This is a genomic window from Nostoc sp. DSM 114159, from assembly GCF_053470285.1.
In genome coordinates this window covers 117844-175514 of the sequence record NZ_JBPFEH010000001.1, presented here as the reverse complement: position 1 = coordinate 175514, position 57671 = coordinate 117844, and the positions used below count along the sequence as shown (strand labels likewise).

55 protein-coding genes, 2 tRNA genes and 1 pseudogene (2 of these 58 only partly in view) are annotated in these 57671 nt (G+C 42.1%); 18 read left to right on the top strand and 40 right to left on the bottom strand.

The genetic code is table 11. From position 1 onward, the window contains the following. Both ACR5KR_RS00715 and ACR5KR_RS00710 read left to right on the top strand, forming a co-directional pair. Positions 1-130, top strand: the 3' end of a protein-coding gene (locus ACR5KR_RS00715; RefSeq protein WP_448265081.1) for a PAS domain S-box protein. 2198 nt of this gene lie to the left of the window's left edge; only the last 130 of its 2328 coding nucleotides appear in the window; its start codon lies beyond the left edge, outside the window; its stop codon occupies positions 128-130. A gap of 7 nt (positions 131-137) precedes the next feature. Beyond that, positions 138-1637 (top strand): ATP-binding protein, encoded by a 1500-nt coding sequence (locus ACR5KR_RS00710; protein ID WP_445628204.1) that lies wholly within the window; start codon positions 138-140, stop codon positions 1635-1637. 15 nt (positions 1638-1652) lie between these two features. Here ACR5KR_RS00710 and trhO read toward each other — a convergent pair whose 3' ends face one another. Further along, positions 1653-2567, bottom strand: coding sequence for an oxygen-dependent tRNA uridine(34) hydroxylase TrhO (trhO, locus tag ACR5KR_RS00705; RefSeq protein ID WP_448265080.1), 915 nt, complete (start codon positions 2565-2567; stop codon positions 1653-1655). 68 nt (positions 2568-2635) lie between these two features. On the opposite strand from trhO, the gene ACR5KR_RS00700 reads away from it, so the two are divergent. The 3 genes from ACR5KR_RS00700 to ACR5KR_RS00690 all read left to right on the top strand — a co-directional run bounded on the left by ACR5KR_RS00700 (position 2636) and on the right by ACR5KR_RS00690 (position 4999). Then, positions 2636-2708: transfer RNA gene (locus ACR5KR_RS00700), tRNA-Ala, on the top strand. 270 nt (positions 2709-2978) lie between these two features. Beyond that, a complete protein-coding gene (locus ACR5KR_RS00695; protein WP_448265078.1) occupies positions 2979-3425 on the top strand; it encodes a DUF2127 domain-containing protein in 447 nt (148 codons plus the stop codon). A gap of 167 nt (positions 3426-3592) precedes the next feature. Beyond that, complete coding sequence (locus ACR5KR_RS00690) at positions 3593-4999, top strand: lysophospholipid acyltransferase family protein (RefSeq protein ID WP_445628207.1); 1407 nt, start codon at positions 3593-3595, stop codon at positions 4997-4999. 389 nt (positions 5000-5388) lie between these two features. Here ACR5KR_RS00690 and ACR5KR_RS00685 read toward each other — a convergent pair. The 3 genes from ACR5KR_RS00685 to ACR5KR_RS00675 form a co-directional block, all read right to left on the bottom strand. Further along, positions 5389-5460: transfer RNA gene (locus ACR5KR_RS00685), tRNA-Val, on the bottom strand. Between the two features lie 78 nt (positions 5461-5538). Next, the gene (locus ACR5KR_RS00680; RefSeq protein WP_448265077.1) at positions 5539-5721 is read right to left on the bottom strand and encodes a hypothetical protein; all 183 of its coding nucleotides are present in this window, start codon (positions 5719-5721) and stop codon (positions 5539-5541) included. 70 nt (positions 5722-5791) lie between these two features. Continuing rightward, positions 5792-6280 (bottom strand): DUF1499 domain-containing protein, encoded by a 489-nt coding sequence (locus ACR5KR_RS00675; RefSeq protein WP_448265076.1) that lies wholly within the window; start codon positions 6278-6280, stop codon positions 5792-5794. 289 nt (positions 6281-6569) lie between these two features. Here ACR5KR_RS00675 and ACR5KR_RS00670 point away from each other — a divergent pair, with 289 nt between their 5' ends. The 5 genes from ACR5KR_RS00670 to opcA all read left to right on the top strand — a co-directional run bounded on the left by ACR5KR_RS00670 (position 6570) and on the right by opcA (position 13654). Then, positions 6570-6833, top strand: coding sequence for a hypothetical protein (locus ACR5KR_RS00670; RefSeq protein ID WP_322674816.1), 264 nt, complete (start codon positions 6570-6572; stop codon positions 6831-6833). 1067 nt (positions 6834-7900) lie between these two features. Beyond that, complete coding sequence (gene fbp / locus ACR5KR_RS00665; protein ID WP_194043026.1) at positions 7901-8950, top strand: class 1 fructose-bisphosphatase; 1050 nt, start codon at positions 7901-7903, stop codon at positions 8948-8950. 321 nt (positions 8951-9271) lie between these two features. Continuing rightward, positions 9272-10417, top strand: coding sequence for a transaldolase (gene tal / locus ACR5KR_RS00660; protein ID WP_448265075.1), 1146 nt, complete (start codon positions 9272-9274; stop codon positions 10415-10417). Positions 10418-10571: 154 nt separating this feature from the next. Then, positions 10572-12101, top strand: coding sequence for a glucose-6-phosphate dehydrogenase (gene zwf / locus ACR5KR_RS00655; protein ID WP_445628210.1), 1530 nt, complete (start codon positions 10572-10574; stop codon positions 12099-12101). Between the two features lie 170 nt (positions 12102-12271). Further along, the gene (gene opcA / locus ACR5KR_RS00650; RefSeq protein ID WP_445628211.1) at positions 12272-13654 is read left to right on the top strand and encodes a glucose-6-phosphate dehydrogenase assembly protein OpcA; all 1383 of its coding nucleotides are present in this window, start codon (positions 12272-12274) and stop codon (positions 13652-13654) included. A 757-nt stretch (positions 13655-14411) separates the two neighbouring features. Here the strand turns inward: opcA and ACR5KR_RS00645 are convergent. Further along, the gene (locus ACR5KR_RS00645) at positions 14412-15047 is read right to left on the bottom strand and encodes a glutathione S-transferase family protein (RefSeq protein WP_448265074.1); all 636 of its coding nucleotides are present in this window, start codon (positions 15045-15047) and stop codon (positions 14412-14414) included. A gap of 238 nt (positions 15048-15285) precedes the next feature. Here ACR5KR_RS00645 and ACR5KR_RS00640 point away from each other — a divergent pair, with 238 nt between their 5' ends. Continuing rightward, complete coding sequence (locus ACR5KR_RS00640; protein ID WP_448265073.1) at positions 15286-16821, top strand: cobyrinate a,c-diamide synthase; 1536 nt, start codon at positions 15286-15288, stop codon at positions 16819-16821. Between the two features lie 118 nt (positions 16822-16939). Here ACR5KR_RS00640 and ACR5KR_RS00635 read toward each other — a convergent pair whose 3' ends face one another. The 8 genes and pseudogenes from ACR5KR_RS00635 to ACR5KR_RS00600 form a co-directional block, all read right to left on the bottom strand. After that, a complete protein-coding gene (locus ACR5KR_RS00635; RefSeq protein WP_289797368.1) occupies positions 16940-17362 on the bottom strand; it encodes a tellurite resistance TerB family protein in 423 nt (140 codons plus the stop codon). 57 nt (positions 17363-17419) lie between these two features. After that, positions 17420-18967 (bottom strand): 16S rRNA (cytosine(967)-C(5))-methyltransferase RsmB, encoded by a 1548-nt coding sequence (gene rsmB, locus ACR5KR_RS00630; protein ID WP_448265072.1) that lies wholly within the window; start codon positions 18965-18967, stop codon positions 17420-17422. A 103-nt stretch (positions 18968-19070) separates the two neighbouring features. Beyond that, entirely contained in the window at positions 19071-20522 is a 1452-nt protein-coding gene (locus tag ACR5KR_RS00625; protein ID WP_448270036.1) for a glycoside hydrolase 100 family protein, read from the bottom strand. Positions 20523-21185: 663 nt separating this feature from the next. Next, positions 21186-21869 (bottom strand): annotated as a pseudogene (locus ACR5KR_RS00620) (Uma2 family endonuclease). A 57-nt stretch (positions 21870-21926) separates the two neighbouring features. Next, the gene (locus ACR5KR_RS00615) at positions 21927-23666 is read right to left on the bottom strand and encodes a DnaJ domain-containing protein (protein WP_448265071.1); all 1740 of its coding nucleotides are present in this window, start codon (positions 23664-23666) and stop codon (positions 21927-21929) included. Then, positions 23650-24504 (bottom strand): PspA/IM30 family protein, encoded by an 855-nt coding sequence (locus tag ACR5KR_RS00610; RefSeq protein WP_448265070.1) that lies wholly within the window; start codon positions 24502-24504, stop codon positions 23650-23652. The genes ACR5KR_RS00615 and ACR5KR_RS00610 overlap by 17 nt, the downstream gene beginning before the upstream one ends. A 251-nt stretch (positions 24505-24755) precedes the next feature. Further along, complete coding sequence (locus tag ACR5KR_RS00605; protein ID WP_448265069.1) at positions 24756-25010, bottom strand: ParE family toxin-like protein; 255 nt, start codon at positions 25008-25010, stop codon at positions 24756-24758. Further along, positions 25010-25210 carry a hypothetical protein gene (locus ACR5KR_RS00600; RefSeq protein ID WP_448265068.1) on the bottom strand — a complete coding sequence of 67 codons (201 nt, stop codon included), beginning with the start codon at positions 25208-25210 and terminating at the stop codon, positions 25010-25012. The genes ACR5KR_RS00605 and ACR5KR_RS00600 overlap by 1 nt, the downstream gene beginning before the upstream one ends. A gap of 340 nt (positions 25211-25550) precedes the next feature. Between ACR5KR_RS00600 and ACR5KR_RS00595 the strand changes: the two genes are divergently transcribed. Further along, the gene (locus ACR5KR_RS00595; RefSeq protein WP_448265067.1) at positions 25551-27236 is read left to right on the top strand and encodes a SulP family inorganic anion transporter; all 1686 of its coding nucleotides are present in this window, start codon (positions 25551-25553) and stop codon (positions 27234-27236) included. Between the two features lie 511 nt (positions 27237-27747). On the opposite strand, the gene ACR5KR_RS00590 is transcribed toward ACR5KR_RS00595, so the two are convergent. Both ACR5KR_RS00590 and ACR5KR_RS00585 read right to left on the bottom strand, forming a co-directional pair. Further along, positions 27748-28407 (bottom strand): pentapeptide repeat-containing protein, encoded by a 660-nt coding sequence (locus ACR5KR_RS00590; protein ID WP_448270034.1) that lies wholly within the window; start codon positions 28405-28407, stop codon positions 27748-27750. A gap of 244 nt (positions 28408-28651) precedes the next feature. Continuing rightward, complete coding sequence (locus ACR5KR_RS00585; protein WP_448265065.1) at positions 28652-29326, bottom strand: cadmium resistance transporter; 675 nt, start codon at positions 29324-29326, stop codon at positions 28652-28654. Positions 29327-30009: 683 nt separating this feature from the next. On the opposite strand from ACR5KR_RS00585, the gene ACR5KR_RS00580 reads away from it, so the two are divergent. Beyond that, complete coding sequence (locus ACR5KR_RS00580; RefSeq protein ID WP_322696418.1) at positions 30010-30450, top strand: Crp/Fnr family transcriptional regulator; 441 nt, start codon at positions 30010-30012, stop codon at positions 30448-30450. Positions 30451-30577: 127 nt separating this feature from the next. Here ACR5KR_RS00580 and psb35 read toward each other — a convergent pair whose 3' ends face one another. From psb35 to ACR5KR_RS00500, 16 genes are all read right to left on the bottom strand, one after another. Further along, on the bottom strand, positions 30578-30805 hold the full coding sequence (gene psb35, locus ACR5KR_RS00575) for a photosystem II assembly protein Psb35 (RefSeq protein WP_322674798.1): 228 nt from the start codon (positions 30803-30805) through the stop codon (positions 30578-30580). Between the two features lie 475 nt (positions 30806-31280). Beyond that, positions 31281-32270 carry a D-alanine--D-alanine ligase family protein gene (locus ACR5KR_RS00570; protein WP_448265064.1) on the bottom strand — a complete coding sequence of 330 codons (990 nt, stop codon included), beginning with the start codon at positions 32268-32270 and terminating at the stop codon, positions 31281-31283. Positions 32271-32360: 90 nt separating this feature from the next. After that, a complete protein-coding gene (locus tag ACR5KR_RS00565) occupies positions 32361-32747 on the bottom strand; it encodes an SET domain-containing protein (protein ID WP_445628224.1) in 387 nt (128 codons plus the stop codon). A 112-nt stretch (positions 32748-32859) separates the two neighbouring features. Next, on the bottom strand, positions 32860-34014 hold the full coding sequence (locus ACR5KR_RS00560) for a KamA family radical SAM protein (protein ID WP_448265063.1): 1155 nt from the start codon (positions 34012-34014) through the stop codon (positions 32860-32862). Between the two features lie 496 nt (positions 34015-34510). Then, the gene (locus ACR5KR_RS00555) at positions 34511-35134 is read right to left on the bottom strand and encodes a Uma2 family endonuclease (protein ID WP_448265062.1); all 624 of its coding nucleotides are present in this window, start codon (positions 35132-35134) and stop codon (positions 34511-34513) included. A 417-nt stretch (positions 35135-35551) separates the two neighbouring features. Beyond that, positions 35552-35785, bottom strand: a complete 234-nt coding sequence (locus ACR5KR_RS00550) for a hypothetical protein (RefSeq protein ID WP_448265061.1) — start codon at positions 35783-35785, stop codon at positions 35552-35554. Positions 35786-36051: 266 nt separating this feature from the next. Continuing rightward, positions 36052-36405: a DUF5615 family PIN-like protein gene (locus tag ACR5KR_RS00545; RefSeq protein WP_448265060.1), complete on the bottom strand. Its 354-nt coding sequence runs from the start codon at positions 36403-36405 to the stop codon at positions 36052-36054. Beyond that, a complete protein-coding gene (locus tag ACR5KR_RS00540) occupies positions 36402-36632 on the bottom strand; it encodes a DUF433 domain-containing protein (protein WP_448265059.1) in 231 nt (76 codons plus the stop codon). Before ACR5KR_RS00540 ends, ACR5KR_RS00545 begins: the two co-directional genes overlap by 4 nt. 159 nt (positions 36633-36791) lie before the next feature. Further along, complete coding sequence (locus ACR5KR_RS00535) at positions 36792-37580, bottom strand: Uma2 family endonuclease (protein ID WP_448265058.1); 789 nt, start codon at positions 37578-37580, stop codon at positions 36792-36794. 455 nt (positions 37581-38035) lie between these two features. Beyond that, on the bottom strand, positions 38036-38341 hold the full coding sequence (locus ACR5KR_RS00530) for a hypothetical protein (RefSeq protein WP_448265057.1): 306 nt from the start codon (positions 38339-38341) through the stop codon (positions 38036-38038). A 368-nt stretch (positions 38342-38709) separates the two neighbouring features. Then, positions 38710-39306: a dephospho-CoA kinase gene (gene coaE / locus ACR5KR_RS00525; protein ID WP_448265056.1), complete on the bottom strand. Its 597-nt coding sequence runs from the start codon at positions 39304-39306 to the stop codon at positions 38710-38712. An 83-nt stretch (positions 39307-39389) separates the two neighbouring features. Next, positions 39390-40979, bottom strand: a complete 1590-nt coding sequence (gene cobA / locus ACR5KR_RS00520; RefSeq protein ID WP_448265055.1) for a uroporphyrinogen-III C-methyltransferase — start codon at positions 40977-40979, stop codon at positions 39390-39392. Between the two features lie 81 nt (positions 40980-41060). Further along, complete coding sequence (locus ACR5KR_RS00515; RefSeq protein WP_448265054.1) at positions 41061-42290, bottom strand: tetratricopeptide repeat protein; 1230 nt, start codon at positions 42288-42290, stop codon at positions 41061-41063. A gap of 313 nt (positions 42291-42603) precedes the next feature. Further along, positions 42604-44757, bottom strand: coding sequence for an ATP-binding protein (locus ACR5KR_RS00510; protein WP_448265053.1), 2154 nt, complete (start codon positions 44755-44757; stop codon positions 42604-42606). A 554-nt stretch (positions 44758-45311) separates the two neighbouring features. Next, the gene (locus ACR5KR_RS00505; protein ID WP_335059250.1) at positions 45312-45785 is read right to left on the bottom strand and encodes a tetratricopeptide repeat protein; all 474 of its coding nucleotides are present in this window, start codon (positions 45783-45785) and stop codon (positions 45312-45314) included. 3 nt (positions 45786-45788) lie between these two features. Then, positions 45789-46826: a homogentisate phytyltransferase gene (locus tag ACR5KR_RS00500; RefSeq protein ID WP_448265051.1), complete on the bottom strand. Its 1038-nt coding sequence runs from the start codon at positions 46824-46826 to the stop codon at positions 45789-45791. 208 nt (positions 46827-47034) lie between these two features. Between ACR5KR_RS00500 and ACR5KR_RS00495 the strand changes: the two genes are divergently transcribed. The 3 genes from ACR5KR_RS00495 (at position 47035) to ACR5KR_RS00485 (ending at position 50597) form a co-directional block, all read left to right on the top strand. Continuing rightward, positions 47035-47307: a glutaredoxin family protein gene (locus ACR5KR_RS00495; protein ID WP_445628232.1), complete on the top strand. Its 273-nt coding sequence runs from the start codon at positions 47035-47037 to the stop codon at positions 47305-47307. Positions 47308-47360: 53 nt separating this feature from the next. After that, entirely contained in the window at positions 47361-48863 is a 1503-nt protein-coding gene (locus ACR5KR_RS00490; RefSeq protein ID WP_448265049.1) for a UDP-N-acetylmuramoyl-L-alanyl-D-glutamate--2,6-diaminopimelate ligase, read from the top strand. Between the two features lie 231 nt (positions 48864-49094). Continuing rightward, positions 49095-50597 (top strand): DICT sensory domain-containing protein, encoded by a 1503-nt coding sequence (locus tag ACR5KR_RS00485; protein ID WP_448265048.1) that lies wholly within the window; start codon positions 49095-49097, stop codon positions 50595-50597. 75 nt (positions 50598-50672) lie between these two features. On the opposite strand, the gene ACR5KR_RS00480 is transcribed toward ACR5KR_RS00485, so the two are convergent. The 5 genes from ACR5KR_RS00480 to mnmE all read right to left on the bottom strand — a co-directional run bounded on the left by ACR5KR_RS00480 (position 50673) and on the right by mnmE (position 53941). After that, positions 50673-51002 carry a XisI protein gene (locus ACR5KR_RS00480; protein WP_445628235.1) on the bottom strand — a complete coding sequence of 110 codons (330 nt, stop codon included), beginning with the start codon at positions 51000-51002 and terminating at the stop codon, positions 50673-50675. Further along, positions 50990-51406, bottom strand: coding sequence for a XisH family protein (locus ACR5KR_RS00475; RefSeq protein ID WP_448265047.1), 417 nt, complete (start codon positions 51404-51406; stop codon positions 50990-50992). Before ACR5KR_RS00475 ends, ACR5KR_RS00480 begins: the two co-directional genes overlap by 13 nt. A gap of 148 nt (positions 51407-51554) precedes the next feature. Continuing rightward, positions 51555-51779, bottom strand: coding sequence for a hypothetical protein (locus ACR5KR_RS00470; protein WP_448265046.1), 225 nt, complete (start codon positions 51777-51779; stop codon positions 51555-51557). 155 nt (positions 51780-51934) lie between these two features. Then, positions 51935-52441 (bottom strand): GNAT family N-acetyltransferase, encoded by a 507-nt coding sequence (locus ACR5KR_RS00465; RefSeq protein ID WP_445628237.1) that lies wholly within the window; start codon positions 52439-52441, stop codon positions 51935-51937. 57 nt (positions 52442-52498) lie between these two features. Then, a complete protein-coding gene (gene mnmE / locus ACR5KR_RS00460) occupies positions 52499-53941 on the bottom strand; it encodes a tRNA uridine-5-carboxymethylaminomethyl(34) synthesis GTPase MnmE (RefSeq protein WP_448265045.1) in 1443 nt (480 codons plus the stop codon). A gap of 268 nt (positions 53942-54209) precedes the next feature. Between mnmE and ACR5KR_RS00455 the strand changes: the two genes are divergently transcribed. After that, positions 54210-54410, top strand: a complete 201-nt coding sequence (locus ACR5KR_RS00455) for a hypothetical protein (protein WP_445628239.1) — start codon at positions 54210-54212, stop codon at positions 54408-54410. 38 nt (positions 54411-54448) lie between these two features. On the opposite strand, the gene ACR5KR_RS00450 is transcribed toward ACR5KR_RS00455, so the two are convergent. From ACR5KR_RS00450 to ACR5KR_RS00435, 4 genes are all read right to left on the bottom strand, one after another. Continuing rightward, the gene (locus ACR5KR_RS00450) at positions 54449-54574 is read right to left on the bottom strand and encodes a hypothetical protein (RefSeq protein WP_334837916.1); all 126 of its coding nucleotides are present in this window, start codon (positions 54572-54574) and stop codon (positions 54449-54451) included. Positions 54575-54622: 48 nt separating this feature from the next. After that, on the bottom strand, positions 54623-54886 hold the full coding sequence (locus ACR5KR_RS00445; protein ID WP_335152757.1) for a hypothetical protein: 264 nt from the start codon (positions 54884-54886) through the stop codon (positions 54623-54625). A 90-nt stretch (positions 54887-54976) separates the two neighbouring features. Then, positions 54977-56023, bottom strand: coding sequence for a DUF1611 domain-containing protein (locus tag ACR5KR_RS00440; RefSeq protein ID WP_445628241.1), 1047 nt, complete (start codon positions 56021-56023; stop codon positions 54977-54979). Continuing rightward, the gene (locus ACR5KR_RS00435) at positions 56007-57059 is read right to left on the bottom strand and encodes a dipeptide epimerase (RefSeq protein ID WP_448265044.1); all 1053 of its coding nucleotides are present in this window, start codon (positions 57057-57059) and stop codon (positions 56007-56009) included. The genes ACR5KR_RS00440 and ACR5KR_RS00435 overlap by 17 nt, the downstream gene beginning before the upstream one ends. Positions 57060-57190: 131 nt before the next feature. On the opposite strand from ACR5KR_RS00435, the gene ACR5KR_RS00430 reads away from it, so the two are divergent. Continuing rightward, positions 57191-57671 carry the 5' portion of an NUDIX hydrolase gene (locus ACR5KR_RS00430; protein ID WP_445628243.1) on the top strand. Its footprint extends 71 nt past the window's final position, so the window shows 481 of its 552 coding nt (coding positions 1-481); its start codon is at positions 57191-57193; its stop codon lies beyond the right edge, outside the window.

The following is a 57671-nucleotide window of genomic DNA, read 5'->3' as shown; positions in this document are numbered from 1 at the left end:
TACTGATTCTTTGGGTCTGTCGTTAGTACATGACTTGGTTACAGAACAACTAGAAGGCGATATTACTCTAGAGAGCGATCGTGGAACAGTATTCAAAATAAAATTTACGCAGTTAACTTTGCATCAGTAAATATCAAATGGGTCAAGCTAAGATTTTAGTCGTTGAAGATGAAGTGATTGTGGCTAGAACTATTGCTAGTCAACTCAGTCAACTAGGATACATTGTTACGGGTACAGCTTCATCTGGAAAAGTTGCCATTGCCAAGGCATCGGAAACTCAACCAGAACTAGTATTAATGGATATTATTCTTAAAGGTGAGATGGACGGTATTGCTACCGCTATTCAGATTCGCGAACAGTTAGATGTACCTGTAATTTATTTAACCGCTTATGGGGACGATCATACTTTAGAAAGAGCCAAAATTACCCAACCTTTCGGATACATCGTTAAACCATTTACTACAAAAGATTTAAAAATCGCGATCGAGATTGGTTTGTTAAAACATCGGTTAGAACGCGAACTGCGGGAGAATCGAGATCAGTTAGCAACCCTTTTAAACTCAATGAGTGATGCTGTAATCGCTACTAATGAACAGGGAAAGATGACATTCATGAATCCCGCAGCTGAAGCACTGACCGGGTGGCAACAAAAAGATGCTTTAGGAAATGAAGCAGCAAAAATTTTTCATATTGTCGATGAAGTGACAGAAACAACATTAGAAAACCCTGTGACAAAAGTGCTGCGCGAGCAACAGGCTGTTTATTTAGGGGAATTCACATCTCTGATTACAAAAAATGGCAAAAGAGTTCCCATTGGCGATAGTGCTTCTCCACTGAAGCGAGGAACTGGCCAGATAAATGGTGTAGTAGTTGTTTTTTGGGATCTTAGCGAACGACATCAAACAAAATTGCTAGAGCAAGCATTAGAGAAGGAGCAAGAACTTAACCGTCTCAAATCCCTATTTATCTCTACTGTATCTCATGAGTTCCGTAATCCCCTAACTGTTGTTCAAACCGCAGTAGAACTCATGGAAATGCAAGGAGCAAATTTGACAGATACAAAAAGAGGCATCTATTTAAAGCGAATTCAAGGTGCTGTCCAATCTATGGAAAAACTCATGGAAGAAGTGTTGTTTATGGGTCGAGCAGAAGCAGAAAAACTCATATTCAACCCTGCTCCCCTTAACCTAGAGCAATTTTGTCAAGAGTTAATCGAAGATTTTTTGATTGTTAAAAGCAGCGCTTGTGAAATTGTTTTTACGTGTCATAGTGAGAATACGTCCGCTGTCATGGATGAAGGACTCTTACATTACCTATTTGCAAATCTTCTCTCAAATGCGGTTAAATATTCTCCCCAAGGTGGCAAGATTAAGTTTGATTTAATATGCGACCCAGTTGAGAAAGTAGCAACTTTTTACATTCAAGATCGAGGTATGGGTATTCCCGAACCAGACCAGGCTCGACTGTTTGAATCATTCTACCGAGCCTCAAATGTTAAATCAATTCAGGGTACTGGATTGGGGTTAGTAATTGTTAAAAGATGCGTTGATGCTCATCAGGGTCAAATCAGTGTCACAAGTGAAGTTGGAATTGGTACTAAATTTACAGTAATTTTGCCATTAAATTCTGAATCATGAGTTATAAATTATTCTTCAACTCACATCCTGATTTTTGTTGCCAACTTGGGTTTGGTAATGGCGCCATTTTTCTTGCTGACGCGCTCTTTTCTGCTCGGTGAGGCTATCAAAACAATAGGGACAAGAGATACCTTGCTCATATTTGGGAGACAGTTTATCTTCTTCTGAAATCGGGCGCCCACAACAGAGGCACAACTCATAACTTCCTTTCTCCAATTTATGACTAACGGCTACCCGCTCATCAAACACAAAACATTCTCCTTCCCATAAACTTTCTTGTGCTGGAACTTCTTGCAAATACCTAAGAATGCCGCCCTTGAGATGATAGACTTCTGCAAAGCCTTGTGCAAGCATGAAGGATGAAGCTTTTTCACAGCGAATGCCGCCTGTACAAAAAAGAGCAACCTTTTTGTGTTTAATTGGGTCAAGATGGTGGCGCACATAATCAGGAAATTCGCGGAATGATTCAGTTTGGGGATTTTCTGCCCCTTGGAAAGTACCGATATTCACCTCATAATCATTGCGGGTGTCAATCACAGTTACTTCTGGATTGGAAATTAAATCATTCCATTCTTCAGGGTTGACATAGATACCAACTTGTTCATTTGGGTCAATTTCTGGCAACCCCAAAGTGACAATTTCTTGCTTTAACCGCACCTTCATCCGCTCAAAAGGTGGGGTTTCGGTATAGGACTCTTTGGATTCTAAGTCTGCTAAACGAGGATCGGAACGCAGAAACCAGAGAACTGAGTCAATCGCCTGACGCGAACCAGCAATTGTACCGTTAATCCCTTCAAGTGCCAGCAAAATAGTCCCCTTGACACCTTGCGTTTGGCAGTAAGACAGCAGAGTATCTCGTTTCTCGGCAAAATCTGGCAGCTTAACAAATTTATACAATGTTGCGATAACTTGGATATTTTCTGGCTTCATCCCTTTGGTAATAGAACGATATAAGTTACAATAACAACGGTAATCAAAGTTATCTACTATTTTAGTATGGGGGTTTAGCTCAGTTGGTAGAGCGCCTGCTTTGCAAGCAGGATGTCAGCGGTTCGAGTCCGCTAACCTCCATTGAAAATTTTTGATTGAAATGCGTGATGCCTGCTGTTTTTGCTAGTCTACGCACATTCAAATCAATTAAAACCCCATTCATTTTCAAAAAATGGGATTATTTTTCCTTGTTAGGCAGGGGGTACGGGGAGTATAGTATTGCTTTCATTGCACCGATTCAAAGCCGGACTTAGTTAGAAGAATCTCTGGATCGGGGGGTGAACTCTGACTTGACAGCACTCAGGTAATTTTGACGTTCAAAAGTTGACTTATCTATACTTAGGGGGTTCTTTGAAAAAGCGTCCATTGGGGTTAGTGGCAATTGTTCTCTACAAAACATTTACCGCCTTGCTGCTTATGGTTACTTCGATCGCTTTATTATTGACATTAAAAAATTATCAAACTCTAGAGGCGCTTTCAGAAAATTATGTTTTAGAAGGTAAATCGCTCGTGATTGATTGGCTTTTAAAGAAAGTTATTAACTTAAATCCTAGAACTCTAGCATTTAGCGGCATCGGAACCGGAATATATGCTATTGTTACCACTATTGAAGCCGTTGGTTTATGGTACGAAAAGCGTTGGGCACATGTCTTAGTATTGGGACTTGTCGGTATCAGTATTCCACCAGAGATTTATGAATTGATTCGAGGAATATCTCCGATTAAAACATTAGTTTTTGTGTTAAATTTAGCTGTGTTTGGCTATTTACTCCGAAACTTTCCTAAACATCCAAACTAATTTTTGATTCGATACTTAGGGTCTATGGTTGAAAAGTTTAGGAGTGCTGAGTAACCAAAAGAGCCAAAGGTAGCGATTAAAAAGCTTGACCGTCAAAAGCTCAAGGTTTACGCAAAACCAAGACCCCCACGTTGTACAATCGCTAGAAATATAATCTGGAGAGCGACTTGCCTAGATCGATTCAGTCTACTCAACCACCACTGAAATTTATTCCCCAACGGCTGAATCCGCTGGTACTTCATATTTTTCGGTGGTTACTGCCGATCGCACTACGATTTCGCACTCGTCCTTGGCTACCAGCTGGGATTGTCAAAATTGAAGCCACAAATGTTGAAGTATTAGCTGAACTCTATCAACAATTTCAGGCTGGAAAAATTCGCTTTTTGTTGGCATTTCGCCATCCAGAGGTGGAAGATCCGCTCTGTATGCTGTATTTGCTTTCTCGGATTGTGCCACAAGTTGCTCGTCAAAAAGGTATTACATTAAAATCCCTGGTTCACAGCTATTTTCTTTATGATCGAGGTATGACAGTTTGGGCTGGAAAGTGGCTAGGTTGGCTGTTCTCTCTGCTGGGGGGTGTACCGGTTCGGCGTGGTAGGCGACTAGATCGGCAAGCTATCCAAAATGCACGGGAGTTGTTTGCTAATGGCGCGCTACCGATCGCAGTGGCACCGGAAGGCGGTACTAATGGTCATAGTGGCATTGTTAGCCCCTTAGAACCTGGTGTTGCTCAAATGGCGTTCTGGTGTGTAGAAGACTTAGAAAAAGCTAACCGTTCTGAGACTGCGATCGTTGTACCGATCGCCATCCAGTATAGTTACGTTGAGCCACCTTGGTCTAAACTCGATTGGTTGTTGAGTAAGTTGGAAGCTGATAGTGGCTTGAAAGTTTTGGAAATTGATTCGGGTAATAGCGAAGAGATTTATTATCAACGCCTCTGTCGGTTGGCTGAATATCTGATTACCGAGATGGAAGAGTTTTATCGTCGCTTCTATCATCAAGATATCCCCAAAACCATTTCAACTGATGAATTGAAGAGTGTTAATCAGGTATTAATTGCCCGACTCCATCGCCTACTAGATAAGGCATTACAAGTTGCCGAGCAATATTTTGGAGTTCAAGCGCAGGGTAATTTTATTGACCGTTGTCGCCGCTTGGAAGAAGCTGGCTGGAGTTACATTTACCGAGACGATTTGCCAGATATTAATGCTTTAGCACCTTTCAAACGCGGTTTGGCAGACTGGATTGCAGAAGAAGCCGACTTGCGAATGCGACACATGCGGATAGTGGAAAGTTTTGTTGCAGTCACAGCTACTTATATTCAGGAACAACCTACAGCGGATCGGTTTGCAGAAACAGCTTTGCTTGTATTCGATATGCTTTCTCGAATTCAGGATACAACACTTCCGGGGCGACCTCGGTTAGGTTTGCGACAGACACAAATCACTGTGGGGGAGCCAATTTCAGTTACAGAACGCTTCAAAAATTGTCAAGGCGATCGCCAAGCGTCTAAACAAGCTGTGAGCGATTTGACAAAAGATTTGCAAATCGCTTTAGAAAAGATGATTAAATAATCGAAATTCTCAGATTTTTTCGCTCGAATTTTGTCAAAGATTGCACCTTCATCAAAGAATTTTTTTTGAATTCCGTCTCATCTTCCTAAATTTTGAGCTTTGAAGTTCCTTTTATAGCAACAGCCAAAAAGGTTAGGACATTAACAGATGATAAAATTTAGACACAAAAAGGCTTTTCACCCAGTCCCCAGTCCCTAGTCCCCAGTCCCTTGCTATAATATTAGGAAATTTGCCTTCCATTTCTTTTGTAACAGTCAAGTCAAGAAGACAAAATCCTAATTTGGTAAACTCTCGTTGCAACTTTGGGGTGTAAAGATAATTCTGCTTTCGGGTGACACTAATTTGCGAATGTACATTTGACAAATAATTTGTCGTTCTACAGTATTAAGTGGGCGATACTGGATTTGAACCAGTGACCCCATCCGTGTGAAGGATGTGCGCTACCACTGTGCTAATCGCCCAAGACCTTTTATATTACCATAACTTATTAAATAGCGAATAGCGACGTAAGTTGAAATGCTGCGCCTTTGCAATTGACGTTATTCTTCATCGTTGCCGTATGTCACGCAAGGACTGTCAACGATCAGTGATGGCTCAAATGAATTGCAGAAAATGACGGTAGAACAATTAACCCCAAATTCGTCAGGATGAATGCACGCGATCGCTTCTTCCACTAAGGTATGGAAAGCACAATCATTGCAGATAGTCTGACATTTTTCCACTAAGTATAAATTTTGTAATGGTATTGCGATCGCACTTCTATCAGTTAAATGAGAACAAATAGAGACAAAATCAAATGTTTAAATCGCGTAGAGCCAGACGAATTTGCTCGGCTCGTCTGCGGTTGACACCGAGATCGGACTCTCCCACGCGAGAAGCCGATCGCAGATGAATTACTGACTCATTAGGAGGTAAATAAAACTCTACATCATCAACAAATTGGAAGATACGGCTTTTAGAAAGAGCGTGGATGTAATTATCTGTTTGTTCTACAATTTCTGTACGCGGAACAACACTGATAACTTTTAGTAAGATTTCTCTAGCTGCATTACGGTCTACATGGTAAGGAATCGGGTCGATGGCGTGTTTTTCATCTGGGTTTTGACTAACAACACAATTGTTTGAAGCCGGACAAGAACTAAGATGACCATTATCAACTCCCAAGCTAGAAGCAGCCCAAGTAGCCCCAGGAAGTATTAAACTACTAATCAAAGTTAAAAGTATTGCAAAAGCGACATTCCGTAAGAATCGCTGCCGGAATGCTGTTAGCAGACGGGACATGAGAAATTTACTCCTTTTGTGCGGTTATTTTGAGTGACTACTGCGAATTGCTGGTTCGCTCTACAGATTATCATCTATCCAGCGGCAATCTGAGTTTAGGCGATCGCAATTGCCAATAAGGGAATCAAGCCAAAAAAGTAACCAATAATTCAGATTTCCATTGACTACGAACCCAAAATCATTAGCAGGGGTTGCGATCGCATTCCCTGGTGATTCCAGCTTTGACTCGCTTGAATATGGCTGGTATCGGCTTTGTTGTGGCCAATATTAGAAAGTTTGATGGTTGTAGATGAACATAGGAATAATCCAGCCTTACAGTAACGGGTTTTTAGAAGTTGTACCAGAGAGCGATTATTGGCAGATTGCAGCTATACACATCAATGGCCAAGCCTACTGTCCTACTCCTCAGCTTTATCGTTCAGAAAAAGTGGCATTAGCAAAAGCAACACAAATTTATGATTGGATAGCTGACCACGAACACCAAATCAGTGATGAGGCTTACTACTGCTCTGAACTGAAACTCATCCTATGGCAGCAACCAAAAGTATCTTAGTACAGCATTTCATTAATTCGTACCAAATTAAATTGGCAATACACGACAATGTGAATGCATCGGCTTGCATTGTGAATGCATCGACTTGCATTGTGAATGCATCGACTTGCATTGTGAATGCATCGGCTTGCATTGTGAATGCATCGGCTTGCATTGTGAATGCATTGGCTTGCATTGTGAATGCATTGGCTTGCATTAAAAACGCTACGCTTTTACGCAAAGTTGTACTTAGTTAACCAGGCAGATTGCTTGCCTTGGGCATTAGAGATTACCAAGAAATAAATTATCCAATCTTGTGGGGTGGGCGACACGAGCGCCCTTGGTTATGGGCGGACAAGATGTCCACCCCACAAGAAAAATTGTATGTTTTTTTATTTGGAAGTCCCTTAATATTTCAGAGTCAGCCTATAGTCCCTGCCGCAAATGTGGGGATTTTACAAAGAAAGCAGAAGGCAAAAGGAAAAAAGTACTAACAAAAACTTTAGTTATGGGTTATTGCCCACTAGTATAAAAAAAATTGTGTCTCCTGCTACGCATCTCGACACAAGGCCTCCTTACTTCAATTCCACGTTTTTACCCGGATTTCTCACCACACCTCTTAAAGCCTGTGCAAGTGCCGGGGAGAAGTAACTCGTCAAAAAGAGGAAAAGGGGCAGGGGGCAGGGGGCAAGGGGGAAGAACGGGACAGAGCTTGGACTCCGCCCCGCATAAGCGTCCTTTATGACGGGGCTTGTACCCGTGTTCCGCTCCGCACTCGCGTTTGGGGAAAGGGCTTGCTCCCCCTGCTCCCTGCTCCCTTCCCCCCTGCCTCTTCCGGTCAAGAAGTAAGAAGTTTTTACTCATTACTCATTACTCATTACTCATTACTTCTTTTCTCCTCCATCAAACGCCTTGAGCTTGTGAGAAATGCGGGCTAAGTGCAGGGGTCAGTGAAGATTCATTTCTTTAGTTTATCTAAAGTCGCATCTAAGTTATCAAATTACCTTTCTAAGATAGAAGCAGCAACTATAAGTTGCTACAGATGACTAAAACCCAATTAACAGGTAGTTGCTGCGGAGAACACAAAAATGACTAAAGCGCCGGAATCTTTAGACTTATCTGCCTACGATGCTACAGACAGAGCTTTAGATCGTGACTGTACAACTTTATCGCGTCACGTCCTCCAACAACTTCAGAGTTTTTCGCCAGATGCACAAGATTTAAGTGCGCTGATGAATCGCATCGCCCTGGCCGGAAAACTGGTAGCTCGTCGCATGAGTCGCGCTGGTTTAATGGAAGGCGTTCTGGGATTTACTGGAGAAGTTAATGTCCAAGGCGAATCCGTCAAAAAGATGGATGTTTATGCCAATGATGTATTTATCTCAGTGTTTAAGCAAAGCGGCTTAGTTTGTCGCCTCGCTTCTGAGGAAATGGAAAATCCTTACTACATCCCAGAAAATTGTCCCATTGGCCGCTATACCCTGCTGTATGACCCAATTGATGGCTCATCCAACACTGATAATAATCTCAGCTTAGGTTCCATTTTCGCCATTCGCCAACAAGAAGGAACTGACAGCGATGGTAAAGCAACTGACCTACTCGCCAACGGACGCAAGCAACTCGCTGCCGGATACATCCTATATGGACCCTGCACGATGCTGGTTTATACTATAGGTAAGGGGGTTCATTCCTTTGTTCTCGATCCCAGTTTAGGAGAGTTTATTCTCACAGAAGAAAATATTCGCATTCCTAACCACGGGTCTGTTTACAGCGTCAACGAAGGTAACTTCTGGCAGTGGGAAGAATCAATTCGAGAATACATTCGCTACGTTCATCGCACAGAAGGCTACAGCGCTCGTTATAGCGGCGCAATGGTGAGCGACATCCATAGAATTTTGGTTCAAGGCGGCGTGTTTCTCTACCCAGGCACAATTCAAAATCCTGAAGGAAAATTACGCTTGCTTTATGAAACGGCTCCTCTCGCCTTTTTGATTGAGCAAGCAGGCGGCCGTGCTACTACAGGATTGGTAAATATCTTGGATGTGGTGCCAAAAAAACTGCATCAGCGCACGCCTTTAATTATTGGTAGCAAAGAGGATGTAGCTAAGGTGGAGTCTTTTATTCAAAACGGACACTAGAAGATAATTCGTAATACTTCGGCTACGCTCAGTACAAGTTCGTAATTCGTAATTCGTAATTACTGTTACGTAAGGGTTTTAGAGGTTTTATCAGGGGTTCATTTAGGCTGTGCTGTACTCTCATCTGGCATTAATTAAAAGTTAATCATGGTGATTTAGGATTAGGGATGCAATGTAGCGCTTTTTGAAGATCAATTAAAGATTATCTCAGCTGGCCGATGCAATAAGTGATTGGCAACGCCACAATTCAAAAGTAAGTATCAATGCGTTTTGCCAACTTCACTTAGAAACATCACTATACAGGAGTGAAATAAACTAGCTATGACTACCAATCATCTACTAGAAATTAACCAATACGGTCAAAGTATCTGGATGGATAATTTGACCCGTGACATTATTCAATCAGGTGAACTCAAAGACATGGTTGAAAATCAAGGAATCTCTGGGATTACTTCTAACCCAGCGATCTTTGAAAAAGCGATCGCTGGTAACGTTATTTATGATGCCGATATCGAAGCCGGAGTTCGAGCTAACTTACCCATAGACAAAATTTACGAATCCCTGGTTTTTGCAGATATCCGTAATGCCTGTGATATTTTACGCCCTGTTTATGAAGCCTCGAATAGATTAGATGGTTATGTGAGTATTGAAGTACCGCCAACCATTGCCCATGATACTGAAGCAACCATAACCGAAGCCCGGCGCTATTTTCAAGAAATCGGTCGGGAAAATCTGATGATTAAAATTCCTGGTACAGAACATGGTTTGCCAGCAGTAGAACAGGTAATATCCGAAGGGATGAATGTTAATATTACGCTGCTGTTTTCTGTAGAAAGCTATGTAAACACAGCAATGGCTTATATTCGGGGCTTAGAGAAACGAGTGGCTGAAGGTAAAGACATCAGTAAAATTGCTTCAGTCGCTAGCTTCTTCCTCAGCCGGATCGATAGCAACATTGACGGCAAAATTGATGCTAAGTTGAAAAAAGGCGTTGATGATATTTCCGTGGAAGCAAAGCTAAAAGCTGTTAAAGGAAAAGTAGCGATCGCTAACGCTAAGATTGCGTATCAAGAATACAAGAAAATCATTAGAAGCGAGCGTTGGCAAGAGTTGGCAGCAAAAGGAGCTACACAACAACGGCTACTTTGGGCTAGCACCAGCACCAAAGACCCCAACTACAGAGACGTGATGTATATCGAAGAGTTGATTGGCCATGATACCGTCAACACCGTACCACCAGCGACCATTAAAGCTTGTGCCGATCATTGTAACGTAGGCGATCGCTTAGAAACAGATTTAGATAATGCTTACACGCTGATCGAAAACCTCAAAGATCCCGACATCAACATCGATCTCGATAACGTCATGGATGAACTGTTAGTCGATGGTATTGACAAGTTTATCAAGCCCTTCCAGTCCTTGATGAACTCTTTAGAAGACAAGATCAAGGTATTGTCACCAGTGTAGGGAACAGAAGAGGGGAAAAGGTTAAAGGGTAAAGGGTAAAGGTATAGTTCTTCCCCTTTCCCCCTGCCCCTTATCCTCAGAGGGGGCCCCACCTTCCCCTTTCCCCCTTTCCCTTTCGCCAATCCTAGTACCCAATCTAAAATCCAAAACTTCTATGGTTAGTCTGCTAGAAAATCCCTTGCGCGTTGGTCTGCAACAACAAGGGATGCCCGAACCCCAAATTATAGTTATCTTTGGCGCTTCCGGTGACCTCACTTGGCGCAAACTAGTACCAGCACTTTTCAAATTGCGGCGAGAACGGCGTATTCCCCCAGAAACGACCATTGTTGGTGTGGCACGTCGAGAATGGAGCCATGAGTACTTCCGCGAACAAATGCAAAAGGGGATGGAAGAAGCACATCCTGATGTTGATTTAGGGGAACTCTGGCAAGATTTCTCTCAAGGTCTGTTCTATAGCCCTGGGGATATAGACAACCCCGAAGGCTACCAGAAACTGAAAAACTTATTGACTGAATTAGACGAAAAACGGGGCACGCGAGGTAATCGCATGTTCTACCTCTCGGTTGCCCCTTCATTCTTCCCTGAAGCGATTAAGCAGCTAGGAAGCGCCGGGATGCTAGAAGATGCCTACAAACATCGTCTAGTAATTGAAAAACCCTTTGGTCGAGACTTGGCTTCTGCCCAGAGTCTTAACCAAGTGGTACAGAAATTTTGTAAAGAAAACCAAGTATACCGCATTGACCATTACTTGGGTAAAGAAACAGTCCAGAATTTGCTGGTGTTTCGCTTTGCCAATGCGATTTTTGAGCCGTTGTGGAATCGTCAATTTGTTGACCACGTGCAAATTACCGTGGCAGAAACCGTGGGAGTGGAAGACCGGGCTGGTTACTATGAAAGCGCCGGCGCACTACGGGATATGTTGCAAAACCATTTAATGCAACTTTACTGTCTAACGGCGATGGAAGCACCCAATGCAATGGATGCTGACAGCATTCGCACAGAAAAAGTGAAGGTACTTCAAGCTACTCGTTTAGCTGATGTTCACAATCTGTCGCGGTCAGCAGTACGCGGTCAGTATAGTGCTGGCTGGATGAAGGGCCAAGAAGTGCCAGGGTATCGGACAGAACCAGGCGTTAATCCCAACTCCACCACACCGACTTATGTCGCTATGAAGTTTTTGGTAGATAACTGGCGCTGGAAAGGTGTTCCTTTCTACTTGCGTACCGGAAAGCGGATGCCGAAAAAAGTCAGTGAGATTTCGATTCACTTCCGCGAAGTTCCGTCTCGGATGTTCCAATCTGCTGCCCAACAGACAAACGCCAATATTTTGACGATGCGGATTCAGCCGAATGAAGGTATTTCCCTGCGTTTTGATGTGAAAATGCCAGGGGCAGAATTCCGTACCCGTTCCGTTGACATGGACTTTAGTTATGGTTCCTTTGGCATCCAAGCCACATCTGATGCCTACGATCGCTTATTCCTTGATTGTATGATGGGCGATCAAACATTGTTCACCCGCGCGGATGAAGTAGAAGCCGCTTGGCAGGTCGTAACGCCAGCCCTTTCCGTTTGGGATGCACCCGCCGACGCCAATACTATTCCCCAGTATGAAGCTGGAACCTGGGAACCAACAGAAGCAGAATTCTTAATTAACCAGGATGGCCGCCGCTGGCGCAGACTCTAACAATTTTAGATTTTAGATTTTAGATTTTAGATTGGGGACGGCAAAATCGGAAATAGATAATAGGGAATATGAAAAACTATTACTAATTACCAAATTACTAGTTCTTAATCCAAAATCCAAAATCTCAAATCTTAAATCCAAAATCCAAAATCCAAAATCTACAATTTCCTATGGCTCCCCAAGCTTCTACAATTTATTCACTTCAGGCGCCAAAAGATATTTCGCTTAACGAAATAGAAGCGGAACTTCATCAAATTTGGCAAAGTTACGGTATTACTGGCGAGGACGGTGGGCTTCCTGCTGCCACCCGCGCCACAACATTTACTTTAGTGGTTTACGAACCCGAAGAAACCCAATATCTTTTGGCTACTTTGGGATTTTACAACGGCCCGCTTGACGGGATTTTAGGGCCTCAGATGGTAGCTGCCTTACGGCAAGTGCAGACAAAATATGCCTTGCCCGATACGGGAACAGCAACACCTGAAACTCTGGCTATCTTGAGAGAAGAATTCATCAAACGTCAAGGAAACGGTGCTACGGGAGACAATGGTTCTATTGAACTTCCCAGCTTAAGTTTAAATGCCCCAAGCCCCAGAATTGCTGATGAAATCGCCCTCCGCAACCCCTGCCGCATCATCGCGCTATTTCCCATTACTGGCGAAGATGAAGGGGTTAAGGCTCAGGTTTCTGCCTATTGCCCAATCCAAAAGCAATCGTCAAGCACACTAATTTGCTGCGAATACATCACTCTCAGTGGAACTGCTGCTGCCTTAGAACGCATCGGTGGTATGCTTCCAGCATTGTTGATTGGCGGCTTACCAAAGTTTCTCTGGTGGAAAGCAACACCAGACCCCAATAACGCTCTATTCAAGCGGTTGGCAGCCGTTTGCAATAATGTGATTGTGGATTCTTGCCGCTTTAACGAGCCAGAAAGTGACTTACTCCGCCTCCAAGAATTGGTGGAAAGTGGGGTTCCTTTGGCTGACCTCAACTGGCGTCGCCTATCAGCATGGCAGGAATTGACAGCTGAAGCTTACGACTCACCTCATCGTCGGGCCGCCCTTGGGGAAGTTGACCGAGTAACTATTGATTACGAAAAAGGCAACCCCGCACAAGCACTGCTGTTTTTGGGTTGGTTGGCAAGTCGTCTAGGATGGCAGCCAGTTTCCTATAAAAAGGAAACCGGAGATTATGACATCACTCGCATTAACTTTATTGCCCAAGACCAACGCCAAGTAGAAACTGAATTAGCGGGTGTTCCCCTTGCTGATGTGGGTGAAATTGCTGGCGACTTGATTGCTTTGCGCCTCAGTTCGACCAATCCAAAGGCAGACTGTGGTACTGTAATTTGCTCGGAAACTGGTGGTTGTATGCGGATGGAAACCCACGGCGGCGCTCAATCTGCTGGTCTGTTTCAACAGGTGACTTCACTTTCTGAACAAAAGGCGGAAGCATTGCTGAGTCAGCAGGTACAACGCTGGGGTCGCGAGTCACTTTTTGAAGAAAGTCTGGGAGTGAGTGCGAATATTTTCAAATTGGAAACAAATAGTTAGTTGCGCCTGGAAACAATAAAAGTTACCAAAATTGCGAAAATCAAACACAAACTCTTCAGATTTTTGGATATTTCAATAATCTGGAGGGTTTTTCTATTTTCCTTGGTGTTAAATCAATACTGTTCGGTTACGGCAAGAGACGCGATGAATCGCCGTCTCTACAATAATTAATCTTTTGTCTTGACGGCGTATCGCGTCTTTGGCGAGCCATAATTTTTATCACAAAATCTTAACCGAACCGTATTGTTCCAACTTTCTCCCAAGCTTGGGCTACGCTGTACACATAAGTCTTTTAGAGTTGCTGTGTAACTTCTGACTTTTCACGGTATCTGGAAAACCTCTCTTCTATTTCTCTCTTCCTTTTAGGAGAGACACTTTGAATTTTCCCCCTTCCCTCGCAGGGAAGGGGGTTAGGGGGTTAGGTCAATCGTTAGCTTTTCCACATAATGTGAAAAGTCAGGTGTAACTTAGGGTGGGCTAATGCTTTGCAAGTCGATGCATTGGCATAGCAAGTCGATGCATTGGCATAGCAGGTCGATGCATTAACATAACAAGTCGATGTATTAACATAACAGGTCAATGCATTGGCATAACAGGTCAATGCATTGGCATAACAGGTCAATGCATTGGCATAACAGGTCAATGCATTGGCATAGCAGGTCGATGCATTAACATTACAGCTCAAGACGTGGGAAAGCTTTAGAAGACTTTTGTGTACACCGTAGCCTTGCTTGGGAGAGGGATTTATGCAAGAAGTCTATTGAAAGGATAACTCGTATTTACCTCCACGCTCCAAGGCGCGTTTGTAAGCAGGTCGTTCATGAATGCGCTCGACAAATTCTTTCAGCTTTGGCCGGTTCTCGACCTCTTCGGGGAGTGCAGCGATTACTTCTAGGGGAAAGCTCATTTGGATATCGGCGGCGGTAAATTCATTGCCTACAAACCACGTATTTTTACGGAGTTCGTCTTCTATGTAGTCAAAGTGAAGTTTGATCTGGGGCGCGACGAATCCGCTAACCGCGCTGCTGTCGCCTGCCCCGAAATTGTTCAATATCAGCCGCATCACCAACAGTGGCATTGCAGAACCTTCGGCGTAATGCAGCCAATACTTGTAGCGCAGATACTCTGGCGTACCGGATGCTGGCACTAACCGATTATTACCGTAGCGATCGACTAGGTATTCGATAATTGCACCCGATTCAGCAAGCGTCAAGTCTGCATCTGTGATTACTGGTGATTTGCCGAGGGGATGGACTTGGCGTAGCGACTCCGGTGCCATCATCGTTTTGGCATCGCGTTCATAGAATTTGATGTCGTATTCGATACCTAATTCTTCAAGCAGCCACAGCACCCGCTGCGATCGCGAGTTGTTAAGATGATGCACAATTATCATAAAACTTTCCTCTTTTGCTAGCTGATTATTATCCGATCTCGGCTAATCTCCAACTGTATTATTAAACAGACGTTTTCAACCTAACTCCCCTAATTGGGTAGTTTTCTAGTTTCTAATTGGTATAAGTTTGAGTTAGCTGGTTGGAGAAACTGGTGCATCTGCTTTTGCATAAAGCGACGATAGATGCACAGCCAATAGTCAAAATAGTTGCTGTATAAAAACCTAATTTGTTTCATTTATGGCTTTAGTCATTGCTGGGGAACGTAGTGGGGTGGGTAAGACAACAGTCACGCTCACCCTTTTAGCATCTTTACGCCGTCGCGATCGCTCGGTACAATCTTTTAAGGTGGGGCCAGACTACATCGATCCGATGTTTCATCAACACGTAACTGGTCGTGCTTGTCGCAATTTAGACCCAGTATTGACTTCTGAAGCCTACGTTCAGCAATGTTTTGCTCGTCATAGCCAACTGAGTGAATATGCCCTCGTGGAAGGGGTAATGGGGTTGTTTGATGGAATTGGGCATCGGGACAAGGGAAACAAGGGAAACAAGGGGACAAGGGGACAAGGGGACAAGGGGACAAGGGGACAAGGGGACAAGGGGACAAGGGGACAAGGGGACAAGGGGACAAGGGGACAAGGGGACAAGGAGAATAATCATGCCCAATGCTCAATGCCCCATGCCCAATCCCCCACTGATTTTGCGAGTACCGCACACATCGCACGGCTGTTAGATTTACCTGTGGTGTTGGTCATTGATTGCAGTCGTTTATCTGGTTCTGTAGCTGCGATCGCGCACGGCTATCGATCTTTTGATTCCCGAATTAAAATAGCTGGGGTGGTATTAAATCGCGTTGGGAGCGATCGCCATCTCTGTTTGCTCAAAGATTCCCTAGAACCCTTACAATTACCCATTCTCGGCGTAATGCGCCGTCAAGATAATATCACAATTCCCGATCGCCATTTGGGTTTAGTACCCACAGCCGAACTTCCCGAACTCAATGCTTTAATCGCTCGCCTCGCCGATTTAGGAGATACTTGCTTTGACTGGCAACGCTTATTACCTTTGTTAAAATCAGAACCCCTTTCTGGTTTTGCTTCATCTTGCTTATCTGCCTCATTCCCAGTTAGGATTGCAGTAGCCCGCGATCGCGCTTTTAATTTTTACTACCAAGACAATCTCGATTTGCTGCAACAACTTGGTGCAGAATTGGTTTTCTGGAGTCCTTTAGAAGATGCTGGTATACCAAAAGATATCCAGGGAATGTATTTTGGCGGTGGTTTCCCGGAAGTTTTTGCCCAGCAATTAGCAGAAAATTCTGGCGTTCGTGATGCAGTGAAAACGGCAATACTCAAAGGAATACCTACAATCGCCGAATGCGGAGGATTAATGTATTTGTGCGAGCAAATTATCGATTTTGAAGGTAAATCTTGGTCAATGGCGGGAGTGCTACCAACATCTGCTGTGATGGGTGGACGTTTAACTTTGGGTTATCGTCGTGCTGTCGCTTTGCAAGATAATTTGTTAGTTAAGGCAAATACAATTGTTTACGGACATGAGTTTCATCGTTCCCATTTAACCTTAACTCCCACTCAACCCCTATTTGAAACTTCCCGCTACGATTGTGACGAAAATATGGGATGCGAAGGATGGGGTTTACCTGCAAATATTCATGCTTCTTATGTTCATCAGCATTGGGGAGAAAGTAGAGAAATTCCCCAGCAGTTTCTTAAAGAATGTCTAAAAGTAGCATCTTCAACAACGTGGATTTAAGCCAACACAGTTCAGATAACCCCAAAACCCTCATGTAGAGACGCGATTTATCGCGTCTTACACAAAAAGGCAGTGAGATAATTCACCGCCTCCTCTTGGATTAACTTATAACTCGATGTTAGTTTTGGACTTCAACCCAACGGCGGTAAAGCTTTTGAATTTGTTTGAGAAGCGCAGTCGGAGCTGGTTGATTTGACTCATTCGGCTTCGCTATATCCTGCAATTGCGTCAGGAGTCTGGCTTCTTCGACGGCAACTTCACCATCGCTATAAATTAAGCCACTGATGGCTTCAATCAGATTTTCGCAATCTTCAAGACTGGGGCGATCGCCTAGATACTCCCGCACCCAGTCATAGCATTCTTTTGGCTGCACAGGAACTAATTCGTACAGCCAAGGCTTAATTTCTGGGTCGTTAGCTAAACCTTTGGCTTGAGCTATTTCGCGGAGATATTGCCGTTCTTCTGGCTGGATTCTGCCATCGATCCAGGCAGCTCCAATCAGGATTTTAACTAAGTTTTTCACATTGGAAGGGGAAACCATTGCTGCCTCCTCTGGTAGATTCAGGCCTCCACCAAATCGTACAATCCTAAACAGTATTCACTCGGAATTATTGGTTTTTCTTAAGCGCACCATAAAAAAACCATCTATGTCCTGTCGATGGGGCCAAAGTTTAAACCAACCTTGAGGCGTAATATCGGTAGAATCAGGTAACTCAACGCCAATAGGAGACTCAATTTGCCAATCAGGTGAATCAGCTAAAAATGCCGAAATCACTTGTTCATTTTCTGCCGGATGCAATGTACAGGTGGCATAAACTAATACACCATCAGGTTTGACAAAAGTTGATGTATGTGTCAACAATTCTCGTTGCAGCAGCGAAAGTTCTCGGACTGATTCTGGTGTCTGTCGCCAACGCGCATCAGCATGACGGTGCATAGTTCCCAAACCAGAACATGGAGCATCAAGTAATACGCGGTCTGCGGTGTTTTGAAATTGCTTGAAGTGGCGGCTGTCGCCAGTGTAAATTTGAATAGATTGTAAATTTAGCCGTTGAGAATTTTCTTGGAGTTTGCGAAGACGAGAAGCAGTGCGATCGCAAGCCCAAATTTTACCTTTATCTGCCATTAATTCAGCAATGTGGGTTGTTTTCCCCCCTGGTGCAGCACAAGCATCAATTACTACCTCACCTGGTTGGGGGTCGAGCAAATGACTTACCAATTGAGCGCTAGCATCTTGTACAGTCCACCAACCTTCTTTAAAACCCGGTAGTTTTTGAATTGACCCGGTATTACCAATAAATCGTAAAGCTTGGGGTAAATGAGGAATCCGTCTCACCAAAACACCAGCAGATTGCAAAGCCGCCTCAACTTCTTCGATGGAAGTGCGAAGTGGGTTGATGCGTAAGTCAATTGTTGGTGATTGGTTCATCCATTCACACAGTTGTTCTGTCTCAGTTAAACCCAGTTGTTCTAACCAAACTTGAACAATCCAGTCAGGAAAACTGTGTAAAATACCCAAGCGTTCCACCTGACTTTTCACATTCTTTGGAATTAACGCGAAACCTAACCCCCCAGCCCCCTTCCCTAGTAGGGAAGGGGGAGAATTCAAAGCCTCTCCCTTCTCTACTAGGGAAGGGGGAGAATTCAAAGCCTCTCCCCTTGTAGGGGAGAGGTTTGGAGAGAGGTTTTGCAGATCCGGTGAAAAGTCAGAGAATTCTACTGGATTTTCTGGAAGCTGTAACGGATCGCCCTTTATCTTCTCTGCAAGGCGGATGTATTGTCGTAATAAACCGTTAACAAAACCCGCCAGTCCAGAAAAACCGTTTTCTTTCGCGAGTTGGACTGTGGTATTAACAGCAGCTGAAGCAGGAATACGCTCTTGATAACGCAGTTGATAAAAGCCCAGATGTAAGATGGTGCGGAGGTCTGGTGGTTGTTGATGAGATTTCTTTTTAGCGAGTCGATCGATGAGAGTATCGAGGGTGCGCTGCCTTCTGACGCTCCCATAAACCAATTCTGTCACCAAGCGGCGATCGCAATCAGGCAAATTAACTTTTTGCAGCACTCTATCTAGGGCAACATCAGCATAAGCCCCCTTATGAACATCTCGTAGGGCGATAAAAGCTAATTGACGGGGGTTTGTCATGAAAACACGATTCAGGAGTCAGGAGGCTTTTGTATTCTAACTCCCAACTCCTAACTCCCAACTCCTAACTCCTAACTCCCAACTCGTAACTTTTAACTTCCCGTCAAGACATATACGGATCTACACTGGCAATTTCAAACTCACACGCTCTAGAAACCTGTTCTGCTGGCAATTTTCCAAAGCTGATTAATGGTAAAGAAGTGGGGTCTGCTATCAGTTCTTTTGCTAATAAGAACCCAGTGATTGTCCAAGTTTGATATTTCCTAGCTTGTTTTCCAATCAGTCGCCCTTTTTTGCCATCGTAATACTCTGGCCATTCATCTGTACTGAGGCGTCCTTGGGCAGTTTCAATCGCCTTTTGTGCGAGATTTGTTCTATTAGTTTTTACAGCCGCCGCTGCCAACATCCACATTAAAACTGGCCAACTACCAGCATTATGATAAGACCAGGGGATATTTTTGGGGTCACATCCAGTTACAATTCTGTATTCTTCATGTTCCAAAGCTGGGAAACAAATTTTCATTGGCATATCTCCCACCAAATCATCCCAGCGTTCCTCAATCAGAGTCATAATTGCTTGTGACTGTTCTTCGGTGGCTAAGTCTGAAATGATTGCCATTAAATTTCCCAGTGAAAAGAAGCGAGTATCTAGCTGCGACGGGCCAACATTACCTGCTAGATAACCACCTTTTCTTGGTAGCCACTTGTCCAATTCATAATAAGGAACAGAATCTACATATATGTTGAATAGATTAACAGCAGCTTTGCCATATTCTTCACTTTTGAAGCGATAAATTGCGTTCAGACGATTAATATCTATCCAATAATGCTGGCGAATATGAGCGCATAAAAGAGGCAAACGGTTATCAATGGCTTCAACAATATCAGAATTACCTTGACAAATTAGTAGTTCGCGAGATGCACGCAATGCCGTGTAAAAGAGGACTTGTAATTCTAAAGGATGCCCATAAATGCCCATACGACGGTCAATCATACAAGCGCCATCTGGAACCAATAGCGTTGGGTACATATCAAAACGATTCGCCAAACAGATTTCCATGATTAACCTGATACCATTTTGGAATTCAGGTTGATAGGCGAGAGAAAAATCATTTGTGGAGACTATATAAGCGCGCAATAAAATAATCCACCATAGGCAAGAATCTACAGGTGTAACTCTAGCGATCGCATGTTCGCCAAAGTCGGCTTCTAAATATTCTTGCCCATTTTCTGATACCACTTTAAAGCTAGCCGGGATTAATCCTCTTCCTGGCTTATAAGCATCTAATGCCCTTTCTTTAGGCTGTAACTTTAAAGTTTCTTCTAAGAAATTACGAACAATATCTGTTCTACCTTTAATCAGAAAAATTAGAGCTGAAGAGACAAAATCTCGAATAAAGCACTGATCGTAATTGAGTGCCTCTACAGAAACATCATAAGCGGCTACTGTCCCAACAGGGCGACCTTGATAATAGAGAATTGATTTTTCTAGTGCTAGCCATGCTTCTTCCACTTCTTTTAAATTTTCAGTAGTTTCCAATTCGTTTAAGTGCATTGCCAAAATAACTCCATAAGTATTGTGAATTTGTGGTAGATGGTCTTCATTTATTATTTTTGCTCTTCTCAGCATAACAAAAAATATTCTTTGAATAGCAAAAATAATTGAGCAAAAAATAATCAACTAACAAGGAATAAAATTACTGACCTTTTTGCAACTTTATTGTTAGTTAATTGCTTGTAATCTATTACTGTTTTGGTGAATTATAGCTGTTGTTTTCCACCGCAAATAGTAAGATAATTCCTAAAAACAGTCACATAAGATATACTTTTAGATTATTTATTGTTCTGTTGTCTGTTCAGAATCTTTGCTTTACCAAACAAAAACATATCTTTAGTGCTGTTTATGAGTTGTGTGAAGTTAAAACTGGTTGCAGTATATTTACTTGAGCAAGATTAGTTTTTGACATTAAGAAGTCGATTATTCCCCTATTATCTAATAATTTATAACGTTTTTTCTGAATATGCAAGATGAAGGCTAGAAAATTTTAATATGTCAATACTTCTCAAGGGTTAAATATCTTACCCTACTGACAGATGAAACTGGGAGTTTATGGAAGTATGGCTAAAAACAATGAAGAGTACTGAGTCGAAAGACCACTCACAATAGATGGGTATGTAGCAAGTATATAAGTACGGAGTATTAGCAAAGTGATGTTCTTTACTGTTCTCCCGAAGCAGCCTTAAACACTTGTTCGGCAGTTAGATTTAGCTCAGTTAAAGTTGGTGATTGAATGCGATCGTTACCACAAAACTGAGTTACTTGGTACTCGCCTTCCACTAATGTATAAACTGATATTGTCGGTTGCTTGGGATTGCCGATAAACCGTTTTCCACCAAGAGCAGCATAGTCAACAATCCAATATTCTGAAATCCCAATTTCTTCTCTTCTCTACGAGAGGCTGCGCCCTAGCGTAGCTATGCCGCAGGCTTTACGAGACGCTACGCGAACATATTCAGCGAATTTGAGAAAGTAATCATCTCGCCAATTTGTACTCACAACTTCTACTACCAATGGAATTGATGCGGCTTGAGTAACTGTTGATGATTTTTTCCAAAGTGGTTCATTAATTAAGTTAGGGATATTCAATACCAGCACATCTGGAATATAACCAAATTTTTGATCGACAGATTTGATTAATGCTTGAGCAGGAATCGAATAAGCTAGATTAAATCCCCGAATTTCAAAATTGAGTTCTCTAATTAGAAATGCTCTGACTAACTCATGTTCCCCTGTCGGCTGCATTTAAACTATTATTCTTTTATGTAATTCATATCTGCCATTCTCCGGTTTCCATTCGACAAATTCTTCAAAATTTATGGCTTCGACTAAATTTTGAACCATAAGACTATTTCCTCAGATATTATTCATATTTTGATTAGCATCGATAAACTACTAACTTTATGTTACCTGCTGCTGAAATTCTTTATAAGCTCGATTAATTGCTTGCATTGAGGCTTTGGCAATTGTAGAACTATTAACATCAGGATGATACAATCTTGCTAATCGACGGTAGGCAAGTTTAACAACATTGGGGCGATCGCTCTGATTTACGCCCAAGACTTCCCACCATTCCCCAGATAATTCAGAGTCGAGAGTAAATTGACTCCAAATCTTGATGCTTCCGCCATTACCGCCACTTACCAGCGTTTTAGCATCAGGGCTGAAAGCAACGGGATTACACCCAAAAAGATTTTGTAGTAGTTCCCTAGTGGGGAGCTTCCAAAGTTTGATTGTACCGTCTCTGCTGGCACTGGCGAGGGTTTTTCCATCGGGGCTGATGGCAACAGACAAAACCGCCGTTGAGTGTCCAGTCAAAGTAGAAATTAATTCTCCAGTTTGGAGATTCCACAGCTTAATTGTAGTGTCTGTGCTACCACTAATAAGAGTTTGACTATTAGGACTGATAGCAACTGTATTCACCGCTCCCAAATGTTCAGTGAGAATATAGCGTTGTTCCCAAGTTTTGACATCCCAAAGCCTAATAGTTTTATCGGCGCTACCACTTGCAAGGATTTTACCATCGGGACTCATGGTGACAGACAAAACTGCGTCTGAGTGTCCATTCAAAGTGCGTTTTACTGTTCCCGTGTAGCGTCCCCAAATTCTAATCGTCTTATCGGCAGCACCACTAGCAAGAATTGCCCCATCCGGACTGTAGGCAATCGAGTTAACAAAACCATTATGACTATAAGCAGAGTTTAAATAAAAGAATGTCTGGAGAAATTTTTTTGTGTCTATCTGCCAACTGCTGATTTTGCGATCGACACTACCACTTGCAATCTGCTGTCCATCAGGACTGATCGCAACAGATAAAACTGCCTCTGCTTGTCCAGAGAATGTGTACAGCCATTTTCCGGTTTTCAAGTTCCACAAATTAACTTGTCTGTCATCACTGCCACTAATTAAGGTAGTACCATCAGGACTGATTGCGATCGCATTAACTGCCGCTAAGTGTCCTTTGAGTGTGCGTAAACATTTCCAAGTTTCAGGTAGCTGGGTTGTCGGAGATATTTTTTCTGCTTCAATATTGGGAGTAGAAGCTTTAGGCGTAGCAAATTCTGATTTTTTCTTTAATTCAGTCTTAAGTGCTTGTAACTCATCTTCAATTTCCAAAACAGCAAATTTTTGGTTGAGATCGTCACCCGATAAAAATGCTTCTAATTCCATCACTGCTTCGGAATAGTAGCCCATCTGTAAAACTTTCTCTTCCATCCGCGCAAAAAGCTGTGCTGGAGTTTCGCTAATTTCCGATTCATCTAAAAGTTTGGCAATACCATAGGCGGCGAGTCCGACTACTGCACCAATTCCTGCCATCGGTGCTGCACCAATCCCAAATGCTAGCCCTACTTTCGGTGCAACTAAACCCATACCACCGACGACGCTATAAACACCAGCACTGCCGACTGCGCCAATTCCCATTGTAGCGAAGGCAGCTGCATCTCCCTGTGCTATGGCTTTAAAAGCGCCATAAGCAGCTGCACCAGCCACAGCGCCAGCACCGACTACAGGAGTTGCACCAATTCCAACAGCGCCAAATCCGCCTGCTAGTCCCATCCCGCCTACAGTTGCGGAAACACCAACACCTGTTATAGTTCCGCCTGCAATAAATGCTGCGCCTGTTTTAGAGTTTTGTGTCATTGCCTAATGTTTTCTTGAAATTTTCTAGGGCAATCAGGTTTTTTCCAAGTAGAATTACTGTTGCTTCGTGCTGCTGAAGCTGAGTTTGAAGAGTAAGCACAATTTTACTGTGAACTATTTTACTGAGTATGGCTTCAAGGGCTAGATTATCATCATGATTTTTAAGAGCTATATAAGCTTTATCCTTCCAATATTTAGCTTCTTCTTGAGCTTTTTCATAAATTTCTTGAATGCATTCTTGATTCAAGATAGCACTTTGTATCGCTTCTTTTGTTTCACCAATAGCTTCTAATAAAATTACTTTACTGTCTTTTTTATCTATAGCAATATTTTGAGGTTTACGTGGCAGCAACATTTGTTTCTTAAGTTGCTGTAATTCTTCATCAACATCTTCAGAATTGATGAATACGTGTGAAACCTCTTGTGCATAAGGTTGTATCTCTAAAAATTTATTTTTTATAGACTCAAAATCGCTAATACTACCATTTATTTGAGGCTTGCTGCATAATACTTCTTTCTCTGCTTCTGAAACCTTTTGATCCCAAGATGCCAAACTACTTTGAATTGCATCTACTTGTATTTGTTGCTCCTTTACCAAGGTTTTTAGCCTACCAGCAATTGCTTGATATCGTTCCTTTTGAAATTTTGCTTGACTAATTAAATCCTGATTACTTCCTTGCACAGCAAGCTGATATTCTTGTTCCCATTTATCAGCTTCGGCTTGAGCTTTTGCATAGTCTTGTTGAGCAATTTCTTGGGCTACTCTGGAGTGGCTTGCTCCTTCGCGTAATTTTCGTAGCGCATCCTGTGATAATTGATTTTGGTCGTAAAGTCCCATAAATTTATCTGAGTAGGCTTATGACTCAGAGCGTAGACTGATTAATACTGTTGCGTCCTCGTAAAAATTACTTAAGCCTTGACTTTTGCTTTTAATGCTACTTCAGGAAAGTCTCAGTACAATATTTAATTAATTCTTAGCGAAATAAATTAGGCAAAACTCTGCGTTACTTTGCGTTTACTTGAAGTCCCTCTGTGTTTAAAAATATGATTATTTTACGCATTCATTACCAAATAAGCGGATCGCTGTAACTACATATCAATAAGCTTGTTGTACTCTGCGTGAGTCCCGATCCAAAACCACAAAATACCATCCTTAACTTCTACACCCAATGCCCTATAGTTTCGCCCTGCGCGGACTGACCAGTATTTACCAACCTTCTTAAAATGCAATGATGGATGGGAGGGATCAGACTTGAGTAGTTCGTAACACAGATCGGCTATTTGCTGAACCTCTTCAGGCAGAACATTGTAACGTTCCCAAAATCGACGAGTTGTGTAATGCATCAAATTGTTCGATAGTTCCCTGCCTCGAACTCAGCAATCGCTTCTTGTGCAAAAGCTTCCAGTTTGCCATCAGCAATGTCTTTCTCCAATTGTTCATCCCACCGTTGATTGTCTAAATCAGCAAACCATTGAATGAGCTTTTCATACTCGTTGGGTGGCAGTTGAAGAATCGCAGACTCAATTTGCTCAAGCGTCAGCATAAGGATACATCACCTTTACTCCAAGCAAATTATAGCTTTCTCGACTAATGATCTCGACCGTGCTTGTATGCTTTGCATCCCGATCTTAAATTCGCCTGTGTTTCGATTAAGGTATCTCTGTAACTGAGACTTTAGGTAGCGATCGCACACCATGCATTACACACTATACCCAATATGTCAAGCAAACCTGCGCTTTTATTAATCAGCAAATAGGCGAACTTGAACCAAAACCCATACACAATTGCGGGATTTTCGACAACCCTGATGAAATCTACCGAAAAGATGGAATAACATTTGTGTGTGCTTCAACAAATTGTGTATAAGAATTGAAAATGACGATATGGCAACATCTAATATCTTCAAAGAACCACAGCTTTTACGTCTGAATCGCTTGTTTGGTGGACTGCGTGGCGACTTTACGGGAGGACTAACAGCAGCAGTGGTAGCATTGCCTTTAGCTTTAGCCTTTGCGGTAGCCAGTGGTGTGGAACCAAAGGCGGGACTTTACACCGCGATTGTGGCGGGAATTGTCGCCGCAATTTTTGGTGGTTCGTCAGTACAGATTACAGGCCCAACAGGTGCAATGGCTGTAGTTTTGGTGGGAATTGTCGCCAAGTACGGGCTAGAGAAAGTTTGGATTGCTGGGGTGATGGCTGGAATTATCCAAATTGCCTTGGGGGTTGCCAAACTTGGACAGTTAGTAAAGTTTATTCCTTATCCGGTAACGGCAGGTTTTACTAATGGTATTGCCGTGATTATTTTTTGTGGTCAGTTAAATAATTTCTTTGGTTTAAAATTACCGCGTAGCGAACATTTTTTACCGGGACTTTGGCAAAGTCTAACTCATGTAGAAGCTTTAAATTGGGCAGCAGTTGCCTTGGCAGTTGTAGTGATTGCCACCAATCTTTTGTGGCCGAGGATTAATACAACAATACCAGGTTCTTTAGTAGGACTGGTGTTAGCAACAGCGATCGCTTCTGCTTTCCATCTGAATGTACCAACAATAGGCACGATTCCTCAATCTTTACCGATGCCTCAAGGTATTCCCCACTGGAATGATTTTAGCCTGATTCGGGAACTAATTAATCCGGCTTTGGCTTTAGCTGCACTGGGAAGTATTGAATCTTTACTATCGGCGGTGGTGGCTGATGGGATGACAGTCAGCGAGAAACATAATAGCGATCGCGAATTAATTGGTCAAGGTTTGGCTAATATGATTGTGCCATTTTTTGGTGGTATTCCTGCCACAGGTGCGATCGCTCGAACTGCTGTGAATGTCCGTTCTGGCGGCAAAACCCGACTCTCTGGGGTAATTCACGGTGTTGCCTTAGCCATCATCGTTTTAACTTTAGCACCCCTAGCAGCACAGATACCTTTAGCAGCACTGGCTGGGATTCTGATGGTAGTTAGCCTGCGGATGGTTGAGTGGGAAGCCATTGGTTTATTAATGCGTGCTACCTACTCAGATTTTGCTGTAATGATTCTCACCTGGCTAGTGACAATATTGTTTGACTTAGTTCTCGCTGTCGAAGTGGGATTGATTGCAGCCGGAGCCTTGTTCATCAAACGGATGAGCGAATTGAGCCTAGCCAAAATACCTGAAACCGAAGTATTTCCCCCCGGTACTCCTTTGGAATTAGGTAAAGAAATTGCCGTTTATCGGGTAGATGGCCCTGTATTTTTTGGTGCTGCTGAACGGTTTGCTACTTTCCTCCGCGATGAACCAGAAGTGAAATATTTAATTCTGCGGTTGCGATTTGTACCAAATATGGACACAACTGGATTAGTAGCCTTAGAAGATATTTATCATGACTTGGAACGGCACAATTGCCGCTTAATTCTCACAGGTTTACAACCTGAAGTCCAACAACTACTAGAACGTACAGGATTGTTAAATACAATTGGGTTGTCAAATTGTTTTGAAACAACCACAGAGGCAATTTGCTCTATTTCTCCTCAGATTGCATGTTCTCAACCTGTAGCAGCCGATTTGAAAACAAAAGAATTACTGGAATTAATTGACTGAAAATATTTTGCCATTCAGAGAATGTTTGAAAAGTCACAAAATATCCTAGAAAGCCCTCTCGAAACCTCTTTCCTTCTGAGAAAAGGGTTTGATGTTACCAAAAAAACTTTTTAAACATCCTCTCTATTTCTCCTCTCTCTGCGTTCTCTGCGTCTCTGTACTAACCAACGGCAAGCCCCTTTGCATCTACATTAGACCTCTTGCAAAAGTAACTTTTGCAAGAGGCGGGAAAAGGGGAAAGGTTAAAGGGGAAAGGTTTTTTATCGTAAGTTCAAGGGTTTAAATCCCCGTCTGAAATGTCTTTAATTTTGAATTTTGAATACTTCGACAAGCTCAGTACAAGTTTTAAATTTTGAATTGTTAATCCTTTTCCCTTTCCCCCAAACCCAATTCCCTACAAATGCCAAGAAGTCTATTTATTACGAATTACGAATTAATTAAAGCCTGTATTCATTGCTGAATCAGGCTTTTGATATTTTTTATTCAACTCGCACGGAGAACTTCAGTTTAATTACCGAATCGCAAATCCTTCCGGTCTGATTGCATCTTCCAAATCAACGCCCATCAGGTTAGCTCCCTGGATGTTTGCATTTGTCAGATTTGTCTTCTCAAAGTCTGCGTTTTGTAGGTTAGCGGTTTGCAGGTTTGCTCCCAGTAGGTTGGCTTTCTCTAAGTCTGCATCAAATAGGTTTGCTCCCGCCAGGTTTGCTCCCCAAAGGTTTACCTTGCCTAAATCTGCTCCTTGAAAGTTAGCCCCTTGTAAGTTTGTTTGCTGCAAGTTAGCTCTTTCTAAGTCTGCATTTTGTAAGTTAGCACCTTCCAAGTTTGCTGCTTGCAGGTTTACATCCTTTAAGATTGCTCCAGCAAGGTTACAACCGACACATTCATTGGTTTGTAATAAATGTCTAACGTTATCTGCTACAGACACTATTGGCGGTACAATCGGAGATATTACTGGTGGTGTTACAGGCTCCATTGGTGATACAGCTGGTGCTGTTACAGGCTCCATTGGTGATTCAACTGGAGCTAGTTCAGATTCCGTAGGTATGGATGGAGCTAGTGTTTGTGCTCTAGCGCTGGGCTGGATAAGTAAAGTAAATCCCGCTACAACTACCAGAAACACTGCTTTTACGAGCCACTGAGTTAATTTTTTAGAGTTGGATTGATTCATTGGGAACTTCATAATCTGATTCCTATTGGTGGGCTTGCTTTTATAAGAGCCATCGATAATGTGCTTTATTCTCACTTTAGATAAGTTGAATGATAAGAGCAAATATTATTGTTATTCATATTGATAAATTCAAGTGATTAAAAAATCTTTTTGGATGGGAAACGATCGCTGATTTGTTTGCTGACATCATCAAGAATTGCGATCGCGTGGAGCGTCCACTCAAGGGGAAGCGATCGCCTGATACCTAATTCCCAAGCATTGCCAGACTAGGTAAAAGACGATATGTTTCACTTTTAATTAAGATAGACAGTCCCAAGTAAATTAAGATAAAGGGGAAGATTTTGCGACCATAGCGAGTTAAAACGGGAGTCATCAGAGGATTACGAGTCAAGTTGTAAGAGAGTAAACACCACATCCCAACACTGCAATAACAAACACACAGAATTACGCCCAAACTTGGAAGATTGCTACTAGCAAATAACGGTACATAAATTCCAATGTTATTTCCTCCATTGGCAATGGTGACAGCAGAAACACGGTAAGTTTGAGGATCGCGGATGGTTGCTAATAGTGATTTCTTCTGGCGTCCAGATTTTACCGGAGAGTTTAAGTCAACTGACACCGCTTGCACTGTCTCTCCTTCCTCTTCGCGACTGATGAGATTACTGATACCAATGACGACGGGAAGCAAACCTAGCAAACCAATCCAGGTGGTTGGAATAATCAGACCGCCAAAGAAACCAGGGAGACTAGCAAACACTAAGGTAGTAAATCCCAGGAATTCACCGATAACAATATGCTTAGGACGAAAATTACGATTGACTTTCCCGAAAAAAGCTGTCAAATATAAGTTGTCATCAAAGGTAGTTGCAAAAGCGGCAGAAATTCCAATCAATAATGTACTAATTAGCCAAGCCATAATTGTTGCTCACAGTAATTCTAATGCTGTTTGTCTTAATCCTCTCTGCTTCTCGATGTGAGGGCAGGTTAGGAGATTTTGTGACTGTTTTTCTAACGACAACCGAGCGATATTCGTTATTTATCAGCCAATGACCCAATTTTTAGAGGCATTGCCTCCAATCAAATTGGTGATTTTTTTCTCAGCAAGGTACCTTGGGAGCTCATGAAGTCAATATTATGGCTTGCAGCCAAATAAGAGCAAATACTCTTGTTTTTTAAAATGATAAATAAAAGTGATTGACAAAATTACTAGATGTTTCGGGCTTTGTACCCATTGACACTCATGAGAGAAAAACGGAAAGAAAAACCTCTAATACCAATTTGAAAAATGATTGCGACAGATGGATTCACATCAAGCCAGACGTACCAAGGCAATTCCCAATCCAAAATCCAAAATCTAAAATGGTATAACCTTTTCCCTAAACTAAATCTGAGTTCAAAATGCACAAAACGAGTAGTATTGAATACTGAGCTATTGTTTGAGAAACTTCTATGCAATCGCTCTGATTGAAGAGAACCCTTGTCAGATGATAAAGGCTCGGATATCCTTGACGGCTAGCATTCAACATCGGTAATATGACTAATCGCCCTCTGACTTCAGTTTTGAGATGTTCAGTAATGTTGAATTTTTAACTTGTAATTATGCTAACCAGTGTTGACCGTTTATTATTTGTCCGGCGAGTCCCGATTTTTAAGGAATTGCGGGATGATTTTATTGTGCGGCTCACTTCAGTGATGAACGAATTGTCATTCCCAGCTAATTACACCATCTTTCGACAAGGAGAAGAAGGGCGATCGCTCTATATTGTCGTCTCCGGTCGAGTTAAAGTTCACATTGGGAATAAACAGTTGGCAGAGGTGGAACAGGGAAAATATTTTGGTGAGATGGCAGTATTCGATACTCAACCTCGATCTGCCACTGCCACGACTCTAGAACCTTGTGAATTTTTAGAACTGACGCAAGAGCAACTATATGATGCGATCGAAGAAACTCCCGAAATTGCGGTGAATATCATTCGTGAGTTATCCCGTTTGATTCGCAGATTGAACGACGATATGAATGTAAGCTCTTTGCGGAGTTAATAGGCAAATGTAGAGATGTAGCACTGCTACGTCTCTACAAGGCTTCTGAATAATCTAAAAATGTGGTTCAAAATAAATGAAAACTGCTGTAAGTTTGATTATTAAACTCAGCACTCATCACTGCTTATTATTTAGGTTCACCCACACCCGGAGTTTCTTCTTTATCAACTTTAGGCACAAAATCAGGACGTTCTTTGCTTTCCCAACCTGCGGGGCGTTTCGAGTTGTACCAAGCTATTGAGCCAATGGTGACAGCAGCAACAAAACCAACGACATACACCAAGGTAAAAGCAACAGGAAAATGAGGGGCAGCATCTATAGCTGGTGCTGCTGTTTGCATAAATAATAAATTCATGAGTATATTCTCCACAGTCAGGTAACACTATTGAACACCCTATAAGATGAGCGTATCACCTAACATCCCTCTGTAGTTTAGTTTGAGCAACTTCATATTGCATAAAAAAGGCAGAGGGGAGGGGGAAGTCGCTGATAGGTGTAGGCAATGCTTTTCGGTTAAGGGGGAAAGGGGAAAGGGAAAGGGTTTGAATTTACCTTTTCCCCTTTGCCCTTTAACCTTTTCCCAGACCAAAAGAGAGATTGTTAGGCTTATCCGAAAAGTATTGCAGGTGTAGGTTTGTTGCACCTAGTGGTCTGCCAACCCAAAAATGCGCTTGTGAGGGCTGGGGAAAGGCGAAAGGGAATTCATGGTAAGGGATTTCCGCGTTCCCCCGCCCCTTATCCCTAGAGCGAACCCACCTTCCCCTTTTTCTTGCCAAGTTCACGAGAGCGAACTACTAGTTGTACCTGTCAGCCTTTCCCCTGCCTTTTGTTCAACATTTATATCTTTGCCATGCAGACTCGACTATTTCAGCAATGATTTCTGTATATGTCATACCACCCAAACGTCCTATCATTGGCAAGTCTGAGCGGATATGATGTAGCCCTGGCAATGGGTTAACCTCCATAAACTGCAACACACCGCTAGGATCGCAGCGTAGATCCACGCGGGCAGCATCACGGCAACCAAGAGTATGGTAAGCATCCAGCGCCAGTTGCCTTGCCTGTGCTGCTAGTGGTTCGGGATCTATGAGCAAACGATAAGATACCCGTTCCAAATACTCATCTTTATTGAGGGTGGTGTAGGCAAAAGCTTCCACTTGGCCTGTAAAAATTACTTCCATCACACCTACTACCCGTGAGTTGCTACCGTTGCCAATAATGCCTACTGTTACTTCTCTACCAGGAAGAAAGGTTTCCACGAGTATTGGTTGCTCAAAAAGTTCGTGTAACACTTGATAAGCATTTACTAGCTCCTGATGTTCTTTGACAAGAGAACGCCCAGTTACTCCTTTAGAACTGCCTTCCGCCATAGGCTTAAGGAAAAGTGGCATTGGCAGCGACACAGCCGTTGCCTCTGCGGTAGTATTCACGATTTGAAAGGGGGCTGTCGGCAAACCGCGATCGCGCACTACTCTCTTAGTTAGTGCCTTGTCTAACGTCAGGGCGCAGGTAAGCGGATCGGAAAAGGTGTAAGCTTGAGCGAATAATTCGCAGATTGCCGGGACTTGAGCTTCGCGAGAACGACCCTTTAAACCCTCAGCAATATTGAAAACCAGATCCCAGCGATCGCCTTTTGCCAAACGCCGAGCAAGTTCTTTACCATTACCGACACGTTCAACCTGATGACCTAACTGCAATAGTGCAGTTTCCAGCCCGATGATGGTTTCTTCATCGTCGAACTCCATCACCTCAGAAGCATTGAAACCAGCCTGAAGGTAATCTGCCTTCAGGTCATAACACAGACCAATGAATAACCCCATAGCCCGATAATTCCCAGTGAGAAAGCTTTCTCTGTTAGCTTTAACGTACAAATCAAATATCTTAATTAAGGAATTCCGATTATTAAATCCTTAATTAAGTGAAAATATCTCATCAACAACATCAAACCATATAGGAGATTTATCATCAGGAGAACCGTTGTAGTTAGCAGTAATTTCTTCTCCCACTTCTATATCTCGGTAAGCAATCAGATCCAACTCTCGGTCTGCGAATTTTTTCACATAATAAGTATTGGGATTGTAGGAATGGTTGATTAAGGAAGATAAACCTAGAGCGATCGCCGCAGCTTTATCTTCCCAATCGTAGTAATAGTTGCCCAAAATTGTTTTATCTAGGAATTCAACCTGTTCTGCGGGTATAACCACAACTGGCACTCTCTCAATGAGTTCTCCTTTCAAAAAGTGCTTCTGTGCGAAGACACCTCGACCTTTTAGGTTTGTATTACCAACAATCAACATTCCAACTAATCTCCTGCAATTACTTAGTTTTTTGGTTTGCCAAGAACTCAACAGAACCTATTCCAACTGACCCTTTTTAATGATGGCAAGCAACTTCTATATAAGGTTAAACCTACTTTACTGGATCTACATAGGTGTACGTTTTACCTGCCCAATTTTGCACTGTAGCTGTACCATTCTCATAAGCAACTAGAGTCTCAGCTTGAATTGGGACTTTGCCACCACCACCAGGGGCATCAATTACATAAGTTGGTACAGCGTAACCAGTAGTATGACCGCGTAATTTAGAAATTAAATCAAGCCCAGTTTGCACACTCGTTCGCAGATGTGCAGTACCAACAACTGGGTCGCATTGATAAAGATAATAAGGTCGCACACGCAGCTTGAGAAGACCGTGAAACAGATTCTTCAGGGCTTTTTCAGAATCATTCACACCTTTTAACAGCACGGTTTGACTACCTAAAGGAATGCCGCCATCAGCGAGGCGATCGCAAGCTTGTGCCACTTCTGGGGTAAGTTCCTGCACATGACAAAAGTGCAAAGATAGCCACACACGATGTTTACGTAGCAAGGCAACCAGTTCTGGTGTAATTCGCTGCGGTAAAAAACTCGGCACGCGGGAACCAATGCGGATAAATTCAATATGCTTAATAGCACGCAGCCGCCTCAGCAAATTGTCTAAAGGTTCATCAGCCATCAATAGAGGATCGCCACCGGAAATTAGCACATCACGGATCTCGGTGTGTTCCTCCAGGTAAGCGGCGATCGCATCCAACCGCCGCGTTACTGGGTACATCTCACCTTGGCTCACCAAACGAGAGCGGGTGCAGTAACGACAATAAGCAGCGCAGCTGTCTAAGGCAAGCAGCAATACTCGGTCAGGATAGCGGTGTACGAGTCCTGGTACTGGAGTGTCGCCATCCTCACCGCATGGATCTACCATGTCTGCTGGACTAACTATTAGTTCTTCTTGCCGTGGTATCACTTGTAACCGTAGTGGGCAAAGAGGATCTTCTGGATCGAGTAGCGATGCAAAATATGGAGTTACGGCTACAGCAAACTTCTCTGGTGCAATTAAAAGTCCCTGTTCTTCGGTAGCACTAAGCCTGAATAACTTCTGAAAGTGTTCTAACTTAGTCAACCGATGCCGCATTTGCCAGCGCCAATCGTTCCAGCGTTCCTGGTTGTAAGTCTCTCCCAAAATCTGACAAATTTCTTCACACCGAATATCAGTTACTAGAGGATCTAGAGTAATGTTTTTGATCATGATTAGACCGAAATTAAGCTGAGAATAATAAACCAATCACAGCCTAATAGAGTGCGGCGCAAATCCAGCTACCATCTCAATTAAGCAAGCAGACAAGTAAGGGCAATTCATGAATTTCCCCTACTCAAGTCCCTTGTTAAAGGTAAGCAAATTTATCTCACAGTGTATTAGTATGTTTACTTAGATTTTTAGGTAAAATAAAAAAATTTACTTTCAAGCTGACAATAGGTATTTTTCTATACTAAATAGACTGCTGATGTAATAATAGCGATCGCTCTTAGAATGTCTTTGTTACTTTGAGTCAGTCGGTCTTTCCGTGTTGTTGTGCCGTATTAATACATAGACTAATGTCGTATATTTATTTATATAAGGATTTTTTGGGGTGCGATCGCTCAATCTACAACCTGTGTAAATAATGCAGCCAGCTACGTCACATTTGATTATCGTTGGGCGATTGTGGCGAGAAGACGACTAGAATAAATTTCTTCGTTGCTAATCAGCGACTCATTGCAAAAATCTGTTCAGCCGTTAACGGAATGTTCGGAAACAATCTAAAATCAATTCGATCCTGCCCTCGAAACACCTTTGGGGGTAAATACTCTCCATCTTCAAGTTGGTAGATTGTAATGGTTGGCTGTTTGGGAGAGCCAATGAACCGAATGCCACCAAAAGCAGCATAGTCCACAATGATGTACTCAAAAACGCCCAAGTCTTCATATTCAGCAAGTTTTGTCAGATAGTCGTCCTTCCAGTTGTTGCTAACGACCTCAATGACTCCGGGTGGTGGAATATATGCAGCAGCAGAACTAGAGCTAGTTTTCATCCTCTGCCATTTAACTCTTGCAAATATGACAATATCTGCTTTCCGGCTTTTTTCCTTTTCGCCTGGTGCTGTTTTGAGCCGAACCTGCTTGGATTGGCGCGACACGTAAGGCAGGTCATTTTCTTGGCAGTGATTTTCTAAGTAAGCACACAGTCGCTCGATCAAATCCTCATGATTTGCATTTGGTTCTGATAATGGCACAGGAATCCCATCCGCTAGCTCAAACTCTCTGCCTGAACCATCATCCCAGGCAAGAAACTCTTCAAAAGTCAGTGGTTGTGTGACGGTTGCGTACATCGCCCTCGCTCCCTTGCTGACGGGTACTTCACTCAATGCTATCAAGATGTATAGCTTTGTCTATGAGTCCTGCTTGATTTTCCTGCTGTAGTTACGAAACAACGGCTTGAGGTGAGTTGAGGAACGAAACCCAACATTTCCGGGCTGAGTATATACTAGAGTTTACCAGGTAATGCGGAACGTGGTAATTTTAAGCAGAAGCAACAAGTATTGATATTGATCATCATTTATATTAAAATTTTTTTTCTAAAAAACCTGTGTAAGTGCATAGGCTATAGCAGTCCTAAATGATTGGTAAACTTTTTTCCTTGTTCTCTTGGCTGCTTGGCGGTTCGATAATTTTACAACTCAAAAGGATTGCTATAGCCCATTGTAGACATCGCTGTAACAAAGTATTATCTTGTCAAACAGGATGCTTCAGTCTCGGTCTGGGAAGACATCATCTCCCAACTCAGAGAGAAGCCAATTAATATGAGCTTCACCTTCTCGTCTAGCATAAATTAAATCAATTTCACTCTCTACTTGATTTAATTCTGTTTCAATTTCGTTTTTTTTATTTTCGTCAGTCTCCCTTTGAAGTTGCTTGCTTAGTTCTGTACTCCGGACTTTAAGGTTGTACAGTCTAATGCTCTCCGGATTATTACTTCTCATGCTTACCCATAAAAATAAAAATTTTAGTTAATTTACATAGTTTGAATATGCAACCACTAATTATATTGATTGCTCAAGGAAGCCACTATAGTAAAATTACGGTGTATGTCTTTATAAAAGCTTGACGCTAATTTAAAATTAACGATCTGAATGGAAACAAAATCTCCATCACCTACTAGAATATAAGGCGTGATCGCCCTTGGAATTTCCCTTAAAGCCTTTAACTAGCTCGCACTGTTAATTCCATCTCCAATCGCATTTAAAATTCACGTTATTTTACAAATGCGAATACTTTTCGATGAAATAACAGTAAAAGCTCCTAATAATTCATTTGCGTGTTCATTAATGGCATTGGCAATAATTTCTGCTCTATCATTTGAAGATAAACCGAATAACCGAATTAACACCACACCTGCCGCAATTCGACGCAAACGAAAAACTAACTCACCAAAATCTTTATCTGATGTCAACAAAATTGCACTTTCATTATTAGCCAAGTTCAAAACTTCATCGTCAGGAATTCCTGGTTGCATTTCCACAACATACAAAATTTCGTGACCATCTAGCCGTAGACGTTCAACGATTTGCCAATCTAAATTTTCGTCTCCTAAAAACTTCAAGAAGCTTTCTCAATCGTTGGATAAACCACATCATAACGCAAAGCTTGAGCCGCAAATGCCAAAGCTGCTTTAATTCCTTCATCACTAAGTCGCGGATGCGCTTCTAGTATTTGCTGAGGTGTTTCACCAGCAGCAAGCTTTTCGAGAATTAATTCAACTGTAATACGAGTTCCTGAAATGACAGGTTTGCCCATCATTATTTTTGGATCGGATATGATTTTTTGCATAAACTAGGATTATTTGGATAAATAATTAATTTAATATATAACGCCTTTCAACATTCTTCTGCATCACCTACCAGAACACAAGGCGCGATCGCCATTGGCATTGTATCCATAAAGCTAAGTACTGCTTATAACACTCTTGAATCTATCTCCAATCAGATATTAAACTTCATCAGGATTTATCCCAAGCTGTCTCAAGCGTTCTGCTAAACGCTGGGCTTTTTGCTGTTCTTGTTCTAATTGAGATGTTAATAACTGGGATTTTTCTTGCTCTTGTTCTAATTGAGGTGCTAAAAGCTGCGATTTTTCCTCACCAGTTAGTAATAAATTTCCCTGTGCATCCCACCAACGCAACCAAGGCGCTATAGTATTTCCATACTGTCCTTCCCAAATGCCCAATTCGACACCCATCAAGGAAATCTCATAGTGTCCGCGTTCGTTAGCTGTGAGTTGCTGATACCTACCATCAACTAAGTGATAAACTTCAATCGCAGCTTTGCTAAATTCGTAAATGCCATAAAAAGGTACGCGGATTGCTTGCTCGTATACCCAGAATTTACCAGTAATTGGAGTATTATCTCTCTCTTCGGAACCATCCCCAGAAGCGAATTCCAGTACAATTAGGGGAGCGACATATTCTTGCCACAACACATACGAACGTCGAAACTGACCATTTAACATAGGTGCAACATTCGGGACGTAAAACCAATCGGGTGCTTCCGCACCGCGTTCAGGTGGTTCGGTCAAACGCCAGTAAATGCCGCAATCTTGACCAATACAATACTGCTTATCTAAGTGAATTTGCTGTAATATACCTTGAACGGAGTCAGTTAGGAGTATGCTTTGTGGGTGTTCTTGAAAATTTTTCACAAAAGTCCCGTCCGACTCTGGTAACTCAGTATGGTCGGGAAGATGAGTAATGCCTAGTTCGGACAGTTTGGTAATAGTCATTGAACTTTGGCGCGAGTGAATCGGCTTATTTATCTTAGCACCACTCCGACTAAATGCTTGGCGCTGGTTAATTTAGCGATACCTACGGTGGGCTACGCCTACGCACATCAAATGTGGCAAGAAGACGACTAGAATAAATTTCTTCGTTGCTAATCAGCGACTCATAGCAAAAATCTGTTCAGCCGTTAAAGAAATTTTCCCAAACAATCTAAAATCCATTCGATCCTACCCTCGAAAAACTTTTGGGGGTAAGTATTCTGCTGAATAACGGTAAAATCCTGATATTTCAAACTTTTCAGGCTATCACCGCACCAAAAAGTGCAAGTATTTTAGGTGCATAAGGCTTAAAAGTCTTGCATTTTCAATTTCTAATACCACAATAAATTGAAATTATGAGCGATAAAACTATTCCCTATTCCCTGCCTTCATCAAAGGACTTTTTCAGCAAGCCCTATTTAGTCATTCGGTATTTGCTTGAGTAAAGCTATCCACATATCAGATGGAGCGGAGTAATAATCAATTTCTTCAACTTGATATTGATAAGATTCACAACCTTCTCGTAAAATAATGCGATCGCAAGCTTTAACGCTTTTCCCTACTCCAGTCATGTAGCCGATTGTTCCTTCATTGAGACGCTCAAATATGTAGTCGCCTCCACAAACTTGTTGTCTGTAATCATGGATTTTATTCTTTTGTTTTAATTCTGTTACTGGAGAGATAACCAGAGCTAATTTATTAAAAAAACTAGAACTTAAATTCATACCTGTTATGATTGAAGAGAAGGCACTTAAAAACATTTCAAAAATAGAACTTATAATTTATTGAAAAGCCATTTTTTTAAATTTACAGTACTATTAACCGCAGATTCAACTGTAAAATCACCTAACTGTTGGACAATATTTGGTGAAATATAAGAATCCGATTTGATTAATGAACATATTTGCGTAGGGAGGGAACAGGAAATAGGGAACGGGGAACAGGAAAAAAGGGATTTAGGGGTGTACTGAGTTTTTTCAGAAATCAAATATGAGTCCTATATAAGTTTTTTGCTTAACTATCTAGTATTAATTAATAAGCTTTTTATGTCTTGAAAATGTCATATATGTATATATTTTAATATTAATCTAATTTAGTCACTACTTGTCGTAGCTAGAGCTACATCTATCTGCTTCAGTAGTACTTCTAGGGTAGAAGAGTTATCTAAAACGACATCTGCATGAGCCACTTTTTCTTCAATGGATAATTGGCTGTTAATCCTAGCTCGTGCCTCTTCTGTATTTAAATGGTTTCGTTGTATCAATCTTTGTAGTTGTTGCTCTTGAGAACAACGTACTACCCAGATTTCTGTTACCAAATCAGTCATCCCAGCTTCAAATAATAGAGGCACTACTAACACCAGTATTTGTGACGAAGACTGAGCAATGGCTTTGAGGAAGCGATCGCGTACATCAGGATGAATCAAATTGTCTATCCAGTTGCGTTCATCTTGACGATTAAAGATAATTTCACCTAGCTTTTGGCGGTTGAGGCTGCCATCTGGTAGTAAAATTTGTTCGCCATAACGCCCGGCGATCGCACCCAAAATCGGCGAACCTAAAGATACTGCCTCTCTAGCATAAATATCTGCATCCAAAATCGGCAAGTTATAAGTGCTAGCTAAATAATTAGTGACAGTGGTTTTGCCTGTGGCGATACCACCAGTTAAGCCGATTATACGTTTTGTCATTAGTCATTAGTCATTTGTCATTTGTCATTAGTTATTCTCTCCCTGCCCCCTGCCCCCTGCCCCCTGCTCCCCTGCTTCCTCATCTACGAATTTGTCGCCCATGCGATCAGTGCTTGGGTTAAACCATCTAAAGTGTATTCTTCGGCTTCTACATCCACACGTCCGAATAAATCATGGCAAGTTTTAGAGGTTTGGGGCCCGATAGAGGCAATACAAACTCCCTCTAATAATTGGCTAGCATTAGAGTTGTTGGAAAATATACTATTAGTAAGTTGACAGAAAAATTGTACAGTTTTAGAACTGGCAAAGGTGATTGCATCTACCTTGCGGTTTTGGAGAGCTAACTTTGCCGCAGGTGGAATACTACTAGGACAACAAGATTGATATGCCGCAACTTCTATCACCTTTGCTCCCTTGAGAGTTAATTCCTTAACTAAAACTTCTCTGCCGCCGCTTTCAACTCTGGGAAATAACACCTTTTTACCATCTAATTTATCTGGAAAATTTTCCACTAAAGAATCGGCAACAAAGTTGGGGGGAATAAAATCTGCTTGCAGAGAGCGTTGTTTGAGACTTTGGGCTGTTTTCTCACCAACGACGGCAATTTTGATGCCAGCTAAGGCACGGCTATCTTTACCTTGGGTAGTTAGCCTTTCAAAAAAGTAGTCTATGCCATTGGTAGAAGTAAGAATTAACCAGTCGAAGTCAGATAAATGAGCGATCGCACAATCCAAAGCTTCCCAACTGGAGGGGGGGCCGATTTCTAAGGTAGGCATTTCGATGACTGTTGCACCTGATGCAATGAGGCGATCGCTAAATTGACTCGATTGCCCAATTGAACGTGTTACCAAGATCATTTTACCAGTAAGGGGAGATAGGGGGAAATTGCTTGACATAGCAGGGGGGCTAAAAGTTTTGCCTGTAGTAGAAACCTGACAATCTATTTTCTCAGGTTGTAAGTACTTGCGTAGCCCAACAACTTCGCCAATCACAATTACCGCCGGGGAAAGGGATAATCCGGCGGTAAGTTCTAGAATATTGCCCAGTTGCGCCGTCCAAATTTGTTGTTCGGGAGTTCCTGCCCAACGGATGATGGCAATGGGTGTTAAGTGCGATCGCCCATGCTGCACCAGTCGATCTACAATCTCTCGTAGATGTCGCCCTCCCATCAAAATTACCAGTGTCTCTAAGCGTGAGAGCGCCTCCCAGTCTAAAACCTCTGGTTCGTGAGCTGTAAGCACTGCAAAAGTGCGGCTTAACACCGGATCTGTCAGGGGAATTCCTGCTAATAAGGGTGCTGCAAGGGCTGAGGAAATTCCTGGTACTAGTTCAAAATCACAACCGGATGCTTTCAAGGCTTCAATTTCGGAAGTGCAACGCCCAAAAATCAACGGATCGCCTGATTTGAGCCGTATAACTTGTTTTCCTAAGAGACAGTGTTTTACCAGTAACTTGTTAATCTGTGCTTGACTTGTACTGGGTTTGCCACCGCGTTTACCAACATCCAATTTCAGGCAATCATCTGGTACGCACTGCAATAATTGAGCATCTACTAAAGCATCGTAAACTAACACCTGAGCAGCAGCTAAAAGATTGTAAGCTTTTACTGTCAGGTATGCTACATCTCCAGGGCCAGCACCTACGAGGTAGACTTTGCCTTTGTCATTTGTCATTTGTCATTTGTCAGTAGTTATTCTCCCCATGCCCCATGCCCCATACCCCATGCCCCATGCCCCATGCCCCATGCCCTTTATTCAATTCGTCTGGGTATTAATTTTTTGGATTAGCCGATCGACTTGCTCAACCATCTCCTTGTTTTTCTCAGCTTGGAATAATTCTCTGGCTTTTTTGAGATTAACGATCGCTTCTTTTGACTGTTGTTGTCTTCCCAAAGTGATTCCCAAATTATAGTAAGTGAATGCATCGTTGGGGACGAGGCTAATGGCTTTTTTGTAATGTGCGATCGCTTCTTGAGGTTTACCTCGATCGTCCATTGCATTTCCCAAACCTGTGTAAGCTTGTGCGTGTTTGGGATCGAGGCGAATCACTTCGGTATAGCCAGCGATTGCTTCTGTTAGCTTGCCTTGAGCGTAAAAAGCACTTGCTAAATTATAGTGAGCGTCTGCATAGTTGGGAGCGAAACTGATGGCTTTTTTGTAATGTGCGATCGCTTCTTCTAGTTTGCCTTGAGCGTACAGAGTATTTCCCAAGGCATTATAACCTGCTGGATTTTTCGGAGCTAGGCGAATGGCTTCGGTATAGTTGCCGATTGCTTCTGCTGGCTTTCCTTGAGCGTATAAGGCGTTTCCTAAGTAATAGTAAGCGTCTGCATAGTTAGGATCGAAGCTAATAGATTTTTTATACTGAGTAACTGCTTCTGCTAGCTCACCTCGATCGTAGAGAACATTTCCTAAACGGGTGTAAGTCGGCGCATAGTCTGGTTTGAGGCTAATAGCTGCTGTATATTCGGTAACTGCTTCTTTTAGCTTGCCTTGAGCGTAGAGAGCATTTCCTAAGTTATAGTGAGCTTCGGCATACTTGGGTTCAAGGCTGATGGCTTTCTGATATTGGGCGATCGCAGGTTCTAACTGATTCAGTCTTGCTAAAGTCAAACCTAGATTAAAATATGCTCTAGAGTCTTGAGGATCGAGGCTAATGGCTTTATTGTATTGAGCGATCGCTTCTTGTGGTTTACCTCGATCGTCGAGAGTATTTCCCAAGGCAATATAAGCTTGTGCAAAATTGGGTTCGAGTTCAATTGCCTTCCGAAAAGCCGCCTCCGCTCCTTTTAAATCTCCCTGTTTATAGAGATTGTTTCCTTGCTCGAAGTTAGCAACTGCGTTTTTGTTGCGAATAACTGCGGACTGAGTAGAGTTGTGAATTTTTGCTAAAATCACGCCAACATTTTGACCAAAGGCAGTATTCCCATTACTCAAACACAAGCAGATAATAGCTGCTACCAGTAGATTCTTGTTTTTCAGCATTTTTCTTACCTTACCTGCTTGGTTTACATCTAATATCAAGTTCGGTTAATTGCCATCATCAAAATACCCCATCTCAGCCCTTCCTTACTTACTATTCGGGAAGCAAAAGCGTAGCTTTGGCGGAGTTATAGCAGGAATTATAAGTGATTAAGCTAACTTGATACAAGTGTAATCTCATATAAACGTCTATTTGTACACAATAGACATTTCAAAGTCCCTCTCCCAAGCTTGGGAGAGAGATTTCGGGTGAAAGCTCATTGATTCATCCAAGAAGTCTAATAGATGGTAATTTATTAAAAGTAAAAAGTCGTTTTTAGGTAATTGCTGATACTTTTGTTTCCATCAATTTAACAATGGCTGCAATTAATTTTTCTGGGTTAAGAGGTTTGGATAAATGCATTTGAAACCCAGCCTTTAGGGCTTTTTCTTGGTCATTGGTTCTCGCAAAGGCAGTTAAGGCAATTGCTGGAATTTGTCCACCTTGTTTTGGTGTCCGAGTTCTCACTTCATGTATTAACATATAGCCATCAATATCGGGCATACTAATATCGCTTACCAACACATCTAGCTTGACCTCTGCTAAGGCTTGTAATGCTTCTTCAGCGGAAGATACTGCCATCACAAAAGCCCCATCTTGCTCTAATACAAAAGCAACAAAATCCCGTGAATCAGTATCATCATCGACAACTAAAATCCTGATGTCATTCAGAGGTAAGGAGTTAGTAGCTAAGAATGCAGAGTAATTTTGTCCATCCGTCAGCCTTGGACTTTCATCTGGCAGAAGCGGTAAGCTAACAGTAAATATTGCCCCTTGACCCTCACCGTGGCTATCTGCTTTGACGATGCCGCCATGCATTTCGATGATATTACGTACAATTGCTAATCCCAGTCCTAATCCACCAAAATTTCTCGTAGAGGTGCTATCTGCTTGGCGGAAATAATCAAACACGAATGGCAAAAAGTCAGCGCTAATTCCCTTACCCGTATCGCTAACAATTATTTGAGCATAGCCATCAGTTTCCTGGAGTCGCACTTCTACCTTTCCTCCTCTGGGTGTAAATTTGATTGCATTAGAAAGGAGATTCCAGACGACTTGCTGCAAACGAGTCGAGTCGCCCATAATTTGTCCCACACCCGGTTCCAATACTGTATTCACCTCAATCAACTTTGTTTCTGCTGCTAACTGCATTGTCTGTAATGCCGACAATACCGTAGACTTGAGATTAATCTTTGTGATATTCAGCGTCAGTTTGCCTTGTAAAATTCTGGAAATATCCAGTAAGTCCTCAATCAGTTGAACCTGTAAGGTAGCATTTCGCTCGATTGTAGCTAGGGCTTCAGATGTCTTTGTTTGGTCTAATCGGCGGGTTTGCAACAACTTTGACCAGCCGAGAATTGCGTTGAGTGGAGTGCGTAGTTCGTGAGAAAGGACGGCTAAAAATTCATCTTTAATTCGATTGGCTGTTTCTGCTTTTGCTCGTGCTACTTGTTCTAATTCCAGCAGGTGCGCTCGTTCTTCAAGTATTTGTTTTTGTTCGTGGATATCCGTACAGGTTCCAAACCACTTGACTACAAAACCTTGCTCATCTTTAAGTGGTAAACCTCGCGCTAGCTGCCAACGATAGGAGCCATCAGCAGCTCGTTTAAAGCGATATTCATTGTTATATATAGTGCTATTTTTGACAGCATCAGACCACACTTTATCAGCTCTTTGAACATCATCTGGATGCAATGCAGCCAACCAACCAGAACCCAAAGATTGCTCTAATGTTAGCCCAGTGTATTCGCACCAATTTTGATTAAAATAATCGCATTCACCGTTAGGTTTAGTTGTCCATACAAGCTGAGGAATTGCCTCAGCTAAGTAACGGTAGCGTTCTTCGCTTTGTCGGAGAATTTCTAAGATGCGTTGACGTTCAAGAATTTCTTGTTGTAATTGCTCGTTAGTCTGAGTAATTTCATTGGTGCGAACAGCAACCATTTCTTCGAGATGATTCTGGTATTTTCGCAGTTCCTCCTCTACCGATAAGCGTTCGGCTATTTGGGTTTGAAGTTCTTGATTTGCTTGTTCTAATTGAGTAGGACTAGGAAATGCCAGTGCTTGTGGAACTAAAGGCACAAGCTTTAAGGCGGTAATTACAGATATTGTGGCAGTTACCGCTTTGAGAAACCCTGACACCCAATAGGTTGGATGCCAAAGTGTCCAAATATCCATTAAATGAGTAGTGCCGCAAGCTACGATAAATCCACTAAACAGCAAAAAAATCCAGTCAAAGGGCAAATCTTGTCGCTTGCGCACAAAGTAGAAGAGTGTAGCTGGAATCGAGTAATAAGCTAGTGCAATGAATGCGTCAGATAATATGTGTAACCAAACTAAATTCGTTTGCCATAGATAGCAATGTCCATGTGGAATAAATGATTCTGATGTCAAAAAGCTAGCCCACAATTCTGATATTATATTTGACATAAAGACTAGATTGTTTAATCTATAAAATCTACTACTAAATATCTACCCTTACTTAATAATATTCTAGTAAGTAGGTAGACATAATTAAATATAAAATAAACTCCTAGTTTGTAGTGAACGATTTAGCGCTCAGAGCAAAAATTATCAGGACTAAAGTCCTGACTACAAACTTTAAATTTATTATGCCTAGATACTTACTCAAATATTAGTGATACAGTGTGTCTAATTTCTGCACTACTTAAGGAAATTACAATATGTCTTTATCAAACAAATAGGCTGTTAGTATCATCGCTGTTTTGCAAAAATCAATCATTTAAAATTACTAATATTTTCTCTTCTAAAGCCTAAATGAATTAATTGAGGCTATGGAGCTTGAAGCGCGATTGTAATTGTAAGAGCTGTGAAGAGAGTGGTTAAACTTGCGGAAATTGCGGACATAATTATGGTGTACAACAGTAAATTACCAAATAAAAACCATTCTCACCATAATGATGGGAATGGCAAAAATTAGGAGACACAACAGGAAAATTTAATCTCTGCAATTCTCATTAAACTTAAGATTCGCTTGACTTAGCACTCATTTTATCTAATAGTTGAGTGATTTTTTTAGCTTTTTCGGGTTGGCGCTGTTTTTGTAATAAATCTTTAGCTTGTTGCAGGTTAGTTTTAGCTTCTTCTTCCCGCTCTTGCTGCATGAGGATATTTGCCAGACGCAAGTAAGCATCAGGATTTTTCGGACTGCGGCGAATTACTTCCCGAAATAATTCTGTTGCTTCTTCTACTTGTCCTTGCTGGTTTAAAACATCTCCCAAAAACAAGCGCACTACGTCATTAGTAGAGTTGATGGAAATTACTTTGCGAAAGGCCGCTTCTGCACCTTGGTAATCTTTTGCTTGGGCAAGATTGATACCTTTTTGAAACAAGTCTGAGGTAATCAAAGTTTTCCAGGCAAAATAGCCAAGGATGGACAGACTCAGAACAACTACAACAGCAGCGATAATCGAACTAGTGGGAAAGGTTTCTAGCATTGTTTAAGCCAAAAGACAGGCGATAGGAAAAATCAGATATTCCATAAAAAAGAGTTTCCAGATAAATTGATAGAATTGAGCGATCGCACTTTTCTCTTGTAAGTCTACCGTCAAACTCCGCAACCACAGCCAAGCCAACAGTCCCAAATGAGTAACTACTAAAAATATGGCGTTAACTGAGGCGACGTTTAGCACCCCAACCAGAATTATTCCCAAATAACAGGCAGTTATTACCCAAAGAGACAGATTGAACACAGCTTGTGGCCCGAGTTTGATGGTGAAAGTAGTAATATTGTAGAGGCGATCGCCTTCCATATCGGGGATATCTTTAAAGATAGCGATCGCAAAGGTAAACACCAAAATAAATAACGTCAGCACCCACACCACAGGCGGAATTGTTTGGCTTTGTTGCAACGCCCAACTGTAATGCAGATATAAACCTAAGTTAACAATCGTACCGCGCACCGAAAAAATACACAGCGCCGCCCAAATGGGAAACTGTTTTAAGCGAATTGGTGGTAAAGAATAAGCAGTACCAATGGCCAAACTAATTGCTACCATGCCCAATAAAAACGGGCCAGTTAGCCACGCCACAACCAGCGCCAAAATCCCAGTAGAAGCGACAATTAATTGCCCAGTTTGCTGGGAAAACTCACCAGACGCTAAGGGTAAATGAGGCTTATTAATCTTGTCAATTTCTACATCTTCTAATTGATTCAGCCCCACAATATAAACATTGCCACACAGACAACCAATCCATGCACCAAAAACAGGGAATAGGGAATACGTAGAGACAAGATTCATCACGTTTGTAGAGACGCGATTCATCGCGTCTGTAGAGACAAGATTCATCGCGTCTGTAGAGATATGATTAATCGCGTCTCTACTGATGGCAATGGCAATTAAATATAAACCCAAAACACTCAGACTTGTACCAATAATTGTGTGAGGACGAGAGAATTTCCAGAAGGCGTATAACCACTGGAAATATGATTGAGCAGGTTTGCCTGGTAAAGGGCTGTTTTGAGAACTTTGGCTCATGAGTAGCTTAAATACAGTATTCTGGTTGGTTGTTAATCATTGTCACAGAATTTGGTCATTAGACTTCTTTGATGAATCAATGAGCTTTCACCCTTCTACTTCGTGCCCTCTGCTGTAGCTGCGACAAGCCGTTCGCGTAGCGTCTCCAACAGGAGAAGCGTCTACGTTATTCTAAACTTATAACTTCTTGCGCCAACTCATATCAAGAATGCGATTAATTTTATACAGTAAACCCGGCTGTCATTTATGTGAAGGCTTGCAAGAAAAGCTAGAACAAATCCAAAATCTCAGTTTCGAGTTGGAAGTTAGGGATATTACGACTCGTGAAGATTGGTTTGCTGCGTATGAGTATGAAGTGCCGGTGCTTTATTTATCGAACCACAGAGACGCAGAGGGAAGTGAGAAACCATTGCCGCGTCCTTCTCCTCGTGCTAGCGTGCAGCAGTTAGAGCAAATGTTGCGTAAATATTTAGCCAATTAGAAAAAAATAATGCAGAATAAGCGCAAGATCGAGAACGTGACGAGGTTCACAAAATGAAATTGCGGGAATTACTAACAGCGGTAGACAGTGTTGAGCAATTGCCTAGTTATCCAACTTTAGAGGATGTGGAAGTTAGGGGTTTAAAGACGAATTCCCATGCTTGTCGTGTGGGTGATTTGTTTATTGGGATGCCAGGAACGCGGGTTGATGGTGGGGAATTTTGGCAAAGTGCGATCGCATCGGGGGCTGTAGCGGCGATCGTTTCTCCTGAAGCTGCACAAAAAAATCCTCCCACAAATCAGGCTGTGGTCATTAGTGCAAGTAATATTACTCAAGCTTGTGCCCAAATAGCCAGTGCTTTTTACGGTTATCCGGGGCGAAAACTCAAGCTGGTAGGCGTAACTGGTACAAATGGCAAAACTACAACTACTCATCTGATTGAATTTCTCCTCACCAAAGCTAATTTAGCTACAGCTTTGATGGGAACTCTCTACACTCGTTGGGCAGGTTTTGAGCAAACTGCTGCCCACACTACGCCCTTTGCTGTAGAACTACAACAGCAACTTGCAGAGGCGGTGAAGGCTGGTAGTGAGTTCGGGGTGATGGAAGTCAGTTCTCACGCTTTAGCTCAAGGTAGAGTGTTGGGTTGTGAATTTGAAGTGGCGGTATTTAGTAATCTTACTCAAGACCATCTCGACTATCACAGCGATATGGAAGATTACTTTGCTGCCAAAGCGTTGTTATTTAGCCCTACTTATCTCAAGGGACGGGCAATAATTAATGCTGATGATTCCTACGGAAAGCGGTTAATTGCGTCATTGGATTCCGAACGGGTTTGGAGTTACAGCGTCAACGATAACAGCGCTGATTTATGGATGAGCGATTTAAGTTACCAGCCGAATGGTGTTAGTGGCATATTACATACACCAAAAGGTGACGTGGCTTTTCGATCGCCCCTAGTCGGACAATATAATTTAGAAAATCTTTTAGCAGCCGTAGGAGCAGTTTTGCACTTAGGGCTAGATTTGCAGTTAGTGGCAAATGTAATACCTGAATTTCCCGGAGTTCCCGGACGCATGGAACGCGTACAAATTAATGCCGAGCAAGATATTAGCGTGATTGTGGATTATGCCCACACACCCGATAGCTTGGAAAATTTATTAAAAGCTGCGCGTCCGTTTATACCAGGGAAAGTGATTTGTGTATTTGGTTGTGGAGGCGATCGCGATCGCACTAAGCGCCCAAAAATGGGTAAAATTGCTGCTGAGTTAGCTGATGTGGCAGTGGTGACATCAGATAATCCCCGAACTGAAGATCCAGAAAGGATTTTGCAAGATATTTTGGCGGGAATAGCTGACACAGTGCAGCCAACAGTAATTTGCGATCGAGCGATCGCAATTCGTACCGCTATTTTACAAGCACAATCCGGTGATGGAGTATTGCTTGCTGGTAAAGGTCACGAAGATTACCAAATTCTCGGCACCGAAAAAATACATTTTGACGACCGAGAACACGCCCGCGACGCTTTATACGAAAGACTTAACGTACAAGCTTAATTTAAGCATTGGGCAAAAAAGGCAGAGGTGCAAAGGTGCAGAGGGGCAGAGGGGAAAAACTTACTGCAACTTCTCCCCTGCTCCCCTGCTCCCCTGCTCCCCTGCTCCCTCGTGAGTGGAGTTTTTTATAGTTAATGTTTCTTTCCGTGGTGATTTTGTAAAAAATGCACATATAAAGGTGAAAATCGAAGACAGAATTATTTCTTGCTTCATCCAAGTTGTGCTTGACTCATGAATGTTTCTTTGGCTAAGGATCTGTCTGTTTATCAACTGGTTATGGGAGTGCAAGCGCCTCCTAAACCATTGTCCCTCAGTCCTGCTACTCTGCTATCACTGGTGAGAGCGCAAATTGACTTACTCATTGAGCAGCAAATTGCAGCCACTCTCTGGGTGAAGCTACCACCAGATAAAATTTGGCAATCAGAATTAGCGCGTTATCAATCCTCGGTAGGTGCGTCTAGTCTCATTTATAGTTGCCAGATTGACGAGAGTAGGAAAAGGGAAGCAGGGGAAGCAGGGGAGCAGGGGGACAAGGGGACAAGGGAAGCAGGGGGACAAGGCTCTCCCAAGTCTTCTCCCTCTTCCTCATCTCCCTCATCCCCATCATCTCATTATGTCCCCGTTCACCTACCACCAGATAGCCAAATGCGACGGGAAAACTTTCTGATGGTGTTATCGCCACAGTTTTGCAGTTTAATTTTGGCTCATCGACCACTTAAAAAACGTAAAAATAAGACATTGGGGAAGGTAAATACTAATAAAAACCAGCCGTTGCTGATTGTAACTACTGTTGAGGGGAGAGTAATTCAGCAAGTATTAAATAGTATCCAACAAGCGATTGCACCAGAATCATCTTCAATACCTACTGATTTTATTTGTCCAACCGTGCCCCAACCTATACTAATGAATCAACTGTTGGCAAAACAACTCCTCCGACAAGATGAAATTAATCGTCAAATCATCACAGTACGCACTAATAAGTTAGAGCAACAAAATCAAGAACTGCACAACAAAGAGCAACTCAAAGATGAATACCTGAAAAATGTCTGTCAGGAACTGCGTATACCTTTGACGCACATGAAAACAGCACTTTCATTATTAAATTCCCCTAATCTTAAACCCCCGCAACGGCAACGTTATTTACAGATGTTAAATACCCAATGCGATCGGCAAAACTCCCTGATTACTGGTTTTTTGGAACTGGTGCAGCTAGAACAAAATTTGGACGGGACGACTTTGGAGTTGGTGCGTCTCTCAGATATAGTACCTGGAGTAGTCAGTACCTACCAACCTGTAGCCCAAGAAAAAGGAATTATGCTAGCCTACACCGTACCGACTGAACTCCCATCTGTTTGGTGCATGACTGGTAAGCTAAGACAAATTGTAATTAATCTGTTGCACAACAGTCTTAAGTTTACCCCTAATGGAGGTCAAGTATGGGTGCGTGCCCGTAATCAAGGCGATTATGTTCAATTAGAATTCCGCGACACAGGTATCGGTATTGCGGAAAACGAAATTCCCAAAATCTTCGATCGCTTTTATCGCGTGCGTACAGGAGCAACCGAAGATTATGGTGGTGCTGGGTTAGGGTTAACGATAGTACAGCAATTGCTGCTGCGCTGTGGTGGATCTATTTCTGTAAAAAGTAAATTATCTGAAGGTTCTACCTTTACAGTGCAACTGGCAACTGCTGGTAATATCCCAAGAGCGATCGCGACAGAAAATGAGTTATGAGTTATGAGTTATAAGTGATGAGTTAAAAATTCATAACTCATCACTCATCACTTATAACTCCTACAGTTCTTTTGCTTAACCTGCTGCAAACTCAGTAAACTTCCGCTTGTAAGGAGCATGAAAACCCAAAATAATATCTTGTTTTGGCACTCCAGCAGTTACTAACTCATTTGCTACTCCGATCTCAGTTCCATCGCGCTGAATCCAAATTTTGCCGTCCTTAATATCAATATGAATGATGCAACCATAAACTCGCCTCAGTTCTTCCCATCCCAAATGAAGAACTTGATAATGGTCGCGTTCTGTATCAAAAATTAACTGTACTTCTGTATCATCATTTGAGTGGTGAATTGAATGACGTTTCAGGATTGTCTGCACTAATTCACGGTAGTTTATTCTTTCCATAGTAAAACCTCTTCTTTAATTGGTTCAAAAATCAGAAGCTTCAGCCGATGTTCAGCAATTATTTCTTGAATAAATGCCCGAATAAAAAAGTCTTGATAAACATCTTCAGAGATAGCTAAGTATAAAATTCGTTCAGGATACTTTTTCCGTAATGCTGAACGGTAGGTGAGCGTCTGACCTAGAGCGACATAAAAATCACTAATTTCCGATGCACCTATAAAAGATTTAATCTCAACTGCGATTTTTTGACCAGCTTTTTGAGCTGCTAAGATTCTTTCTGCCCCTAAGTCTACATAAAATTCAATTTCATCAACTTTAACTGATAGAGGGTCATGGGTAATAGTCCACCCATCCTTTTTTAAAGCTGAACAAACAGCAAGATGAAAAATATCTTTAGCTGACATAGTTTAATTATAAATATATTCACTGGCAGTTTTTATTGGCAGCACTTATAAAAATTCTATCAAAGCAAATAGTACTGGAATTTTACCTAGATTAGCTCTCCAAATCAATGCGTTTACAGAATTAATCTTATTGATAAAAGACATAATGTTATTTGGATGAGTCTTTTGGCAACACCTGTGTAAACTCTCCACTTTGTTTATTGCGAACTACTATAAATTCACTATTTGGCATTCGTAGCTCTACTGGAATTATTTCGGTTGGTAACTCCATGAGTAACCCACCATCTAACATTCCTGCACCAGGAAAGGCGATAACCGTGATTATGCTTGGTCTAAGACAACCAAGAACTTGAACTGGAATTTTATCAAGCATTATAAATATAATTGTCACGCTCTAGATCGTAAATTAACTGTACTTCTATATCATCATTTGAGTGGTGAATTGAATGACGTTTCAGGATTGTCTGCACTAATTCACGGTAGTTTATTCTTTCTATAGCAAAACCTCTTCTTTAATTGGTTCAAAAATTAGAAGATAGCTTGTGGAGATATTTTATATTCGTAGCGAGAGACAAAATAAGCACCAACTTGTTTGTCACTGTGATGACGGAAACCAAAACTTTCATATACTGCTCTAAGGCGTGGACGTGAAGCATCACAATCTAAACGTAAATAATGTCTACCAAGTTTTTGTGCTTGTTCAACAGCCCAAGCTAGAAGTGCTGAAGAGACTTTACCGCCAGAGTAATGCCGTCGAACTGCAAGACGATGTACAAATGCTGACTCTTCCTGAGAAATATCGGGCCAGAAAAGTAAATCTTCTAGTTGAAACTTGATTGTACCAACTGGTTCACCTGCACAGTCAGCAATAAAAAATAAGCCGTTAGCAACATCTTTAGAGATACTTTCTGGCGAAACCTCACTCTCATGCCACAGAGGCCTACCATTCTGCTGGAGCCACAAAGCTGCTTCTAATAACACATCCGAAACGATCGCCGTATCTTGTATGGTTGCTTGACGAATTGAGATGTACATTTAGTTATCAATAGTAGGTTAAATTATACAAAAAAATTAAAAATATAATTTTTGAGTTTATTTACCAATACAAAATCTACTAAAAATCCTCTCTAAAACTGATTCTGTTACTTCTTCTCCAGTGATTTCTCCTAAAGCTTGAATCGCACCTCGTAAGTCAATTGTCCAAAAATCAAGAGGTAACTGCTGGGTAATTGTTGCTTGTACCTGTTCCAAAGACATTTTAGCTTGAGTTAAGGCTGCTGCTTGCCTTTGATTAATAGCTAAATCCATATCAGCAGCTTGCACTTTTCCAGATTGAACTATTTCTAAAATTGCTGTTTCTAAAGCATCGATTCCTTGATTTTGGGCTGCGGCTGTGACAATTTTAGATTTTGGACTTCGGCTCCTTTCGACTTCGCTCAAGGCAAGTCGCTCAGTCGAACAATTTGGGATTTTTGATTGAAAAATTTTCCGATCGCTTTCTTCTACTAAATCGATTTTGTTAATTACTATAATCAACGGACGGTGTTGTACCTTTTGATAAATTTCTTCATCACCTTCTGTCCAACCTGCGGAAGCATCGATGGTCAGCAAGACTAAATCAGCTGCATTTGCGGCACGGCGCGATCGCTCGACGCCAATTTTTTCCACTTGGTCTGTTGTTTCCCGAATCCCGGCTGTATCTAGCACTTGTATGGGAATTCCCCCAACAACTAACTGAGATTCGACAACATCGCGGGTTGTACCAGGTAAATCAGTCACAATGGCGCGATCGCTCCGGCTCCAAGCATTCAATAAACTCGACTTACCCACATTCGGACGCCCAACAATTGCCACTTTTAAACCAGTGCGTAGCAACTCACCTTTGTCTTTGGTTTCCAATAACCTAGTTATTTCTGCGGCAATTTTATCAATTTCTGATATAATCCCTTTATCATCCAACGGTGGTAAGTCTTCTTCAAAATCAATCCGAGCTTCAATTTCTGCCAAGATATCTAAACAGTTAGCGCGTAACTGCCGAATCGGATGAGCTAATTTTCCTTGTAAACCAGCTAAAGCACTTTGAGCCGCTTGGGGCGATTTAGCTCCGACTAAATCAGCAATACCTTCGGCTTGAGTTAAATCCAATCGTCCATTCAAAAAAGCGCGGAGGGTAAATTCTCCCGGTTGCGCTAGTCTGGCTCCATTTTCCAAACACAGTTGTAATACCTGCTGCACTGCGATAATTCCCCCGTGGCAATGGAATTCTACAACATCTTCACGGGTGTAAGAACGGGGTGCTTTCATAATCAGCAACAGGGCTTCATCCACTATTTGTTGCGTCTGGGGATGGCGAATGTAACCGTAGAGAATCCGGTGACTTTCCCAAACTTGTCGCCCTGGTGTATGAAAGAGACTTTGGGCGATTGCCATTGCTTGAGAACCGGATACCCGCACAATCCCCACACTACCCTGTTGGGGGACAACAGCAGTAGCGATCGCGGCTATAGTTCCAGTAGTAGCAAACAGTTCTGACATGAGCGCCTTTTATAAAAGTGAGGAGTGAGGAGTTAGGAGTAAAAATCATAACTCATAACTCATAACTCATAACTCCTAACTCATAACTCCTAACTCCTAACTCCTAACTTTCTAAATAGTGAGTATTTAGACTAATGAGATACCAACTGGCAAGGTAAAATTTACCTGTAGGTCATGCCTGATAGTAAAGAGTTATCAGTGAAGAGTTAGAGATGAAAATCATGACTCACAACTTATAACTTATAACTTTTAGAGAGAGGAATGTACTGTGGAGCAAAAGATTAACTGCGCTGTAGCCTGTGTTAATGGGTGTGTTTTAGGGGATAAATGCCCCAATACCGAGTTTAAAGAGTCAGCCGCAAAATTTATTGAAGAGACTCCCTTAGAGAAAATGCTGGAGTTGGCACAAGAACGTCTGCGGAAAAAAATGACGGAACCGCCAAAATGGGTATTGCCTGAAGATCCATAGTATTTGGGGCAACAGACACAAGCAAAACAGCGTGGAAGTTAAATGGTATCTGGATCTATATTTAATTCTCGCAGTTTTGCTGCCAAGCGATCGCTGGTATTAAATCGCTCTGTTGGTAACATTGCTGTGGAGTCGAAAGCTTGGGAAGCTTCCAATGTAACCAATATTTTACAAATGCGATACCCATTGTCTACCGCAAATCGTCGCCAGTGTCAAATAACCTCTGGCATAGCACCGTGTTTCTCAGATGCCAAAATGAAATCCCAGCCAGTTCCTCGGATCGTAGCTTCGACTAACCGTTTACCCCATTCAAGGGCGTCATCCTTAGTCTCTACCCAGTGGCAACCAATTGAATATCGACTGTTATCTGGTTTACCAACAATCACCCACCAAGACCATTGGTCATTCGCAACTTCTGGAAGGTTTAATAGGCGAATAGGGTGGTTTTTGTAATCAATAATAGTGATTTTAGTCATTTTCATTTTGTGCCGTTAAAATGGCTGGAATTTTATTTTAGTTAAGATGGCAAGAATCCGCGCTCTCAGGGTTAAAGCATTCTTTAGAACCTAATTATTCATCACCGCATCTAAAAGCACATTCGCATCAAAGCGGACTACATCAGTGCAAGGTAGCCCCGTTTCTGCTATTGTTTGAGCGATGCTTTCCTGAGCCGCAGATTCATCTAAATGGGCTGTGTTCAATGCTATACCCGCTACAGATACACTTCCAAAAGCACCACCAGCATTAGCAACAGCTTCATACAGCCGAATCACCTCTGGTAAAGGTGGAATGATGACATGGGGATGATTGCGGACATGGACTTGTCCCGCCCGATGTACTAACAGCAGTTGGGTTGGTTGCGAACCACGGATTAGGGGTAGAGTTGCTGTTGAACCAGGGTGTAGCAGCGAACCTTGTCCTTCAATGTGCAAGATGTCGTAGTTTTTGCCATAGCGCATAACAATCTGTTCCACAGCACCGGCGGCAAAGTCTACCCGCACGGCATCTAAAGGCACACCGTCTCCTTCTAACATCATCCCAGTTTGCCCTGTGGCGAGGAATTTAGAACGCCAGCCCCGCAATTTTGACGCCCAATGTAACTCTAGGCTAGTTGACATTTTACCAATCGCCATGTCGGTTCCCACTGTCAACACCCGCCGGCACGGAAGAGTACGTGCCATTCCACTAGCAACGCTGATATTAGATGGTTCTTTTCGGACATCCCAAATTAGTTGCCCTGGTTTGAGCAGTGCATTTAATTCTGGGATACTTGCCATTGATGTATGTAAACCATTCACCAAAGACATTCCCGCTTCTAAAGCGTCTTTGATTTCTAGCCAGTAATCATCTGGTACAGCACCACCTCCTGGAGCAATACCAATTACTAAAACTTCCGGTTTGTACTCTAGGGCTGCGGCTACCGATGCCACAATCGGCACATCACGCTTGATACCTGTTAATTCTGGTAGGGATTTACCAGCACACTCGCGATCGATTACGGCTACAATTGGGGCTTCACTGTAACGTAAAATTGCTAGCCCTGTTTTGCCATGAGTCCCAATAGTCCCTTCATGTAGCAAGATAGCTACTCGTTGATTAAATGGTAGACGCACTGTGTTGTACTCCCAAACCTGGTAAATCGTTTGGCAAAACTTTTCCTTGTTTTAGTAATGCACCTGTAAAAGGGTCATCAATTAAGTTCAGGTGACTGTCTAAATCTAAATAATCAGCTAGTGGTGCTAGCTGTAATGCTGCTGTATTAGCTAGCGAACTGTCAGAATAGCAACCGAACATTACTTGCAAGCGATATGCTCGTGCTGTATGTACCATTCGCATTGCCTCTGTTAGCCCCCCTGATTTCATTAGTTTGATATTAATGCCATCCACGTAATTTGCCAAATTGGGAATATCAGCGCTGGTGAAACAACTTTCATCGACAAAGATAGGTAAAGGAGAGTGTTGTTTGAGTTTTGCTAAACTTTTTTCTTCTCCCCGTGGCAATGGCTGTTCTACATACTTTATACCCAAATCAGCCAGCCAATTGCACATGGCGATCGCATCTTCTAAACTCCAACCCCCGTTGGCATCAACAAAAAACTTTAGTTCTGGCGCTTCTTCTCGCACTGCTAAGAGCATTTTTCGATCTGCATCTATGCCATCTGGGCTACCTAGCTTCACCTTAAAAAGACGGACATCTGTAAATTGTAACCAGTCTCGCGCTCTCGCCCTAGCGCCTTCAGGTGAATTAATCCCAATTGTGACTGAAGTCGGGACTATTTGATTGCGATCGAGTCCCCAAAGTTGCCACAAGGGTAATCCTACGCGCTTACCCAACCAGTCATGCATTGCCATATCCAAGGCAGCTCTTGCAGCAGAAGGAATTTGGTTTTGTGTTAAAACTTGCTCAATTTCCTGACGTTGTAAGGGACTGAATGCTTGTAACAGAGGCACAACTTGCTCTAGAGTATCTTTGATTGCATCAGTTGATTGCCGATGATTACCCACACCAAACGGCGATGCTTCCCCCCAGCCTTCGATATCATCATATAAAATCTTCACCCACACATTCGTTGTTTGTGCCGTTGTACCCCGACTAATGGTCAAGGGAAATCTCTTGTTTACTGTAAATAAATTTACATTTATTTGCATACTTATTCTGCATATTATGTTATTGCAAAAGCCAGTGTAAGTTCAAAATTTAAATTATCGGATACATCTGTTATACTTTTTTACATTCATTGCAAACTTTTTATACATACATTTTATTTGTTACTTAGTTTATGAACAACTTAAAAAAATGGAAGATTTTAAAATCAAAAATGGTTTTAGATAATCTTTGGTGTCAGGTAAGGCAAGATGAAATAGAATTACCGAATGGTAAAATTATAGATGATTATTTTGTCAGTATTAAGCCTGACGTTGCGATGGTTTTACCTATCACGAGTAATAAAGAAATTATTTTTGTCCGGCAATATAGACACGCCGTAGGTGAATTTTTCTTGGAACTGCCAGCAGGGAATTTCGATCCTACAAAAGAAAGTGCAGAGGTAGCGGCGATTAGAGAACTGAGAGAAGAGACTGGTTATATTCCCCAAGAATTTAAAAAAATTGGAACTTTATACGATAAGCCGAGCAAAGATACCAATCAAATACATTTATTTTTAGCAGAAAATGTGAGCAAAGACGGAGAGCAGCAACTAGATATTACAGAAGAGATTGAAGTTGTACTTATTCCTGTAGAATCAGTTTTAGATAAAATTG

Bases quoted from the DNA above. Each gene is read 5' to 3' on its own strand.
- ACR5KR_RS00635 (WP_289797368.1), bottom strand. From the start codon at position 17,362: ATGGTTTCCCCTTCCAATGTGAAAAACTTAGTTAAAATCCTGATTGGA.
- ACR5KR_RS00495 (WP_445628232.1), top strand. From the start codon at position 47,035: ATGCGATTAATTTTATACAGTAAACCCGGCTGTCATTTATGTGAAGGC.
- ACR5KR_RS00510 (WP_448265053.1), bottom strand. From the start codon at position 44,757: ATGTCAAATATAATATCAGAATTGTGGGCTAGCTTTTTGACATCAGAA.
- ACR5KR_RS00565 (WP_445628224.1), bottom strand. From the start codon at position 32,747: ATGTTGATTGTTGGTAATACAAACCTAAAAGGTCGAGGTGTCTTCGCA.
- ACR5KR_RS00515 (WP_448265054.1), bottom strand. From the start codon at position 42,290: ATGCTGAAAAACAAGAATCTACTGGTAGCAGCTATTATCTGCTTGTGT.
- tal (WP_448265075.1), top strand. From the start codon at position 9,272: ATGACTACCAATCATCTACTAGAAATTAACCAATACGGTCAAAGTATC.
- ACR5KR_RS00480 (WP_445628235.1), bottom strand. From the start codon at position 51,002: ATGGAAAGAATAAACTACCGTGAATTAGTGCAGACAATCCTGAAACGT.
- ACR5KR_RS00490 (WP_448265049.1), top strand. From the start codon at position 47,361: ATGAAATTGCGGGAATTACTAACAGCGGTAGACAGTGTTGAGCAATTG.
- trhO (WP_448265080.1), bottom strand. From the start codon at position 2,567: ATGAAGCCAGAAAATATCCAAGTTATCGCAACATTGTATAAATTTGTT.
- ACR5KR_RS00595 (WP_448265067.1), top strand. From the start codon at position 25,551: ATGGCAACATCTAATATCTTCAAAGAACCACAGCTTTTACGTCTGAAT.
- ACR5KR_RS00500 (WP_448265051.1), bottom strand. From the start codon at position 46,826: ATGAGCCAAAGTTCTCAAAACAGCCCTTTACCAGGCAAACCTGCTCAA.
- ACR5KR_RS00475 (WP_448265047.1), bottom strand. From the start codon at position 51,406: ATGTCAGCTAAAGATATTTTTCATCTTGCTGTTTGTTCAGCTTTAAAA.
- mnmE (WP_448265045.1), bottom strand. From the start codon at position 53,941: ATGTCAGAACTGTTTGCTACTACTGGAACTATAGCCGCGATCGCTACT.
- coaE (WP_448265056.1), bottom strand. From the start codon at position 39,306: ATGACAAAACGTATAATCGGCTTAACTGGTGGTATCGCCACAGGCAAA.
- ACR5KR_RS00550 (WP_448265061.1), bottom strand. From the start codon at position 35,785: ATGAGAAGTAATAATCCGGAGAGCATTAGACTGTACAACCTTAAAGTC.
- fbp (WP_194043026.1), top strand. From the start codon at position 7,901: ATGACTAAAGCGCCGGAATCTTTAGACTTATCTGCCTACGATGCTACA.
- psb35 (WP_322674798.1), bottom strand. From the start codon at position 30,805: ATGAATTTATTATTTATGCAAACAGCAGCACCAGCTATAGATGCTGCC.
- ACR5KR_RS00640 (WP_448265073.1), top strand. From the start codon at position 15,286: ATGGCTTTAGTCATTGCTGGGGAACGTAGTGGGGTGGGTAAGACAACA.
- ACR5KR_RS00465 (WP_445628237.1), bottom strand. From the start codon at position 52,441: ATGTACATCTCAATTCGTCAAGCAACCATACAAGATACGGCGATCGTT.
- ACR5KR_RS00610 (WP_448265070.1), bottom strand. From the start codon at position 24,504: ATGGGACTTTACGACCAAAATCAATTATCACAGGATGCGCTACGAAAA.
- ACR5KR_RS00530 (WP_448265057.1), bottom strand. From the start codon at position 38,341: ATGAATTTAAGTTCTAGTTTTTTTAATAAATTAGCTCTGGTTATCTCT.
- ACR5KR_RS00485 (WP_448265048.1), top strand. From the start codon at position 49,095: ATGAATGTTTCTTTGGCTAAGGATCTGTCTGTTTATCAACTGGTTATG.
- ACR5KR_RS00470 (WP_448265046.1), bottom strand. From the start codon at position 51,779: ATGCTTGATAAAATTCCAGTTCAAGTTCTTGGTTGTCTTAGACCAAGC.
- ACR5KR_RS00675 (WP_448265076.1), bottom strand. From the start codon at position 6,280: ATGTCCCGTCTGCTAACAGCATTCCGGCAGCGATTCTTACGGAATGTC.
- zwf (WP_445628210.1), top strand. From the start codon at position 10,572: ATGGTTAGTCTGCTAGAAAATCCCTTGCGCGTTGGTCTGCAACAACAA.
- ACR5KR_RS00540 (WP_448265059.1), bottom strand. From the start codon at position 36,632: ATGCAAAAAATCATATCCGATCCAAAAATAATGATGGGCAAACCTGTC.
- ACR5KR_RS00645 (WP_448265074.1), bottom strand. From the start codon at position 15,047: ATGATAATTGTGCATCATCTTAACAACTCGCGATCGCAGCGGGTGCTG.
- ACR5KR_RS00580 (WP_322696418.1), top strand. From the start codon at position 30,010: ATGCTAACCAGTGTTGACCGTTTATTATTTGTCCGGCGAGTCCCGATT.
- ACR5KR_RS00710 (WP_445628204.1), top strand. From the start codon at position 138: ATGGGTCAAGCTAAGATTTTAGTCGTTGAAGATGAAGTGATTGTGGCT.
- ACR5KR_RS00445 (WP_335152757.1), bottom strand. From the start codon at position 54,886: ATGACTAAAATCACTATTATTGATTACAAAAACCACCCTATTCGCCTA.
- ACR5KR_RS00605 (WP_448265069.1), bottom strand. From the start codon at position 25,010: ATGCATTACACAACTCGTCGATTTTGGGAACGTTACAATGTTCTGCCT.
- ACR5KR_RS00570 (WP_448265064.1), bottom strand. From the start codon at position 32,270: ATGGGGTTATTCATTGGTCTGTGTTATGACCTGAAGGCAGATTACCTT.
- opcA (WP_445628211.1), top strand. From the start codon at position 12,272: ATGGCTCCCCAAGCTTCTACAATTTATTCACTTCAGGCGCCAAAAGAT.
- cobA (WP_448265055.1), bottom strand. From the start codon at position 40,979: ATGACAAATGACAAAGGCAAAGTCTACCTCGTAGGTGCTGGCCCTGGA.
- ACR5KR_RS00615 (WP_448265071.1), bottom strand. From the start codon at position 23,666: ATGACACAAAACTCTAAAACAGGCGCAGCATTTATTGCAGGCGGAACT.
- ACR5KR_RS00555 (WP_448265062.1), bottom strand. From the start codon at position 35,134: ATGTACGCAACCGTCACACAACCACTGACTTTTGAAGAGTTTCTTGCC.
- ACR5KR_RS00505 (WP_335059250.1), bottom strand. From the start codon at position 45,785: ATGCTAGAAACCTTTCCCACTAGTTCGATTATCGCTGCTGTTGTAGTT.
- ACR5KR_RS00435 (WP_448265044.1), bottom strand. From the start codon at position 57,059: ATGCAAATAAATGTAAATTTATTTACAGTAAACAAGAGATTTCCCTTG.
- ACR5KR_RS00535 (WP_448265058.1), bottom strand. From the start codon at position 37,580: ATGACTATTACCAAACTGTCCGAACTAGGCATTACTCATCTTCCCGAC.
- ACR5KR_RS00560 (WP_448265063.1), bottom strand. From the start codon at position 34,014: ATGATCAAAAACATTACTCTAGATCCTCTAGTAACTGATATTCGGTGT.
- ACR5KR_RS00590 (WP_448270034.1), bottom strand. From the start codon at position 28,407: ATGAATCAATCCAACTCTAAAAAATTAACTCAGTGGCTCGTAAAAGCA.
- rsmB (WP_448265072.1), bottom strand. From the start codon at position 18,967: ATGACAAACCCCCGTCAATTAGCTTTTATCGCCCTACGAGATGTTCAT.
- ACR5KR_RS00585 (WP_448265065.1), bottom strand. From the start codon at position 29,326: ATGGCTTGGCTAATTAGTACATTATTGATTGGAATTTCTGCCGCTTTT.
- ACR5KR_RS00670 (WP_322674816.1), top strand. From the start codon at position 6,570: ATGAACATAGGAATAATCCAGCCTTACAGTAACGGGTTTTTAGAAGTT.
- ACR5KR_RS00625 (WP_448270036.1), bottom strand. From the start codon at position 20,522: ATGCACTTAAACGAATTGGAAACTACTGAAAATTTAAAAGAAGTGGAA.
- ACR5KR_RS00600 (WP_448265068.1), bottom strand. From the start codon at position 25,210: ATGCTGACGCTTGAGCAAATTGAGTCTGCGATTCTTCAACTGCCACCC.